This window comes from Streptosporangium sp. NPDC004379 (genome assembly GCF_042873875.1).
GTDB lineage: Bacteria > Actinomycetota > Actinomycetes > Streptosporangiales > Streptosporangiaceae > Streptosporangium.
Genome location: NZ_JBIAMC010000011.1, coordinates 1 through 50,350, shown reverse-complemented (window position 1 = coordinate 50,350; position 50,350 = coordinate 1). Strand labels below are relative to the sequence as shown.

Annotated in this window: 39 protein-coding genes; 20 read left to right on the top strand and 19 right to left on the bottom strand. The window is 73.4% G+C overall.

Annotation, left to right across the window (positions count from 1 at the left end):
* Positions 1-366 precede the first annotated feature (366 nt).
* Positions 367-1,119, top strand: a complete 753-nt coding sequence (locus ACFYSC_RS23445; RefSeq protein WP_389965320.1) for a YaaA family protein — start codon at positions 367-369, stop codon at positions 1,117-1,119.
* 218 nt (positions 1,120-1,337) lie between these two features.
* Here the strand turns inward: ACFYSC_RS23445 and ACFYSC_RS23440 are convergent, their stop codons facing one another.
* Positions 1,338-2,981 (bottom strand): RNA polymerase sigma factor, encoded by a 1,644-nt coding sequence (locus ACFYSC_RS23440; RefSeq protein WP_389965318.1) that lies wholly within the window; start codon positions 2,979-2,981, stop codon positions 1,338-1,340.
* 241 nt (positions 2,982-3,222) lie between these two features.
* Positions 3,223-5,316 (bottom strand): SpoIIE family protein phosphatase, encoded by a 2,094-nt coding sequence (locus tag ACFYSC_RS23435; RefSeq protein WP_362942644.1) that lies wholly within the window; start codon positions 5,314-5,316, stop codon positions 3,223-3,225.
* A 579-nt stretch (positions 5,317-5,895) separates the two neighbouring features.
* Here ACFYSC_RS23435 and ACFYSC_RS23430 point away from each other — a divergent pair.
* The 7 genes from ACFYSC_RS23430 (at position 5,896) to ACFYSC_RS23400 (ending at position 12,277) form a co-directional block, all read left to right on the top strand.
* A complete protein-coding gene (locus ACFYSC_RS23430; protein ID WP_362942647.1) occupies positions 5,896-6,138 on the top strand; it encodes a hypothetical protein in 243 nt (80 codons plus the stop codon).
* Between the two features lie 185 nt (positions 6,139-6,323).
* Positions 6,324-7,850, top strand: a complete 1,527-nt coding sequence (locus ACFYSC_RS23425; RefSeq protein ID WP_389965891.1) for a hypothetical protein — start codon at positions 6,324-6,326, stop codon at positions 7,848-7,850.
* 17 nt (positions 7,851-7,867) lie between these two features.
* On the top strand, positions 7,868-8,623 hold the full coding sequence (locus tag ACFYSC_RS23420; RefSeq protein ID WP_389965888.1) for a LamB/YcsF family protein: 756 nt from the start codon (positions 7,868-7,870) through the stop codon (positions 8,621-8,623).
* A 76-nt stretch (positions 8,624-8,699) separates the two neighbouring features.
* Positions 8,700-9,323, top strand: a complete 624-nt coding sequence (locus ACFYSC_RS23415) for an allophanate hydrolase subunit 1 (protein WP_389965313.1) — start codon at positions 8,700-8,702, stop codon at positions 9,321-9,323.
* A gap of 103 nt (positions 9,324-9,426) precedes the next feature.
* On the top strand, positions 9,427-10,383 hold the full coding sequence (locus ACFYSC_RS23410) for a biotin-dependent carboxyltransferase family protein (RefSeq protein ID WP_389965310.1): 957 nt from the start codon (positions 9,427-9,429) through the stop codon (positions 10,381-10,383).
* 35 nt (positions 10,384-10,418) lie between these two features.
* Entirely contained in the window at positions 10,419-11,060 is a 642-nt protein-coding gene (pnuC, locus tag ACFYSC_RS23405) for a nicotinamide riboside transporter PnuC (RefSeq protein ID WP_362942659.1), read from the top strand.
* 5 nt (positions 11,061-11,065) lie between these two features.
* Positions 11,066-12,277, top strand: a complete 1,212-nt coding sequence (locus ACFYSC_RS23400) for an AAA family ATPase (RefSeq protein WP_389965885.1) — start codon at positions 11,066-11,068, stop codon at positions 12,275-12,277.
* Positions 12,278-12,436: 159 nt separating this feature from the next.
* Here the strand turns inward: ACFYSC_RS23400 and ACFYSC_RS23395 are convergent, their stop codons facing one another.
* The 7 genes from ACFYSC_RS23395 to ACFYSC_RS23365 all read right to left on the bottom strand — a co-directional run bounded on the left by ACFYSC_RS23395 (position 12,437) and on the right by ACFYSC_RS23365 (position 24,735).
* The gene (locus ACFYSC_RS23395) at positions 12,437-13,543 is read right to left on the bottom strand and encodes a winged helix DNA-binding domain-containing protein (protein WP_389965307.1); all 1,107 of its coding nucleotides are present in this window, start codon (positions 13,541-13,543) and stop codon (positions 12,437-12,439) included.
* Between the two features lie 335 nt (positions 13,544-13,878).
* Positions 13,879-15,588 (bottom strand): ABC transporter family substrate-binding protein, encoded by a 1,710-nt coding sequence (locus tag ACFYSC_RS23390; protein ID WP_389965304.1) that lies wholly within the window; start codon positions 15,586-15,588, stop codon positions 13,879-13,881.
* Positions 15,589-15,792: 204 nt separating this feature from the next.
* Positions 15,793-18,114 carry a dipeptide ABC transporter ATP-binding protein gene (locus ACFYSC_RS23385; RefSeq protein ID WP_389965302.1) on the bottom strand — a complete coding sequence of 774 codons (2,322 nt, stop codon included), beginning with the start codon at positions 18,112-18,114 and terminating at the stop codon, positions 15,793-15,795.
* The gene (locus ACFYSC_RS23380) at positions 18,111-19,022 is read right to left on the bottom strand and encodes an ABC transporter permease (RefSeq protein WP_389965299.1); all 912 of its coding nucleotides are present in this window, start codon (positions 19,020-19,022) and stop codon (positions 18,111-18,113) included. The genes ACFYSC_RS23385 and ACFYSC_RS23380 overlap by 4 nt, the downstream gene beginning before the upstream one ends.
* Positions 19,019-20,011 carry an ABC transporter permease gene (locus tag ACFYSC_RS23375; protein ID WP_389965296.1) on the bottom strand — a complete coding sequence of 331 codons (993 nt, stop codon included), beginning with the start codon at positions 20,009-20,011 and terminating at the stop codon, positions 19,019-19,021. Before ACFYSC_RS23375 ends, ACFYSC_RS23380 begins: the two co-directional genes overlap by 4 nt.
* 282 nt (positions 20,012-20,293) lie before the next feature.
* Positions 20,294-22,660 carry an AAA family ATPase gene (locus ACFYSC_RS23370; protein ID WP_389965293.1) on the bottom strand — a complete coding sequence of 789 codons (2,367 nt, stop codon included), beginning with the start codon at positions 22,658-22,660 and terminating at the stop codon, positions 20,294-20,296.
* Positions 22,661-23,070: 410 nt separating this feature from the next.
* Entirely contained in the window at positions 23,071-24,735 is a 1,665-nt protein-coding gene (locus ACFYSC_RS23365) for a hypothetical protein (RefSeq protein ID WP_389965291.1), read from the bottom strand.
* Between the two features lie 308 nt (positions 24,736-25,043).
* Here ACFYSC_RS23365 and ACFYSC_RS23360 point away from each other — a divergent pair, with 308 nt between their 5' ends.
* The 3 genes from ACFYSC_RS23360 (at position 25,044) to ACFYSC_RS23350 (ending at position 28,080) form a co-directional block, all read left to right on the top strand.
* Entirely contained in the window at positions 25,044-26,582 is a 1,539-nt protein-coding gene (locus ACFYSC_RS23360) for an MFS transporter (protein ID WP_389965288.1), read from the top strand.
* 166 nt (positions 26,583-26,748) lie between these two features.
* The gene (locus ACFYSC_RS23355; protein ID WP_389965285.1) at positions 26,749-27,585 is read left to right on the top strand and encodes a DoxX family protein; all 837 of its coding nucleotides are present in this window, start codon (positions 26,749-26,751) and stop codon (positions 27,583-27,585) included.
* A gap of 72 nt (positions 27,586-27,657) precedes the next feature.
* Entirely contained in the window at positions 27,658-28,080 is a 423-nt protein-coding gene (locus ACFYSC_RS23350; protein ID WP_389965282.1) for a RidA family protein, read from the top strand.
* Here the strand turns inward: ACFYSC_RS23350 and ACFYSC_RS23345 are convergent.
* Positions 28,077-28,475, bottom strand: coding sequence for a winged helix-turn-helix transcriptional regulator (locus tag ACFYSC_RS23345; protein ID WP_389965279.1), 399 nt, complete (start codon positions 28,473-28,475; stop codon positions 28,077-28,079). The genes ACFYSC_RS23350 and ACFYSC_RS23345 overlap by 4 nt on opposite strands.
* A gap of 175 nt (positions 28,476-28,650) precedes the next feature.
* On the opposite strand from ACFYSC_RS23345, the gene ACFYSC_RS23340 reads away from it, so the two are divergent.
* A complete protein-coding gene (locus ACFYSC_RS23340; protein ID WP_389965276.1) occupies positions 28,651-29,322 on the top strand; it encodes an NADPH-dependent F420 reductase in 672 nt (223 codons plus the stop codon).
* Between the two features lie 98 nt (positions 29,323-29,420).
* Here ACFYSC_RS23340 and ACFYSC_RS23335 read toward each other — a convergent pair whose 3' ends face one another.
* Together ACFYSC_RS23335 and ACFYSC_RS23330 are read right to left on the bottom strand one after the other, a co-directional pair.
* Positions 29,421-29,681: a hypothetical protein gene (locus tag ACFYSC_RS23335; RefSeq protein ID WP_362942698.1), complete on the bottom strand. Its 261-nt coding sequence runs from the start codon at positions 29,679-29,681 to the stop codon at positions 29,421-29,423.
* 104 nt (positions 29,682-29,785) lie between these two features.
* Positions 29,786-30,046 carry a hypothetical protein gene (locus ACFYSC_RS23330; RefSeq protein ID WP_389965272.1) on the bottom strand — a complete coding sequence of 87 codons (261 nt, stop codon included), beginning with the start codon at positions 30,044-30,046 and terminating at the stop codon, positions 29,786-29,788.
* A 142-nt stretch (positions 30,047-30,188) separates the two neighbouring features.
* Between ACFYSC_RS23330 and sigJ the strand changes: the two genes are divergently transcribed.
* The 5 genes from sigJ (at position 30,189) to pip (ending at position 34,195) form a co-directional block, all read left to right on the top strand.
* Entirely contained in the window at positions 30,189-31,055 is an 867-nt protein-coding gene (gene sigJ / locus ACFYSC_RS23325; RefSeq protein ID WP_362942704.1) for an RNA polymerase sigma factor SigJ, read from the top strand.
* The gene (locus tag ACFYSC_RS23320; protein ID WP_389965267.1) at positions 31,052-31,516 is read left to right on the top strand and encodes a carboxymuconolactone decarboxylase family protein; all 465 of its coding nucleotides are present in this window, start codon (positions 31,052-31,054) and stop codon (positions 31,514-31,516) included. The genes sigJ and ACFYSC_RS23320 overlap by 4 nt, the downstream gene beginning before the upstream one ends.
* Positions 31,517-31,845: 329 nt before the next feature.
* Positions 31,846-32,001, top strand: coding sequence for a hypothetical protein (locus ACFYSC_RS23315; RefSeq protein WP_389965264.1), 156 nt, complete (start codon positions 31,846-31,848; stop codon positions 31,999-32,001).
* Positions 32,002-32,361: 360 nt separating this feature from the next.
* Positions 32,362-33,003 (top strand): TetR/AcrR family transcriptional regulator, encoded by a 642-nt coding sequence (locus ACFYSC_RS23310; RefSeq protein WP_389965261.1) that lies wholly within the window; start codon positions 32,362-32,364, stop codon positions 33,001-33,003.
* Between the two features lie 232 nt (positions 33,004-33,235).
* Positions 33,236-34,195: a prolyl aminopeptidase gene (gene pip / locus ACFYSC_RS23305; RefSeq protein WP_389965258.1), complete on the top strand. Its 960-nt coding sequence runs from the start codon at positions 33,236-33,238 to the stop codon at positions 34,193-34,195.
* Between the two features lie 31 nt (positions 34,196-34,226).
* Here the strand turns inward: pip and ACFYSC_RS23300 are convergent, their stop codons facing one another.
* The gene (locus ACFYSC_RS23300; RefSeq protein WP_389965255.1) at positions 34,227-35,216 is read right to left on the bottom strand and encodes a helix-turn-helix domain-containing protein; all 990 of its coding nucleotides are present in this window, start codon (positions 35,214-35,216) and stop codon (positions 34,227-34,229) included.
* Between the two features lie 137 nt (positions 35,217-35,353).
* Between ACFYSC_RS23300 and ACFYSC_RS23295 the strand changes: the two genes are divergently transcribed.
* On the top strand, positions 35,354-35,854 hold the full coding sequence (locus ACFYSC_RS23295; RefSeq protein WP_389965252.1) for a rhodanese-like domain-containing protein: 501 nt from the start codon (positions 35,354-35,356) through the stop codon (positions 35,852-35,854).
* Between the two features lie 90 nt (positions 35,855-35,944).
* On the opposite strand, the gene ACFYSC_RS23290 is transcribed toward ACFYSC_RS23295, so the two are convergent.
* The 3 genes from ACFYSC_RS23290 to ACFYSC_RS23280 all read right to left on the bottom strand — a co-directional run bounded on the left by ACFYSC_RS23290 (position 35,945) and on the right by ACFYSC_RS23280 (position 40,081).
* The gene (locus ACFYSC_RS23290; protein WP_389965249.1) at positions 35,945-38,815 is read right to left on the bottom strand and encodes a vitamin B12-dependent ribonucleotide reductase; all 2,871 of its coding nucleotides are present in this window, start codon (positions 38,813-38,815) and stop codon (positions 35,945-35,947) included.
* A 94-nt stretch (positions 38,816-38,909) separates the two neighbouring features.
* Positions 38,910-39,377 (bottom strand): transcriptional regulator NrdR, encoded by a 468-nt coding sequence (gene nrdR / locus ACFYSC_RS23285; protein ID WP_389965246.1) that lies wholly within the window; start codon positions 39,375-39,377, stop codon positions 38,910-38,912.
* A 428-nt stretch (positions 39,378-39,805) separates the two neighbouring features.
* Positions 39,806-40,081, bottom strand: a complete 276-nt coding sequence (locus ACFYSC_RS23280) for a hypothetical protein (RefSeq protein WP_389965243.1) — start codon at positions 40,079-40,081, stop codon at positions 39,806-39,808.
* 210 nt (positions 40,082-40,291) lie between these two features.
* Here ACFYSC_RS23280 and lexA point away from each other — a divergent pair, with 210 nt between their 5' ends.
* Positions 40,292-40,996, top strand: coding sequence for a transcriptional repressor LexA (lexA, locus tag ACFYSC_RS23275; protein WP_362942734.1), 705 nt, complete (start codon positions 40,292-40,294; stop codon positions 40,994-40,996).
* A gap of 211 nt (positions 40,997-41,207) precedes the next feature.
* On the opposite strand, the gene otr(A) is transcribed toward lexA, so the two are convergent.
* On the bottom strand, positions 41,208-43,184 hold the full coding sequence (gene otr(A) / locus ACFYSC_RS23270) for a tetracycline resistance ribosomal protection protein Otr(A) (RefSeq protein ID WP_389965239.1): 1,977 nt from the start codon (positions 43,182-43,184) through the stop codon (positions 41,208-41,210).
* Positions 43,185-43,487: 303 nt separating this feature from the next.
* Entirely contained in the window at positions 43,488-45,974 is a 2,487-nt protein-coding gene (leuS, locus tag ACFYSC_RS23265; protein WP_389965236.1) for a leucine--tRNA ligase, read from the bottom strand.
* Positions 45,975-46,523: 549 nt separating this feature from the next.
* On the opposite strand from leuS, the gene ACFYSC_RS23260 reads away from it, so the two are divergent.
* Positions 46,524-48,332: a hypothetical protein gene (locus ACFYSC_RS23260; protein WP_389965233.1), complete on the top strand. Its 1,809-nt coding sequence runs from the start codon at positions 46,524-46,526 to the stop codon at positions 48,330-48,332.
* Positions 48,333-48,369: 37 nt separating this feature from the next.
* Here the strand turns inward: ACFYSC_RS23260 and ACFYSC_RS23255 are convergent, their stop codons facing one another.
* Positions 48,370-49,644 (bottom strand): cytochrome P450, encoded by a 1,275-nt coding sequence (locus tag ACFYSC_RS23255; protein ID WP_389965230.1) that lies wholly within the window; start codon positions 49,642-49,644, stop codon positions 48,370-48,372.
* Between the last annotated feature and the right edge of the window lie 706 nt (positions 49,645-50,350).

Here is a 50,350-nt window from a genome sequence, read left to right as displayed (position 1 = left end):
GGGGGGGGGCGGCGGGGTGGGGTTTGACCCTATACAGCCGCCCCCCCCCCGGCCCCCCCCCCCCGGGGGGGGGCCCCCGCCCCCCCCCCCGGCCGGGGCGGGGCCCCCCCCCCGGGGGGCCCACGGCCATGCGGTAGCTTCACCCCTCATACCTCCGCCTCACCCGGGCGCACGGTGTTCCCTGCCACACCGTCACGCGCCGCCCCGGCCGTACGGTGATCCGCCGTGGCCATCTCACCGTGTGAGCCTTCCCGGCCACGCGGCGACCGCCCCCGTCATCGCCGGGCCCTCGTACCGCGTCCCGGCCGTACGGTGACCCGCCCCTTCTCCCGCCCGCGCGCACCGGGCCCACTACGCTCGGCGACTGTGCTGATTCTGCTGCCGCCGTCGGAGGGGAAGGCCGAACCCGCCGAAGGCCCCGCCCTCGACCCGTCCCGGCTGAGCTTCCCGTCGCTCAACCCGTCGCGGGAAACCGTCCTGTCCGCGCTCGTCGCGCTGTGCGAGGGGCCCCGGGCGCAGGCCGTGCTGGGGCTTTCTCCCGGGCTGCTCGGCGAGATCGGCAGGAACCGGGCCCTGCGGACCGCGCCCACGCTGCCCGCCGCCGAGCTCTACACCGGCGTGCTCTACGACAACCTCGGCCTCGCCACGCTGTCCCCGGGGGCCGCGGGCCGGGCGACCCGAAGCCTGGTGATCTTCTCCGGTCTGTGGGGTCTGCTGCGGCCCGCCGACCGGATCCCGTCCTACCGGCTGTCCATGGCCGTGCGGCTGCCCCCGCTCGGCGGTCTCGCGGCCTGGTGGCGCCGCCCGGTGACCCCTGTCCTCGACGCCGAACCCGGCCTGGTCGTCGACCTGCGCTCGGGCGCCTACGCGCCGGCCTGGCGTCCGGGCGACCGGGCCGTCGCGGTGCGGGTGCTCAGGGACGGCAGGGTCGTCAGCCACATGGCGAAGGCCACCCGGGGCGCGGTCGCCCGCTCGCTGCTGGAGTCGGGTGACGACCCCGGGACGCCGGAGGAGCTGGCGAAGGTGCTGGACGGCATGGGCCACGACGTCGTGCTCGGTCCCGAACCGGCCGCCGGACGGCCGTGGATCCTCGACGTCGCCGCGCGTGACGGGACCTGACGAGGTTTCGTGACACGACGAGGGGACTCGCGGCATGACGGAGCCCGGCGCGCCCATGCCGTCCCGTCATCTCGCGGCACGACGGAGCCCGGCGCGCCTGTGCCGGCCCCCCATGCCGTCCCGTCATCTCGCGGAGCGGCGGGACGACGTGCCCGACACGACGAGGGGGCTCACGCCGTACGGCGTGAGCCCCCTCGCGTCGGCCTTCCGGCCGAGGGTCAGTCGAGGTAGTCGCGAAGGACCTGCGACCGGGACGGGTGGCGCAGCTTCGACATGGTCTTGGACTCGATCTGCCGGATGCGCTCGCGCGTCACGCCGTAGACCTTGCCGATCTCGTCGAGCGTCTTGGGCTGACCGTCGGTCAGGCCGAACCGCATGGACACCACGCCCGCCTCGCGCTCCGACAGCGTGTCGAGCACCGAGTGCAGCTGCTCCTGCAGGAGCGTGAAGCTGACCGCGTCGGCCGGGACGATCGCCTCGGAGTCCTCGATGAGGTCACCGAACTCGCTGTCGCCCTCCTCACCCAGGGGGGTGTGCAGGGAGATCGGCTCGCGGCCGTACTTCTGGACCTCGACGACCTTCTCGGGGGTCATGTCGAGCTCGCGGGCCAGTTCCTCGGGAGTGGGCTCACGACCGAGGTCCTGGAGCATCTGCCGCTGCACACGGGCCAGCTTGTTGATCACCTCGACCATGTGGACCGGGATGCGGATGGTCCGCGCCTGGTCGGCCATGGCCCGGGTGATCGCCTGCCGGATCCACCAGGTGGCGTAGGTGGAGAACTTGTAGCCCTTGGTGTAGTCGAACTTCTCCACCGCGCGGATCAGGCCGAGGTTGCCCTCCTGGATGAGGTCCAGGAACAGCATTCCGCGGCCGGTGTAACGCTTGGCCAGCGAGACCACCAGGCGGAGGTTGGCCTCCAGCAGGTGGTTCTTGGCCCGGCGGCCGTCCTCGGCGATCCACTCAAGCTCCGCGCGGACGTCCACCGGGAGGGTCTCACCGTCGGTGGCGAGCTGCTCCTCGGCGAACAGGCCGGCCTCGATGCGCTTGGCCAGCTCCACCTCCTGCTCGGCGTTGAGCAGGGGGACCTTGCCGATCTGCTTGAGGTAGTCCTTGACCGGGTCGGCCGTGGCGCCGGCGGCGGCGACCTGCGGCACGGGGGCGTCGTCGTCGTCATCGGAGATGATGAGGACCTCGTCCTCGGTCTGCTTGAGGACCTCGCCCTTGGGCTCCTCGGCCTCGGCCTCGGCCTCGACCTCCACCTCGGTCTCGGCGTCGCCCTCCGTCTCGGCCTCGACCTCCTCGACCTCCAGGTCGAAGTCCTCGATCTCGACGTCCTCGAGGTCGATGACCTCGTCGTCCTCGGCGCCGGCGGACTTGGGCTTCGGCTCGGGCTTCGGCGTCACCGCCTCGGCGGCGGGCCGCTTGGGCTGCGCGGGCACGGGCTTCTTCGCCGCCGGGGCGGCCTTCTTGGCCGGCGGCTCGGGCTTCTTGGCCGCGGGAGCGGGCTCGGAGCCGCTGACGACCGCGGTGACGGTCTCCGGCTGCTCCTTGGCCGCGGCGGCGGTCTTGGTCTTCTTGACGGGGGCGGGGGCGGGGGCGGCGGGGGTGCGGCGCTTGGCCGGAGTCCGGGACTTCTTGGGAGCCTTGGAATCCTCAGCGGTCAACCGTACGGTGATGCCCTCTTTGCTGAGGTTGCGCAGGATCCCAGCGACCTGCGCCATCGGGATGTCCGCTTCCTCGACGGCCTTGCGGACATCCTCGGACTCGAGGAACCCCTGCGAGCGTCCCCGCTCCATCAGCTGCTGAATGACGGGCTCGTTCAGCTCGGATGGCTTCGAGCGAGTCGAACTTGCAGGCGACACGAACACCTCTCGAAGGAAAGCGTGACGAGAATGGACCCAGATGCCCGCTAGGGGCGAATACCTCTAGTTGTACTGGACGAGGCCGCGCGAACCGCGACGCACCTGTCAAGCATTGTGACATGACACCGTGATCCATACGGCCGCCTCCTGGCGGTTGTCCTCCACCCTAGGCCGACCAAGAGAGTAGTGCGTACGTAAGCGCGCCACCGATACCCGAAAGCAACCGTTATGACTGTTTCATTCAGTCACTCTTCGTGGCGGGTGGGACGTGGATCGCCAGTACCGTGACGTCGTCATCCTGCTCATATCCCGCCAGCATGCGATCAACGAGGAAGTCGAGCAACATGTGAGGACTTCCCACGACTTCCGGAGGAGCCTCGGTCACGACGGAGCACAGATCGGCGAGTCCCGCGTCCAGCCCGCGCTTGCGGTTCTCCACCAGGCCGTCCGAGTACAGGACCGCGGTGTGTCCCGGCGGCACGCAGAACCGGAACTGCCTGCGGCTCGTCGGCCAGCCAAGCGGGGTGCTCGGCTCGCCGTCGCACAGGATCGGCACACCCTGGGGCGAGACCAGCAGGGGCGGCGGATGGCCGGCCAGGGCCAGCGTCCCCTCTCCCGTGCCGGGCTCCACGACCATGTAGGCGAGGGTGGTGACCTGCTCCTCCTCCTCGGTCGCCTCGAACACCCGGTCCAGGCCGGTGAGGACGGCCGCGGGCGGCGGGTTGGTCAGCGCCAGGGCCCGCATGGCGTTGCGGATCCGGCCCATGCCGGCCGCGGCCTTGACGCCCTTGCCCATGACGTCGCCGACCACCGCCGCGACCCTGCCGTCCTGCAGCACGAACGCGTCGTACCAGTCGCCGCCCACCTGCACGTGGCGGCTGCCCGAGCGGAACCGCTGGGCCAGCACCAGGCCCCGCACCACCGGCAGGCGGTCGGGCAGCAGGCTGCGCTGGAGCGTCTCGGCGGTGCGGTGCTCCCGCTCGAACAGCGTGGCGCGCTCGACGGCGAGGGCGCACTGACCGGCCAGGGCCTCCAGGAAGACGCCGTCCTCCTGGGAGATCTTCTGGGGACGGGTGAAGGAGAACCGCAGGGCGCCGAGCGCGCGGCCTGCGGCCAGCAGCGGCAGTCCCACCCAGGCCCGCTCGTCGCTGTGCGCGATGAACCCGGAGATGATCTCCTCGTCGCCTCCGGCCTCGGCGAGCTGGGCGCGCAGGCTCTCCGGGGACTCGGCGAAGACGGGGCGGCGGCTGTTGACGGCCATGGTCATCACGCTGGAGTGCGCCAGCGGGATCTCGTCGCCCGGCGCGCCGGGGACGTCGGGGATGCCGCCGTTGTTGACCAGCTTCAGGGCGGCCCGGTCGACGTCGAGCAGGGCCACCGCCGACCGGTCGGCCGCCACCGCCGTACGGCCCACGTCGATGATGACCTGGACCACCTGCTCGACGGTGAGCGCCTCGGCGAGCATCGCCGTGGCGCCCTGGAGGCGGGCGGTGCGCAGCGCGGCGGCGCCGAGCTGGTCGGTGAGGCGGCCGCGCATCTCCTCGGCCTCGCGCTGCGGGGTGACGTCGGTGTTGGCGCCGACCCACTCGACCACCCGGCCGTGCCGGATGATGGGGACCGCGCGCACCTCGAAGTGGCGGTAGCCGCTGGCACGGGTGCGGACGCGGTAGCTCCACTCGAACATGGTCCGGCCGCGCAGCGCCTCGCGCCACGCCTCCTCGGTGTGCGGCCGGTCGTCGGGATGGACGGCCTCCAGCCAGCCGTGGGCGAGATACTCCTCCAGGCCCTGGCCGGTGATGGCCCGCCACTGCGGCGCGTCCTCCACGACGGCCCCGCTCGGCGAGGTGATCCACACGAGCTGCGACTGGGCCTCGACCAGCGAGCGGTAACGCTCCTCGCTGCGCCGCAGGTCCTCCTCGACCTGCCGGCTGCCGGTGACGTCCACCCCGACGAGGCAGACCGCGCGGAGCGCGTCCTTGTCGTCGTGGACCGGGGAGAAGGTCAGCGACCAGTGGCGGGTGCCGCCGTCGGCCGCGCGCACCCGGATCCGCTGGTCGGCCTCGACGTCGGCGCCCGCGGCGACGCCGCGGACCGCGCTCTCCAGAAGCGAGGTGAGGTCGGCCGGGAGCAGCTCGCCCGGCGTCCGGCCGACCAGCCGCTCGGCGGGAAGGCCGACCACGTCGGCGAAGACCTCGTCCACCCGGTGGAAACGGCCGTCGGGGCCGAAGAACGCGAAGGCGAAGGGCGACTGCGACAACAGGCCATGGAGCAGACCGGAGTCCGAGATGTCCACACCAGACTCCCGGGGACGGGGCACGGAGGTTTCGGCGCTCATGGTCGGCACCTCCGTCGCGTGCCAGGGTCTCCCACGAGGCACATCTCCAAACTTGCGAATCGGCGTAGCGCAGCTCCGGGGGACCGGATCTGCAGTACATCATCGGCGATGGGTGCGTGCGGACGGAAGCCCCGCTCAGGATGCGGCGAAGCGCGCATCCCGCGGACCCTCCCCGGTCCGGGACCGGAACCCGCACGCTGACGCGCCGGGTTCCCGGCACGGGCATCGCCCGACCAGCATTCCGCCGAAGCCGAATGGTGGCGCCGTTCCCCTCCGCGTCCACCTCCGTATGCCGCCAGGACCCTAGCAGGATCAAGCCGGACCGTCCCGACAACCGTCCACCTCGGCCCCGCGCGCGCCCCGAACAAGATCAGGCTACTGACTCAATCCCGATTTGGCTCCCTCTTCGGGGACATTCGTTTACTCCCCGACCTCACAAATCTGTCAGAAATCATGTCAACCCGGCATCTCGGACGGGCCCAGGGGTTGACAGGCGCACGATAGGCTGTGAAATGAGAACGCACGTCCCCGCCGTCCGTCCGGGGGTTTGCCCCGGGATCCCGGAGGAATGCGACATACATGTCCGCTCTGGTCGCCCGTCTCGCCGGCGGTGCAACGAAGCTCCATGATCCGGTGAGCGCCCGCCTGGCCCATGAGTTCCTCACCGTCCCCTCCGCGGCCGTCAGCAGGTGCGTGGCCGACGTCCGCGCCTGCGCGGAGCATCTGGGGATCGACGCGACGCCCGAGGTGGTGGAACGCGTCGCCCGCGAGCATCTGCTCGCGCTCGTCAACTCCGCGCCGCCGCCCCGAAGTCCCCGGTAACATCGAGATCACCGGAGCGCGTCCTACGCACCGTTTGGCCCGGGAATGCGAGAAGGTTGGGGCGTGAGCGAGCGAACCGATCAGCGCGGCGGCACCGGGATCCGGCCGACGGGGGAGGCCGCTTGAGCCGGCGACACCGCCGAGACCCTCGGGAGAACCAGTCTCCCGACGAGGTGTTCTCCGAGATGCTGGTGGCCGCGCGCGAACTGCTGGCCGTACGCAGCCCGCTGGACGCCGAGCTCATGGTCTCCGACATGGTGGGGGCCTGGTGGGGGCGCCGTCTGAAGGGCGGCGACGCCGAGCAGGTGCTCGGCGAGGGCCTGGTCGACTACGCCGCCAAGGCCGGCTCCCCCGCCGCGCTGACCCTGCTGATCGCGCTGGCGTACCTCGGCACGGCCCGCCAGGCGGCCAAGGCGGAGGGCGCGGCGCTGGCGCTCATCGAGCGCGACGTCGCCAGGCCCCGCTGGGCCGACCGGCTGGGCGCGGTCAAGCCCACCGGCTGCTACGTCTCCCGAGACGCCTACGGCGACCAGGACACCGTCGTGTGCGCCTTCGGCTACCGCGGGGCCGAGGCCGCCGAGGAGCCGCACGCGCTGGTCATGGTCGTCGACTACAACATGCGCGGCATCGCCCGCGACGCCTGGGTCTCCTCGCACGTCGACAAGCTGCTGGAACAGGCCAGGGCAGAGGCGGAGGCCAACCCGATGCTCCGGTTCGAGGAGATCGAGCCGCAGCAGGCGCGGGCGCTGCTGGAGTCGGCGATGAAGGCCACCGCCGAGTACGGCGACCGCAGGACGACCGCGCCGGTCAGCGACAGCTACAGCGCCTACCACGCCTTCGCCCGCTCCCGGATCAAGGCGTTGCCGCCCGGCCGCAAACGCCCGGCCCCGCTGCACAGCGAGGCCCCCTACAGCCGCGACCGCCGGGCGATGCTCGCCGCGGAGTTCCTCTCCTCGGACGCGGCCGAGCACCTGTCGGACCCGTCGGCGGCCTCACGGTGCGCCGACCACATCATCGACTACGGCTGCGACCAGGACTTCGGACGTCCCCTGCGGGTCAGCCCGGCCAAGTGCGAGGCGTTCCTGCTCGACTGGCTGCCGCGCAAGGTGATGCTCAGCCCGGCCGAGCAGGAGGCGGTGCCGCACGTGCTCGGTGCCTGGGCGCGCTTCGCGGCCCGCCGGACCGGGCTGCCGGAGGAGGGCCTGCGCGCCACGCTGGACGGGATCTGGGAGGCGACGGGGAAGTTCGCCGAGGCCTACCGCGACCCGACCACCTTCGGCATCGACCGCGACCTGCTGGAGAGGCTGCTGCCCGACGGCGACCTGTCGGCGCTGGCCCGGCGGGTCTTCGCGTTCCCCTTCCTTCAGGGCACGCACGGCGAGGTCAAGCTCGACGTGCTCAACCCGGCCGACGACGCCGACCGGCGGGTCCTGCTGGAGATCGACCACGCGGACGAACTGCTCCGGCCCGACCGCGACGAGCACCTCGCCTGGCACGAGGAGATCGCCGGCCGGCTGTGGGAGGGCGACCCCCCGCAGCTGTGGGAGGCCGCGCAGCGGCTGCTGGACCTGGGCCACGACCGGCACGACGTCCTGCACGTGCTGATGGAGATCGTCGAGCGGATCGGCGACGACCCCGAGGAGCTCGCCGTCGCCCTCGACGACATCGCCGACATCCCCGACGAGCCGCCGGGGACGAAGGGACCGTGGTGACCGGCGTGGCGACCGGTGTGGCGATCGACCTGAACGCCGATCTCGGCGAGGGGTTCGGCGTCTGGCCGCTGGGCGACGACATCGCCCTGCTGGACATCGTGACCAGCGCGAACATCGCCTGCGGCTTCCACGCCGGCGATCCCCGTACGATCCGCCGCACCTGCGCGGCCGCGGCCGACCGGGGGGTGGCCATCGGCGCCCAGGTCTCCTACCACGACCTGGCCGGCTTCGGGCGACGCGAGATGGAGGTCGATCCCGAGGAGCTGTGCGCCGAGGTGCTCTACCAGCTCGCGGCGGTGGACGGGATCGCCAGGGCGATGGGCGGCCGGGTCTCCTACGTCAAGCCGCACGGCGCGCTGTACAACCGGATCTGCCGCGACACCGGGCAGGCCGAGGCCGTCGTGGCGGCGGTGGCCGGCTACGACCCGGGCCTGCCGGTGCTCACGCTGCCCGGCTCGGCCGTCCACGCCGTCGCGGCCCGCGCGGGCGTGTCCACCGTCACCGAGGCGTTCGCCGACCGCGCCTACACCCCGGCCGGCGCGCTGGTCCCCCGCCGCTCCCCCGGCGCGGTGCTGCACGATCCCGCCGCGGTCGCGGCCCGCGCCGTACGGATGGCGACGTCCGGGACGGTCACCGCGGCGGACGGCTCGGAGGTCGCGGTGGACGCCCGCTCCATCTGCGTGCACGGCGACACCCCCGGCGCGGTGACGCTGGCGCGGGCCGTCCGCGAGGCGCTGGAGGCCGCCGGGGTGAGGCTGCGGTCCTTCCGGTGAGGACCCCGGCGACACGCTCCACCGGCCCGGGCGCGGCGCGGGTACGGCCGGCCCGCCCGGTCCTGCGGGAGGCCGGATGGTGATCCGCCGGGCCGGGGAATCCGCGCTGCTGGTGGAGACCGGCTCGCTGGAGGTGTCCCACCGGCTGGACGCCCTGCTGCGGGAACACCCCCCGGCGGGGGTGACCGAGATCGTGCCCGGCCCCGCCACCGTCCTCGTCGTCGCCCCGGGCGCCGACCCGGGAGCCCTGCGGGCCCGGTTGTCCCAGCTGCTCGGCGCGGCGCGCGACGCCGCCCCGGCCCCCTCCGGGGCGCGCGGGACGGTGACGGTCCCGGTGGTCTACGACGGCCCCGACCTCGCCGAGGTGGCCGAGCTGAGCGGGCTGCCGGTGCGGGAGGTCGTCGAGCGGCACACCGGCGTGGAGCTGACGGTGGGCTGGCTGGGGTTCGCCCCGGGCTTCGCCTACCTCATCGGCCTGGACCCGGCGCTGCACGTGCCACGCCTGTCCACGCCCCGGACCTCGGTGCCCGCCGGGGCGGTGGCGATCGCCGGCGAGTACTCGGCGGTCTACCCCGCGGCCTCGCCGGGCGGCTGGCGACTGCTCGGGCGGTCCTCCCTGACCGTGTGGGACACGGCCGCCGACCCGCCCGCGCTGCTCACCCCCGGCACCAGGGTCCGCTTCCGGGCGGTGCCGGGATGAGCGCCGCCGTCCTCTCCGTTCGATCGGGTCCGTTTCCGGATGTCACAGGGATGAGCGCCGCCGTCCTCTCGGTCCGATCGGGTGGCCGTCCCGGCGGTGCGGGATGAGCCCGGAGCCGGCTCCCGGCCCCCGCGTGGTCGAGGTGGTCGCGCCCGGCCCGTACGCCACCGTGCAGGACCTGGGCCGTCCCGGCCACGGCCACCTCGGGGTGCCGCGTTCCGGCGCCGCGGACGCGCCGAGCCTGCGGCTGGCCAACCGGCTGGTCGGCAACCCCGAGGACGCCGCCGGGATCGAGCTGACCTTCGGTGGCGCCCGCCTGCGGTTCCCCGCCGGCGCCTGGGTCGCCGTCACCGGGGCACCCTGCCCCCTCACGCTCCACGTCCCCGGTGGAGCGGGGGACCCGGCCGGCTCCCCCGCCGCCGGGCCCTCGCGGGACGCGGCACGGGGTCCGGCACGACCCGGAACCGCGGGGCCGTACGCGCCGGTGTGGGTGCCGCCCGGCGGCGAGCTGCGGGTGGGGACGCCCGCCGAGGGGCTGCGCACCTACGTCGCGGTCCGCGGCGGCCTCGACGTGCCGGCCGTCCTGGGCAGCCGCTCGACCGACGCGCTCTCCGGCCTGGGCCCGGCACCGCTGGTCCCGGGGCTGCGCCTGCCTCTGGGCCCGGCCGCCGGCCTGCGGCCGATCGTCGTCGACGCCGCGCCGCCGCCTCCGGCCCCGCGGGGCGTGCTGCGGGTGCTTCCCGGCCCCCGCGACGACTGGTTCGCCCCGGACGCGCTGGAGGCGCTGTGCGCCGCGCCGTACCGGGTGAGCGAGCACAGCAACCGGGTCGGCGTACGGCTGACGGGGACGGTCCTGCGGCGCGTCCGCCACGGTGAGCTGCCCAGCGAGGGCATGGTGGCCGGGGCGGTTCAGGTTCCGCCGGACGGCCGGCCGATCGTCTTCCTCGCCGACCATCCCCCGACCGGCGGCTATCCGGTCATCGCCGTCGTCGTCCCGGCCGACCTGGCGACGGCCGCGCAACTGCGTCCGGGGGACCCGGTCTGGTTCCGTCTCCGCTGACCCTTTATCGTCATATCGACGATAAAGGAGAGCGCATGTCCCTCGCCGAACTGCTGGACCCCCTCCTCCAGCCCGCCTTCACCCTCGCCGGGACGCCGACCAGCTGGGCCGAGCTGCTGGGCTTCGCCAGCGGCATCCTCACGGTCTGGCTGGTGGCCCGACAGCACATCGCCAACTGGCCGATCGGGATCGCCAACGTGGTCCTGCTGGGACTGGTGTTCCTGGCCGTCGGGCTCTACGCCGACGCGGCCCTGCAGGTCCTCTACGTGGCGCTCGGCGCGTACGGCTGGTGGCAGTGGACGTACGGCGGGGCGGGCCGCACCCGGCCGGCGGTGCGCCGGACCCGCCGCGCCGAGTGGACCGCGCTGGCCCTCTGCGGCGCCGCCGCCACCGCCGTGCTCACCGTCGCCCTCGCGACCTGGACCGACTCCACCGTGCCCTTCTGGGACGCGCTGACCACCGCGCTGTCGCTGACGGCCACCTACGGGCAGACGCGCAAGCTCGTGGAGTCGTGGTGGCTGTGGATCGCGGCCGACCTGGTCTACATCCCGCTCTACGCCTACAAGGGGCTGTACCTCACCGCCGTCCTGTACGTGGTCTTCCTCGCGCTCTGCGTCGCGGGCCTGCGGGCCTGGCGCGGAGAGCTCGCGGCCCGGCCGGTCCCGGTGACGGCGTGACCGGGATGAGCGGCTTCGGCGACGTGAGCGGGCCGGGCCGTCCCGGCGATGTGAGCGAGGGTCGTCCGGGCGACGTGAGCGGGGCGGGCCTTCCGGATGACGCGACCGGGGCGGACGGCGCGGCCGGGTCCTTCGCCCACGGGCTGGTGATCGGCAAGTTCTACCCTCCGCACGCGGGTCACCACCACCTCGTCGACACCGCGGCGGCCCGGTGCGCCCGGGTGAGCGTGGTGGTGACCGCCTCGTCGGCGGAGAGCGTCCCGCTGGCGCTGCGCGCCGCCTGGCTGCGCGAAGCCCACCCGCAGCCCGGCGTGACGATCGCCCCGGTGGTCGACGACGTCGAGATCGACTACGGCGATCCGGGGATCTGGGCCGCGCACGTGGCGGTGTTCCGGCACGCGCTCGCCCTGGCGCACGGCGTCGTCCCGCGGATCGACGCGGTCTTCTCCTCGGAGGAGTACGGCCCGGAGCTGGCCCGCCGGTTCGGCGCCGCCCACGTGAGCGTCGACGCGACCCGGGCGCGGTTCCCGGTGAGCGGGACGATGGTCCGGCGCGACCCGGTGGCGTGCTGGCCGTGGCTGTCCCCGGCGGTCCGCGGCCACCTGGCCCGCCGCGTGGCGGTCGTCGGCGCCGAGTCCAGCGGCACCACCACCCTGGCCAGGGACCTGGCCGCCCACTACGCCGCCCGGGGCGGGCCCTGGGCGGCGACCCGCTGGGTGCCCGAGTACGGCAGGACGTACTGCGAGGAGAAGCTCGCCCTGGCCCGCCGCCGGGCGAAGGCGGCCGGGCTTCCCGAGCCGTGGCTGGACGGCCTGGAGTGGGACTCCGCGGAGTTCACGGAGATCGCCGAGCGCCAGCTCACCTGGGAGGACGCCGCCGCCCGCGTGGGCTCCCCGCTGCTGGTGTGCGACACCGACGCGTTCGCCACCTCGCTGTGGCACGAGCGCTACCTCGGGACGGCCTGCGCCGTTCCCCCGCGGGCCCGGCACGACCTGTGGATCCACACCTCCGTGGAGGACGTGCCGTTCGAACAGGACGGCTGGCGGGACGGCGAGGCGATCCGGCACCGGATGGACGCCCGCTTCCGCGAGGAGCTCCGGGCGCGGGGGCTGCCGCACGTCGTGGTGTCCGGGCCTCCGGCCGCGCGGCTGGAGCGGGCCGTCGAGGCGGTCGACGCCCTGCTGGCACGCGGCTGGACGTTCGCCCCACCGCTGTGACCGCTCCCCGGCACCGCCGGGGAGCCCGTGTGGCCGGGGCACCCGGGCCACCGGGACAGCCGGGGCGCTGACACGGCCGGGGCGCCGGGCGCACCGGACGGGCGGACGCGGCGGGGCGGCGGGCGCGGCGGGGCCCCGGGCTCGGCGGGGCCCCGCCGCTCAGGCGCCGGTCCGCCCCCGCCGCAGCAGGGCCCCGACGCGTTCGGTCTCGGCGGCCAGGGCGGCGGCGGGCACGTCCTCGAAGAGATCGAGGACGATCTCGCCGTCCTTCGCCTCCCAGACCCCGGCGACCCGGCCCCGGTGGACCACGACCGGGGAGATCCAGCCGGCGGCCCGGCTGACCTTCGGCCGGGCCGCCGCGGGCAGGAGCGGCGTGAGGTCGCGGGGAGCGCCCAGGATGTACTGGTCGAAGCCGGGCAGCAGGTGGACTCCGGCGGCGGGGACGGTCGCGGCCAGGTCGTCGAGGTGCCCGGCGAGGATCGTCATCGGCCGTCCCTCGACCTCGACCTCGGCCAACTCGGGGGCGAGGTCGCCGAACCAGCCACGCAGCGCCGCCTTCCGGGCTCCCCCTCGGTAGAGCCAGGTGTCGAAGGTCTCGGGGGTGGCGGGGCCGTGCGCGCCGAGGAAGGAGCGGACCAGCCGCACGCCGCCCTCCTCGGGAGGGAGCGATCCGGGCCGGTGCCCGGCCAGCCAGTCGCGGGGGCTGACGAAGGTCACCCGGCCCGCGCGCGGCGGACCGTAGCAGAGCTCGCCGAGGAAGCTGAGCGGCTTGAGCAGGGCGCCCCAGCCGGAGGTGAGCGCCTCCCGCAGGTGAGCGTCGCCGGTGGTCTCGACGACCGCCTCGACCAGCTCCTCGCGGGTGAGCGCGCGGCCCGCGAGCGCCGCGGGCACCGCCTCCAGGATCGCGACGACCTCGGCGGCGGAGACGCCGTGGCCTCGCTGCCAGGACCCCTTCTCCCAGTGGCGGAAGGAGCCGAGGACCGAGGTGTGGGCGGCCAGCTCGTCGGCGGGGACCAGGTGCAGGGTGCCGCGCGCCGTCCAGGTCTTCACCAGGGTGCGGTCGCGCCACAGGGCCTCGTCGAGCTCGCCGGGGCGGGGGGCGGCGTGCCGTACGGCCACGGCCAGCTCGGCGGAGGAGGCCACCTGCGCCTGCACCCCGGTCAGGCGGCGGACCACCGAGACCGCGTCCGGGCCGGCCACCGGGTCGACGAACTGCCGCCTCAGCCGCCAGGCGAGCACCTGCGGCCAGGTCACGGAGACAGACATGGATCAGGTTCTACACCACCGCCCCGGTGCAGAGATCACCGGCGGCCGGACCGCGCGGGCCGGCCACCGTACCGGCCGCTGTGCCGACCGCCGTTCTGCATGGGGGCCCGGCTCCCGGGGCACCGGCCGGACCGGCGGGCCGGGCGGACCGGGCGGACCGGGCGGACCGGGCGGACCGGGCGGACCGGGCGGACCGGGCGGATTGGCAGGCCGGGCGGACCGGGCGGACCGGGCGGACCGGGCGGACCGGGCGGACCGGGCGGATTGGCAGGCCGGGCGGACCGGGCGAGCCGAGCGAGCCGAGCGGGCCCGTCCCCGGGGACGCCGGCGCGGATTCAGCGGGTGAAACCGATGTCCTGGTAGCGCAGGTCGTAGAAGCCGCGGGCGCCGTAGTTGGCCACGTCGCGGCCGACCGCGACGTTCTGCGGGCGCTGGTAGAGCGTCACCACGTTGACCTCCTCCCAGATCAGCCGGTCGGCGGCGTTGGTGGCGGCCAGGGCCCGCTCCGGGTCGAGCTCGGCGGTCGCCTTCTGCATGGCGGCGTCGATCCGCGGGGAGCCGATGCGGCCCAGGTTGGCGTTCCACCGGAGGTGCCCGGCGGCGTCCTTGGACGCGTCGGCGTACTGGCCGTAGCCGCTGGAGACGGGGAAGGGCGTGCCCACGTAGGAGAACGCGGTGATGTCGTAGTTGCCGGGGATGATGTATCTCGTGAAGTAGTCGTCGCTGGGCACCGACTGGATGACGACCCTGACGCCGATCCGGGCGAGCATGCTCTGCACCAGCTCGGCCTCGGACTTGGTGAGCTGGAGACCGGACGGCACGACGAAACGCAGGCTCAGGTCCCGGCCGTCCTTGCGGCGGGTCTGGCCGGAGAGCCTCCATCCGGCGGCGTCCAGCAGCCGCCCGGCCTCGGCGGGGTCGTAGACGCCGGTCCTTCCGGCGTTGTCGCGGTAGCCCTCCTGGGTGTTCATCAGGAAGTGGTTGCCCAGCAGGGTGATGGGCCAGTCGAGGCCCTGCAGGTCGGACCGGGCGATGACCTGCCGGTCGATGCCCGTCGCGACGGCCCGGCGCACCCGGACGTCGGAGAGCGCCGCGCTCTCGCCGTTCATCGTGATGTGCCGGAAGTCCGGGCCGGCGGCCTGCCGTACGACCGCGTCCGGAGTGCTTCTGGCCCGCATGTAGTCGGGTGCGGACGGGCCGACGTCGAAGGTGTCCAGCTCGCCGTTGCTGAACGCGCCGACCAGCGCGTCGCTCTCCATCGCCCGGAAGATGATCTGGTCCAGCTTGGCCCGGTCGCCCCACCAGCGGTCGTCCCGCAGGAGCGTGACGGTCTTGGCCGTCTGGTCGAACGAGCCGAGCCTGAAGGGCCCCGCGGTCACCGGGATGCGGTTCAGCCAGGCGGTGTTGAACGCCTGGGGGGTGGCGTTGGTGGACCTCGGGTACAGCGGCCCGAACAGCGACTGCCAGTCGCCGAAGGGACGGGCGAAGGTGACGACGGCCTCGTGGTCGTCCCGGCCCCTGGCGACGTCCTGGATGTCCTGGTAGCCGGTGGTTCCGGCAACGCGGTAGGCGGGATCGGAGCCGTTCAGCGCCCGCCACTGGGCGCGGTAGTCCTCCCAGGTGACCGGGGTGCCGTCGGACCACCGGGCCCGGGGGTTGAGCCGCAGCGTGACGACCTGCCTGGGGGTGCGCGCGGTGACCTCGCCGGAGAGCACGTAGTCGGTGTTCGCCGACACGTGGCCCTGCTCGTCGGAGCGGAAGGCGGAGGGCATCAGCCCGTCGATGACCTTCTTGACCATCGCGGAGTTGCCGTCGACGTGGTTGAGGTTCCAGTTGGCCGGATACTCGCTGAGGCCCCAGCGGAGCCGCCCGCCGTTCTTGACCCCCTCGCGCGGGACGGGGTTGATGTCGTAGGCGCGGATCGGGCCGGCCCTGTCGTCCCCGCCCGGCCCGGTTCCCCGCCCGCCGGCGCAGCCGGTCAGGGCGAGCGCCCAGGCCGTGGCAAGCACGGCGGCGAACGCGGCCGCGCGCCGGAATGATGTCACGCTTCCTCCTGGTTCATCCGACTGGTTCGTCCGACTGGTTGATCCGACTGGTTCGTCCGACTGGTTCGTCCGACGTCGCCTCTCTGGCCTCGTGACGCGGCCCGACCACCCGCCGCGGCCCCGGTACGGCGTGCTCCCCGGCTTCGTGACGCGACCGCCCACCCGCCGCGACCCCCGTACGGCGTGCTCCCCCGGCCGGCGGTCTCATCCGGCTCCGGATCTCTCCGCGAAGTGGCACGAGACGGCGTGGTCGTCGCCGAACGTCCGGAGCGGGGGCCGCTCGCCCGAGCACCGCGCCCGCTCGGCCTCGCCGAGCATCCGGAACAGCGGGCAACGGGTGCGGAACCGGCAGCCGGAGGGCGGGTCGGCCGGGCTGGGCAGGTCGCCCTCCAGCAGGACGTGCCCGCGGGAGCGCTCCGCGACGGGATCGGGCACCGGCACGGCCGACAGCAGGGCCCGCGTGTAGGGGTGCAGCGGCGCGGCGTAGACCCGATCGACCCGGCCGATCTCGGCGATCACCCCGAGGTACATGACCGCGACCCGGTCGGCGAGGTGCCGGACCACGGCCAGGTCGTGCGCGACGAACAGGTAGGACAGGCCCAGCCGCGCCTTGAGGTCCGTGAGGAGGTCGAGCACGCCCGCCCGGACCGACACGTCGAGCGCGGAGACCGGCTCGTCCAGCACGACCAGGCGGGGCTCCAGCGCGAGCGCGCGGGCGATGCCGACGCGCTGGCGCTGTCCCCCGGAGAAGTCCTGCGGGTGGCGCGCGGCATGGCCGGATTCCAGTCCGACCAGGCGCAGCAGCTCGCGGACCCTCGGCCCCGGCCGCCGCACCCCGTGGGTGCGCAGCGGCTCGGCGACGATGTCGTAGACCGTCATCCGGGGGTCGAGCGAGGCCATCGGGTCCTGGAAGACGACCTGCAGGTCGCGCCGGATCGCCATCCGGTCGCGGGCCCCCAGCGCCGCGACGTCGCGGCCCAGCACGGTGACCGTGCCGCCCTGCGGCCGTTCCAGCCTCAGGATCTCCATCAGCGTCGTCGTCTTGCCGCAGCCGGACTCCCCGACGAGCGCCAGCGTCTCGCGTTCCCGGACGTCGAAGGAGACGCCGTCCACCGCCAGGACCGTGCCGATCCGCCGCCGCAGGAGCGTCCCCTTCGTCAGGGGGTAGTGCCTGACCAGGCCATCCACCGCGAGGACCACCTCACGGTCCCGCCGCGGCCGTGCCGCGCGCCCGCCGGGCCCCTCCGGGACTCTCTCGTCGGCCGTCCCGCCGGGTTCTTCCGGGACTTCCCCGCCGGTCGTCTCACCGATCCGTGCCGGGACGCCTGCCTCAGCCGGAAGACCCGCCGCCGGGAGGACGCCCGGGGGGCGGACCGCGAGCACGGCCCCGCCCGTTGCCTCGATCTCGCCCGCGCGGACGCACGCGGCCAGGTGGCCGGGCGAGCCGACCTGTTCCAGGGCGGGCTCGGCGGCGGCGCAGGCGGGGACCGCCAGGGGGCAACGCGGCTCGAACGGGCAGCCCGGGGGCAGCGCCGCCGGCGACGGCGGCGTCCCCTCGATCGGCACCGGCCGCTCCGCGGCGTCCAGCCGTGGGACCGCGGCGAGCAGGCCCGCGGTGTACGGCATGCGCGGCCGCAGGTAGACGTCGTCCACCGGCCCGGTCTCGACGGGCCGCCCGGCGTACATGACCATCACCCGGTCGGCGAACCCGGCCACCACCCCCAGGTCGTGGGTGATCAGCACGATCGCCGCGCCGGTCTCACGCCGCGCCCGCCGCAGCACCTCCAGCACCTGGGCCTGGACGGTGACGTCGAGGGCGGTGGTGGGCTCGTCGCAGAGGATCACGTCGGGGTCGTTGGCGATCGCCATCGCGATCATGACGCGCTGACGCATGCCGCCCGAGAACTCGTGCGGGAAGGCGCGGGCGCGCCGCGCGGCGTCGGGGATGCCGACCAGGTCGAGCAGCTCGACGGCCCGGCGGGCGGCGTCCCCCCTGCTCACCCGCTGGTGGATCCTGACCGCCTCGGCGATCTGGTCGCCCACCCGGTAGACCGGGGTGAGTGCGGAGAGCGGGTCCTGGAAGACCATCGAGATCGCCTTGCCCCGGACGGCCGAGAGGGTCTTCTCGTCCGCCCCGAGGATCTCCCGGCCGCGCAGCCGCACCGAGCCGGTGACGCGGGCGTGCGGCGGCAGCAGGCCCATCACGGCCAGCGAGGTGACCGACTTCCCAGACCCCGACTCGCCGACGACGCCCAGCACCTCCCCCGGCCGGACGGCGTAGCTCACCCCCCGTACGGCGCGCACCGCCCCGGCCCCCGCGCCGAAGGTCACGTGGAGGCCGGTCACCTCCAGCACCGGGCCTGGCCGCTCCGCCGGGTCACGGCGGTCCGCCGAGTCGCCCCGGTCAGCCGGATCGTCCCGATCCGCCGGGCCGGCCGGGTGCGTCCGGCCCGTGCCGGGACGGCCCGCCGTCTCCGCCCGGAGCCCGCCGTACCCCTTCATCTGCGTCCTCTCCCGGAGGTTCATCCGCGTCCTCTCCCGGAGGCCGGGTCGAAGGCGTCCCGCAGGGAGTCTCCGACCATGTTGACCGCGAGCACCGTCACGACCAGCAGCCCGGCGCAGAACCAGAACGTCCACGGGGCGTACAGGGCCGTCTTCGTGCCGTCGGCGATGAGGCTGCCCAGCGAGACGTCGGGCGGCTGGATGCCGAAGCCGAAGTAGGACAGGGAGGTCTCGGTGAGGATCGCGGCGCTGACGTTGAGCGTGGCGTCCACGACCAGCAGCGAGGACATGTTCGGCAGGATGTGCCGGAAGACGACCGTGGTGGGCCGCACCCCCATGAACCGGGCGGCGTGCACGAACTCCCGCTCCCGGAGCGAGATCGTCACGCTCCGCACGATCTTGGAGGTGACCATCCACAGGAACAGCGCCAGCACCAGCACGAACAGCGGCCACTGACCGCTCGCGAAGAGCGGCGACATGACCGCCAGGATCAGGAAGGCCGGGAGCACCAGCAGCAGGTCGGTGAACCAGGTCAGCACCCGGTCGGTCCAGCCCGCGAAGTATCCGGCGAACGCTCCCACCACGGCCGCCAGCGCGGTGCCGACGACCGCGGCGAGCAGGCCGACGACCAGCGACCGCCGCATGCCGCGCAGCGTGACGGCGTACACGTCGGCTCCGGTCTGCAGCGTGCCCCACCAGTGGACGGACGAGGGCGGCGCGAGGAAGGCGGTGAAGTCGCGGTCGGTGTAGCTCCACCGGCCGAGCAGCGGGCCGGCGAAGGCCAGCAGGAACATCAGCGCCAGCAGCGCGAACCCGGCCCGGCCCTGGAACGAGCCGAAGAAGCGGCCCGCGACCACCCGGAGCCGCGACGGCGCACCGAGCCGGTCTCCCGCCTCCAGCTGCTCGGCGAGCTCCTCGCCGGTGACGCTCATCGGCCCGCCCCCACCCGGACCCGCGGGTCGAGGACGGCGTGCATCAGGTCGGAGGCCAGGGCGGCGGCCAGCACCGCGAGGGCGGCGAAGCAGCTGATCGCCGCGACGGTGTTGACGTCGTTGGCGGAGATGGAGTCGACGAGCTGTTCCCCCATGCCGTGCCAGCCGAAGATCTTCTCGGTGAAGGTCGTGCCGACCAGCAGCGCGCCGAAGGTGAAGGCGAAGTAGGTGACCGCCGGGATCAGCGCGGTGCGCAGCGCGTGCCTGACCAGCGCGGTACGGCGGCGCAGCCCCTTGGCCATGGCCGTGCGCACGAAGTCGGCCCCCAGGACGTCGAGCATCATGTTGCGCTGGTAGCGGCTGTAGACCGCGGCCAGGCCCAGCGACAGCGACAGCGTCGGCAGGGCCAGGTGCCGCAGGCGGTCGGCCGCCTGCGCGGCGAAGCCGCCGGGAAGGCCCGGCGTCGCCTCACCGCTGACCAGGAAGACGTGGGCGCCCACCAGGTAGTTGAACCAGACCGCGGCGATGATCAGGACGTTGGCGAGCACGACGGTGGGGACGGCCAGCACGGCGAACGACGCGCCGGTGGACAATCGGTCGAACGGGCCGTACTGCCGGACGGCCGCGCAGGCCCCGACGAGCACGCCGGTGACGCTGCCGAGCAGCAGCCCGGCGGTGATCAGCCGCAGGGTGACGCCGATCCGCCGCCCGAGGTCCTGGTTGACCGACCCGCCGGTGACCGTCCTGCCGAAGTCGCCGCGCACGACCCCGCCCGCCCACCTCAGGTAACGCTCGGGCAGCGGCGTGCGATCGTCGAGGTTCAGCTCGGCCAGGCGGGCGTCGACCACGGCGGGCGGGATCGGCGGGTTGCGGCCCTCGTAGTTGGCCCGCGGGTTCAGCGCGGTGGCCGCCAGCGCGTAGGCCAGGCTCGTGGCGACGGCGATCAACGCCAGGTAGTTGAGCAGCCTGCGGAAAAGGAATCCCGCCATCGTCCCCCTCCGCGTTCCCGCGCGCCGTCGGCAGCCATCCTGCTACATAATGCAGCAGCACGAACACGCTACGTGCCCAATCGGGGGTGCGGTCTCGGTCAAGCGCCTCCCGGGTACGGCCGGGCCCCGGGCCGGAGCGCGGAATCCCGGCTCCCGGAGCCCCGGGCCGGAGCATGGAGCCGGGATTCCGAGGCGGCCCCCGGCCCCGGCTCCCCGCCCCGGCTCCCGGCTCCCGCGGAACGGGCCTTTCCGAACCGGGAGCGCCGGGAGACGGCGCGCGGGTCAGCGGCCGGCGAGCTCGTCCACGGCGGCCCGCAGGTCCGCGCCGGTGATGGTGGTCAGCTCCTCGGCGCTGGCGGTGCCGTCGAGGGCGGCCAGCCGGACGTCCCGGCACATCGCGGCGCGCTCGAACAGCGAGCGGGCGAACCGGCCGTTGCCCAGGCCGTCGATCAGGCCGTTGTCGCAGACCCAGGTGAAGACCTCCGACAGGTCCCGCCGGGCGGCCTCGTCGAAACGGTCGCCGGCCCGGAGGGCCAGCAGCTCGGCGATCTCGGCGAGCTCGCCCGGCGCGTAGGAGGGGAACCGTACCCGCTGGTTGAACCGGCTCGCCAGGCCGGGGTTGGTCGCCAGGAAGCGGTCCATCTCGTCCTCGTAGCCGGCCAGGATGACCACCAGCCGGTCGCGGTCGTCCTCGGCCCGCTTGAGCAGCGTCTGCACGGCCTCGGCGCCGAAGGCGTCACCCCCGGCGTAGCCCGGGTTGACCAGGCTGTACGCCTCGTCGATGAACAGCACCCCGCCGAGCGCCCGGTCGACCAGCTCGTTCGTCTTGATCGCGGTGGCGCCGAGGTGCTGTCCCACCAGGTCGGCCCGCTGGGCCTCCACCACGTCGGGCTGGGCGAGCAGGCCCAGCGCGGCGAAGATGCGGCCGACGATGCGGGCCACCGTGGTCTTGCCCGTGCCGGGCGGGCCGGTGAAGACGAAGTGCCTCATCTGCGGCGGAGTCGGCAGGCCGCGCTCCTGGCGCATCCTCGCCACCCTGAGCTGCGCGGTGATCGCGTGCACCTGCTGCTTGACCGGCTCCAGGCCGGCCATCCGGTCCAGGTCGGCGAGCGCCTCCTCCAGGCTGGGGGCCGCCTGGTAGCCGCGGTAGCGGGCGGTCAGCTCGTCGAACGCCTTGGCGACGTCGGCTGAGGTGACGGTGACGAGGTCCTCGGTGGTCGGCGCGCCTCCCGCGCCCACCACGCGCACGTCGCGGGCCTGGGCGGCGGCCTCGACGAGGCTGCGGGCGAACCGGGCGTTGCCCAGCTCGTCGACCAGCCCGCGCCGGTGGACGTCCTCGAACCGGGCGAGCAGCGCGGGCGCGGCGTCCGGGGCCGTCCGGTCGCCGCGTCCCCGCTGCAGCAGCTCGGTGATCCGCAGCAGTTCCTCGGGCGCGTAGCCGGGGAAGTGGATCCGGCTCGCGAACCGGCTGGACAGCCCGGGGTTGGACGACAGGAAGGAGGCCATCTCCTTCTCGTAGCCGGCCAGGATGATGATCAGCCGGTCGCGGTCGTCCTCGGCCCGTTTGAGCAGCGTCTGCACGGCCTCCGCGCCGAACCGGTCGGGCTGGCCGTCACCGGAGTTGATCAGACCGTAGGCCTCGTCGATGAACAGCACCCCGCCGAGCGCCCGGTCGACCAGCTCGTTCGTCTTGATCGCGGTGGCGCCGAGGAACTCCCCCACCAGGTCGGCCCGCTGGGCCTCCACCACGTACGGGGTCTCCAGCAGGCCGAAGGCGTAGAAGATCTTCGCGACGGTCCGGGCGACACTGGTCTTGCCCGTGCCGGGCGGACCGGCGAACACGAAGTGGCGCATCGGCGGCTCGGTCGTGTATCCGGCCTCCCTGCGCAGCCGGGCCGCCTCGATCGAGGCGGCGATGGACCGCACCTGCTCCTTCACCGGGGCGAGGCCGATCATGGCGTCCAGCTCGCCGAGCGCCTCCTCCACCGAGATCGGCGGCGGCGCGGTACGGCCGGCGGACGCGGCGGCCGGCGGGCCTCCCTCCCTGCCGCGGAGCCGCTCGGCCCGGCCGGCCCGTTCCGGCCGCGCGTGTCCGTCGGCGGCGTCCAGCGCGGCCTTGGCCCGGCGCGCCTGGACGAAGCGGTACACCAGCACCGCGGCGGCCGCGCCGTAGGCGGCCCACACGGCGACGCCCGGCACGGTCAGTCCGGCGGCGACGGCCACCACCCCGGCCGCGGCCAGGGCCATGAGCGTGGTCATCCACGGGGGGACCCAGCGGATGACGTGCGCCAGACCGGCCACGGGCAGCGCCAGCAGCATCATCCCGGTCGGGGCCAGGGAGGGTCCGAAGACGAACCCGAAGATCGGGAGTGCCGGCAGCATCCAGGCGGCCACGACCGCCACGGTGGCGGCGGCGCGGGGGTAGCGCAGGGCCAGTGACACGAAGCCGAGCAGGGCGATCGTGACGGGCAGCACGGTGAGGAGGGACCAGCCCATGCCGAGCGCCAGCCCGGCCGCGGCGACCAGGACCGCGACGTGGATCAGCCGCCGCACCGGAGGGGGGAGGCGGAAGTATCGCATCCGCACCTGCTCGAACGCGTCACGTGCCGCCGCGCGTCCCGCCGGCCGGGCCATGTCGGGTTCCCGCATCACGCCTCCCCGGTTTGCCACCCGGTTATACCGCACCGGACAGACGTTCGCGCGTGCCTGGGCGTCGCGCCACGCCGCCGTTCGGTCATGATCGGGTGAAGCGGTAGGACCGGATGAACCCCACGATCCGGGCGGCGGCCTCCTGCCCGCCACGCGTCACGGCAAACCGGCAGGGAAATCTCACCGTCCGGCAAGCCCGCGTGTGCGGGCCCGGTGTCCGGCCGGTGCGGGCCCGGTATCCGGCGCGGATCCGATGTCCGGCCGGCGCGGACTCGATGTCCGGTCGGCGCGGACTCGATGTCCGGTCGGCGCGGACTCGATGTCCGGTCGGCGCGGACTCGATGTCCGGTCGGCGCGGGCCCGAGTCCAACCGGTACGGGCCCGGTGTCCAGCCCGTACGGACTCGATGTTCAGCCGGCGCGAGCCCGGCCCCGGTGGCGTCCGGGGAACTCGCCGACCGTGACGTGCTCGGGGGTGACGCGCAGCACGCCGGCCTCGGGGTCGCCGACCGCGACGCCGCGCACCTCGACCCAGAACCCGCGTTCGACGGGGTCGGCGGCGAAAACCGCCACCCGGGGATCGCGCTCGGCCGCCTCCCAGGCGTCCTCCCCGGCGACCAGGCGCAACTCGCCGCCCGGCCCGATCGCGCCGACCGCGCCGACCGCGAGCGCGCGGGGCCCACCGGAGGCGGCGCAGGCGAGCACCACCTCCCGGGCGTGGACGAAGGCACGGCGCACGTCACCGCTGAGGCCGACCGGGGGCCCGGCGTCACCCGGCAGCCGGCCGTCACGACCGTCGTGCATGATCAGGGACGCCCGCCAGGGGCCCGGCGACCCCTGCCACCACGCCCGCGCCGACCGGACGGCGAACACCGCCGCGAACACCGCCAGGGCCGTCACGGCGCACCACCAGGCCAGATCGCCCACCCCGCCGCGCCCGTACCCGGTGATCCGGACGGCCGCCGCGACGACGGCGAGCGCCGACCACATGCGGCCCGCCACCAGCCACAGGGTCACGTCGGCGGCGCGCCGGGCCGTACGGTCCCCGCCGGCGGCGGCGAACTGGGCCAGAGCGGCGACCGGCCGTCCCCGCCACGCCTCGGCCAGGACGCGCAGCACGAACACGGCGACGCCGTTGAGCAGGGCCGTCCCGGCCAGGACGGCCCACGCGCCGTCGAAATCCCCCGCCGCGGACCGGGAGACCGCCCGCGGCAGGGTGGCGACCGCCGCGACGTAGGCGGCGAGCGCGACCGGGGTCACCGACACGGACACCGCGAGCCACACGTCCCTGGCGAGCATGCCGGGGACGTAGGACCAGAGCCTGACCCGGCGGGCCTGGCGGAGGGTGATCGCCACGACGGCCGCGAGCACCGCGCCGCAGCCGATCTCCGCCCAGGTCACCAGGCCGGCTCCGAAGGCCGCGACGGCCGCCGTGACGAGCGCCGCGGCCAGCAGCAGGCGGGTCTGCCGGGCCCACGACTCCAGGGCCCGCCTCGCCCGCCCGGTCTCGCGCGGATCCACCGGCCACGCCGGGTCGTGGTGGTCCCGGGGGCTCTCCCAGCGAAGCAGCGCCAGGCCCAGGCCGACCCTCGCCCCGGGGTGCCCGTCCAGCCAGCGCAGCGCCTCCCGGTAGGAGTCCCCGGCCGCACGGTGCTCGCCGCGCAGCAGAGCGAGGTCGCCGACGAGGACGTGGGGGTCGGGCTCCTGCGGCGCGTAGCGCACGGCCCGCGCCGCCTGCGCCCTCGACTCCCGCCAGCGGCCGGGCACGTGCCGCAGGGCCGCCCCCAGGCGCAGCCGCGCCGTCCAGGACCCCGAAGCCAGCCGTACGGCCTCCTCCGCGGCGGCGACGGCCTCGGCGGAGCGGCCGAGGCGCTCGAACGCGAGGCTGGCCAGGCGGTAGCCCCACCCTGCCGCGTACTCGGCGCCCGGGTCGCGCTCCACCGCCCGGCGGGCGGCCTCCAGCGCGGCCTCGGGCCGGTCCTCGGCCAGGTGCCACGCGGCCAGGGCGCACCACTCGCGCGGGTCACAGGGATCCGCCGGCGGTGGGGTTCCGTTCTCCGCGGATCTCGTTCTCACCGGCCGCGACCTCCGGGGGTCCGGTGGGTGTCGTGTCTCTCGCCGGGCTCGCCGCGGGTTCCGCGCTCATCGGCCACGATGGCCATGATCTGTGCGGAGGCGGCGTTTGCCTAGACGGCGGCCACATGCCTGTATCTCTCTAGAGAGGTGGCGCGCGCCGGTCCGCCCCACGCCGGTGCGCGCGGCCGCCGCGGGCGTACCGCCGTGAACCGATAACCTCGATGCCGACTCAATCAGTGCCCGACTTCGCCTAAGCTGCGTCGCATGTTCGTCCAGGCCGGCAAGACCCCCCGCCGCCGATGAGCGCCATGAGGGTCGCGGTGGCGCCCTCGCGGCGCGAGGGGGGTCGGCGGACGGGCGAGCCGAACCGCTGGTCGGTCCTCGCCCTCCTCTGTTTCAGTCTGCTGCTCATCGCGGTGGACGCCACCGTCCTGCACATCGCGGTCCCGGCGCTGACCGCCGCGCTGGAGCCGAGCTCGGTGGAACTGCTGTGGATCATCGACGCCTACTCGCTGGTGGTCGCGCCGCTGCTGCTGACCTTCGGCACGCTCGGCGACCGCCACGGACGCAAGCGCCTGGTGCTCGCCGGTTACCTCGTCTTCGGCGTCGCCTCGGCCGCGGCGGCCTTCGCGCCGACCCCGCTCACCCTCATCTCCGCGCGGGTGCTCCTGGGCGTCGGCGGAGCCATGATCATGCCGGCCACGCTGTCCATCATCCGGCAGGTCTTCACCGACCGCCGGGAGCGCGCGCTCGCACTGGGCGTGTGGAGCGCGGTCGCGGCGGCCGGGGCCGCGGTGGGGCCGGTCATCGGCGGTCTGCTCGTCGAGCACTTCTGGTGGGGCGCCGTCTTCCTGATCAACGTGCCGATCCTGCTGGTGCTGCTGCCCACCGCCGCCAGGCTGCTGCCCGAGTGCCGTCCGCGTGACCCGAAGCCGTGGGACGCGCCCAGCGCGCTGCTGTCGGTGCTGGGCATCCTCGCGCTGGCCTTCGGGCTGAAGGAGGCGGGCTCGGGCCATCCGGCCGGGATCGCGGCGTTCGTCTGCGGGGCCGGGCTGCTGGTCTGGTTCGTGCGACGGCAGCGAAGGCTGGCGTTCCCCCTGCTCGACCTCGATCTGTTCCGGCGGCGGGCCTTCTCCGTCGGCGTGGCGGCGGTGCTGCTGGCCGTCTTCGCCCTGGTGGGCCTGGAGCTGATGCTCGCCCAGTACCTCCAGCTCGTGCTCGGCGACAGCCCGCTCGGAGCGGCGATCCGCATGCTGCCGCTCATGGTCGCCGCCGTCTGCGGCGGGCTGGCCGGCGCTCGGCTGCTGCGCTGGTTCGGGCTGCGCGCCACGATGAGCGGCGGGCTCGCGCTGACCGCCCTGTCGCTGACGCCCCCGCTCACCTGGGGTACGGAGGCCCATCCCCTGGTCCTCGCGCTCTGCTTCGTCGGGATCGGCTTCGGTATCCAGGTCACCCTGCTCGCCGCCTCCGACACGATCATGTCGTCCGCCCCCGAGGATCGCGCCGGCGGCGCCGCGGCGATCGAGGAGACGGCCTACGAGCTGGGTGCCGGCCTGGGCGTGGCGATCCTCGGCACGGTCACCACCCTCGTCTACGCGCCTTCGCTGGCCCGGGTCCCGGGCGTCCCGCCCGCGCTGATGGACCAGGCCCGCCAGTCGCTCGCCGCCGCCGCGCACGTGGCGCGGGAGGTCGGCGGCGGCACCGGTACGGCGCTGCTGAACGCCGCCCGCGCCGCCTTCGTCTCCGGCCTGCACACCACGGTCCTGGTGAGCCTGCTCCTGCTGGCCGGCACCGCCGCCGCCGTGGCGCTGCTGGTGCCGCGCGACCGGCGGGACGACTCCGGCTGAGCCGGCCCCGGGGCCGCGAGGCCGGTCGGGGAGAGCCGGCCGGACCGGTCAAGGAGGACGGACCGGGCCGGAGAGGCGTTTTTTCCGGCGGCACGCCGGGCGTTTGAGAAACCCGTTCGCGGTCAGCTATGGGCATGAACGCGGAATCTCCCCAGAATGAGGAACCGTGCGACAAACCCTCCGCGATCTCGCCGCTCTGGCCGCCCGGCTGGGAGTGGGCGGGATCTTCTTCGCGAACGGCTGGCACAAGCTGGAGGCGGGCCTGACCGCCACCAACGACCAGTTCACGTCCCTCGGGGCGCCCGCGCCCGGAGCCTGGGCCGCCGCGACGATGCTGATCGAGCTCGTCGGCGGGGTGCTCCTGGTGGCCGGGCTGGCGGTTCCCGCCTGCGGTCTGGTGCTGTTCGCCGAGGCCGTCGCGGTGTTCGTCGTGACCACCGGCGAGCACGGCCTGCCACTGACCGGCGGGGACGTCAGCCTGGTGATCGCGCTCGGCGCCGCCTCCGTCCTCCTCGCGGTCGTCGGCGCGGGCCGCCTGTCGGTCGACCACCTGCTGGTGATGAGGCGGCGGGAGGCCGAGGCCGCCCAGGACTTCGCCGCCGAGACCGAGGCCGACGACGTGATCGCGGCGCTGCGCGAGCCGGAGTCCGCCCGGGGCGCTGGGACCGCCGGAACCACCGCCGGAGCCGCGGGTTCCGCGGACGCGGGAGACGCCGGGCCGGCGGGGACGGGGCGCGGGCCGGCGCCCGGCGGGGACACCGCGGAGTTCCCCGCCCGGCAGCGGGCGCACCCGTACGGGGACACCGGGGACACCCGGGACGGCGGGAACGCCGGAGAGACGGGAGGGACCACCGTCGGCGGGGACCCGCCCGGCACCCGGGAGAAGACCCCCGGACCGGGAGGCGCCGCGGATCCGCGTGACGTCCCGGGCGGAGGTGCCGGCGGCCCCTCCGGAAGTCACGACGTCCTGGTGGCCCGGCGGGACGAGCCCCGGGGAGACTGAGCGGCCCCGTCCGATGTGCTCTGTGGAAGGATGCGGCGGACAGTCCGTCGTGTCCGGATACAAGGAGTTTCGATGATCCGCCGCTGGAATCCCGACGTCGTGGCCGCCCCGGCCGGCCGCTACAGCCACCTCGCGGCGGTGCCCGAGGGCCACGAGCTGGTGATGATCTCCGGGCAGCTCGGCGTGCTGCCGGACGGCGCCCTCGCGGGCCCGGACGCGGAGTCACAGGCGCGGCAGGTCTACGTCAACATCGAGCTGCTGCTCGAATCGATCGGCGCGACGCCGGCGCACCTGGTGAAGGTGTTCACGATGGTCGCGGGGACCGAGCACCTGCCGGGCTGCCGCGCGGCGATGGGAGAGGCGTTCGGCAGGTGGTTCCCGGACGGCGACTGGCCCGCCCAGTCGCTGGCGGTGGTCGCGGCCCTGGCCGCCCCCGAGTTCGCCGTCGAGGTGGAGGCCGTGGCCGCCGTCCCGCGCGCCGCCGGACGCGGCTAGCGGAGGTCCTCGCCGGGCCGGGGACGCGGGTCGCGGGGACACCCCGGGATGAGAGCCTCGGCCCGGTCCTGGGCGGCGAGGACGTCGTCGCCGTGCTCGAACGCCCACTCCCCGAACGCCCCGATCAGCGGCACCAGGCTGCGGCCCAGGTCGGTCAGGCCGTACTCGACCCGCGGGGGCGCCTCCGGGTAGGCCCGCCGTCCGACGAGGCCGTTGTACTCCAGCCTGCGGAGCGTCTCGGTGAGCACCTTCTGGCTGATCCCGCCGATCCCCCCTCGCAGTTCCCCCGGCCTGCGCGGGCCGGAGCGCAGCGCCCACAGCACGACGGCGTTCCAGGTGTTGCCGATCAGGTCGAAGGCGAGCCGGGCACGGCAGTCGGCGAGGAGCACGTCCACGTCACCGATTATGCCGCCGCCGTCGCGCACCGAACGGTGCCTTACGGCTTGCCTATGGTCGTTCCCACCGGCCCGCGGCGCGGAGCCGGGCCGGACGGCGCGCGGGCCGGGTCGTCACCTGGTCCACGGGCGCCGGCCACGACGGCATGACGGCATGACGACATGGGGAGGACGGATGCGCATCGGCATCCTCGGGGCGGGCAACATGGCCGACGCCCTCGGCACGCAGTGGGCCCGCGCGGGCCACGAGCTCATGGTGAGCGGCCGGGACGCGGCGAAGGCCGCGGCCCTGGCGGAGCGTCTGGGACCGGCGGCCCGAGCGGGCGCCTGGGCCGAGGCGGCCGGGTTCGGGGAGGCGGTGCTGCTGGCCGTACACGCGGAGGCGGTGCCCGACGTCCTGGCGGCGGCCGGCGCGGCGGACGGGGCGTTGCGCGGGCGCGTGCTGATCGACTGCACCAACTCCGTGGTCCCCGGGAAGTTCGTCCTCGCCGCCGAGGGCGGCCCCTCGATGGCCCGGCGCGTCGCGGAGATCGCGGTCGGCGCCCGCGTCGTCAAGGCGTTCAACCTCTGCCACGAGGACGTCTGGCGGATGACGCCGCCCGTCTTCGACGGCGAACGGCTGGCCGTCCCGCTGTGCGGGGACGACCCCGGCGCGCTCGCGACGGTACGGTCCCTGGCCGAGGACCTGGGCTGCGAGGCCGTCGAGGCCGGCGGCCTGGACCGCGCCGGGCTGCTGGAGGCGACGATGGCGTTCATGGTCGGCCTGTGGTTCCGCGGCGCGGACGCCCGGGCGGTGCTGCCGCCCGCGCGGTACGCGTTCGGCGATCCCGCCGCGGCCACGCGCTGACCCGGGCGCGGACCCCGCAGCGGCCACGCCGATCCGGACGGAGATCCCGCCGCGACCGGCTCCGGCTGTGGTCCCGTCGCGCCGATCCGGACGGCGGTCTACAGGCCGCGCTGCTGGGCCGGGACCCCGACCCGGTCCACGATCGCCTCGGCTCCCTCCTGCCGGGCGCAGTTCGCGCAGCAGTACCAGCGCCCGTCGGCCTCCACCCCGTGCCCGACGATCCGCACACCGCAGTGCTCGCAGACCGGCGCCATGCCGCTGATCGCGCACTCGAAGCTGTCGAAGACGTGCACGGCCCCCTGGGCGTGCACCTCGAAGCACATGTCGTAGTCGTTGCCGCAGACCTCACACCGAGCCATGTCTCCCCCCGAAAACCGGCGGCGTCCTCGCCATGGGTCTACCCGGCCGGGGACGGCCTCAGACGAAGCCGGTCGAACGTTGACCCGTCATCGCGGGACCGGAGTCAGGCGGGGGCATGCATCCCGGAGGCGACCCGCATCCCGAAATCGCCCTGCGTCCCGGGGGTGGCCGCGGGCCGGGTGCGGAAGACGACGACCGAGTCGGGAGGCTCGGGATGGCAGACGGGGCAGCCCGGGTCGCTACAGGCCACGGGGCACGCACCGCGCCCGCACCAGTGCTCGGAGGCGGTCTCGCAGGCCGCGGCGTGGACGGGGGTGGGCTCGATGACGTTCACTTCACCCCCGCCCTTTCGCGTCTCCGTCATGGTAAGTCAACACGCGCCGCGCGAGGGGGCGCAATCATCACCTTCCCCGGCCCCCTCCGGGTTTCCGTGCCTTTCCGGGTGCTCCGGCGGCGGCTCCGACCGGCGGATGTCACACACTCGAAGGGTGTCCCGTCCTCCATGTGTGAAGACCGATGAAGATCTCGCCGCCGAGTTCGCCGCGATCCGGCCCCGCCTGGTGGGCGTGGCCTACGGCCTGCTCGGCAGCCTCGACGAGGCCGAGGACGTGGTCCAGGAGGCGTGGTTCCGGTTGGGCCGCGCCGGCCGCGAGGAGATCCGGGACGTCACGGGCTGGCTGGTGGTCACGGTCTCCCGGCTCGCGCTGGACGTGCTGCGCTCGGCGCGGGCGCGCCGGGAGGAGTACGTCGGACCGTGGCTGCCCGAGCCGGTGGTGGGCGGGGGCGACCCGGCCGACCGGGTGACGCTGGACGAGTCGATGAGCATGGCGATGCTCGTCGTGCTGGAGTCGCTCAGCCCGGCCGAGCGCACCGCGTTCGTGCTGCACGACGTGTTCGGGATGCCGTTCGACGAGGTGGGCCGGACCGTGGGGCGCTCACCGGCCGCCTGCCGCCAGCTCGCCGCCCGGGCGCGCCGGCACGTCGCGGCGCGGGCGCCCCGGTTCGAGGTGGACGCCGCCGAGCACCGCAGGGTGGTCGAGGCGTTCGCACGGGCCGGTTCCGGGGACGACATCGGCGCGCTGATGGAGCTGCTCGACCCCGGCGTGGTGCTGCGCAGCGACGGGGGCGGCCTGGTCACCGCCGCCAGGCGGCCCGTCCGCGGCGCCGACCGGGTGGCCCGCTTCCTGATCGGGATCACCAGGCGGTACGGCCCCTCCCGCGGGTTCGCTCCGGTCGCGGTCAACGGCTGGCCGGGGCTGCTGCGGTTCCGGCGGGGCGCGCCGCACGGCGTCTACACGCTGAACACGGCCGGTGGCCGGATCACCGAGATCTACATCGTGATGAACCCGGAGAAGCTGAGGAGCATTCCATGAAGGAACGGATGGACATCGCCGAAGTCGCCCCCGAGGGCTACCAGGCCATGCGGGGCCTGGAGAAGTACCTCAACGGCAGCGGCCTGCCGAGACCCACGCTGGAGTTGGTGAAGGTGCGGGCCAGCCAGATCAACGGCTGCGGCTTCTGCGTGGACATGCACAGCCACGAGGCGAAGCGGGCCGGCGAGAGCGACGAGCGGTTGTTCTCGGTGGCCGCCTGGAGGGAGACGCCGTACTACACCGACGCCGAACGGGCGGCCCTGGCCCTGGCCGAGGAGGCCACCCGGCTCAGCGACCGGGCGGAGGCGGTGCCGGACCACGTGTGGGAGGAGGCCGCCCGGCACTTCGAGCCGCCGCTCCTGGCCGCGCTCGTGATGGCGATCTCGACGATCAACGCCTGGAACCGGATCTGCGTCACCACGCGTAAGGTCGCGGGTTCTCTTCGCAACCAAAGCGGTTGATGCGGAGGGTCTCCCGGGGCTAGGTTGGCTCGCACGGGCTTTCCGTGCGAGCCGGCCTTTTACACCGGCTCGCGGCGGGGAATGCCGGGTGATATCGGACACACCAGGCGTAAAGAAAAGGGGGGCGGACCATGCGACGCAGCAAGACCATCAGGCCGCGTGACCGGCGCCGCCGCACCGTCGGCACCGAGCCGGACCTGCGGACCCCGTCGGGCCGCATGCTTCCTTATTGAACGTCCCTTTACAGTGGTTTTACGCGGTTCTCTGTAAACAACTCGCGTAACGGAATCATCACGCCGGGGGGCTGTTCAATGAGGAGACTTGCGGTCGTGCCGCCTCAGGTCGCACGGCTCAAGATCAGGGATATCCGTTCCGCGAAGGACCGCGGGCCCTCCAGGGACGCCAAGGTCGTCGACCTCCGCGCCTACGCCGGACGCAACGTCGTGCTCTTCCCGCGGACGAGCGGCCCCACACCGGCGGCCTGATCCGTCCGAGGGGTGGCGGGGTTCCCGCCGAGACGCAGCGGAAGACCCGCCCGGGGCGGGTCTTCCGGCTTTCCGGAGCCGTTTCCCCTGGACCGTCCTTCCCGAGCCGTCCCTCTCGGGCATTCCTCACGAAGGCGTCCCTCTCAGGCCGCCCCTTCCGGACCTTCCTTGCCGAGGCGCCCTCCTCACGCCTTCCTCGCCGGAGCGTTCCCTCAAGCCGCCCTCACCGGGGCGTCCTTCCGAGGCCGTCCTTCCAGGACCGCCACGGACCGCCACGGATCACCACGGATCACCCCGGCATCCGAGGCCACGCCACCAGTAATAGAACGGAAGATTATGTTCCGTGACTATAGTGGAAGGGTGGAGACGACGACCCCGGCCCCCATGAGCGGCCGCAAGGCCCAGGCCGCCCGGAACGACCAGGTGATCCTCGAAGCGGCGCGGGCGGTGTTCGTCGCCGACCCCGGCGCCCCGATCTCGGCGGTGGCCGAGCGGGCAGGGGTGGGCATCAGCGCGCTCTACCGCCGCTACGCCGGCAAGGAGGACCTCCTGCGCAAACTCTGCTCCGACGGGCTGCGGACCTACATCGCGGAGGCCGAGACCGCCCTGTCGAACCGGGACGACCCGTGGGAGGCGCTCGCCGGTTTCATGCGGCGCATCGTGGACGCCGACGTCCACTCCCTGACGATCAACCTCGCCGGCACCTTCACCCCCACCGAGGAGCTAGGGCGCGAGGCAGCCCGCGCCGGCGGGCTCGCCGAGCAGGTATTCGACCGCGCCGCCCGGGCGGGCGTCCTGCGGCCCGGTCTGAACACCGCCGACATGTCACTGATCTTCGACCAGCTCGCCGCCCTCCACCTCGGCGACGAGGAGCGGACCGCGCAGATACGGCGCCGCCATCTCACCCTGATGCTGGACGCTCTGCGCCTGACCTCCGCCCCTCCCCCGCCCGGCCCGCCGCCGACCGCCGAGGAGGTCACCCGCCGCTGGACGACCGGCTGACCCGGGCGGCGCCGGTCCGCTCTCGCCGGGGGCGAGCGCGGCCAGGTCCCGCCGGGCCGGACGGCGGCCGCGGTGTCCATGAGGTCGATCAGGTGACGCGGGCGGCCGCCGAGCGGTTCCGGCCCGGTGGCGGGTAAATCGATTCGCTTATGTAACAGCGCTGTTGTATTTTCGGGAGCCTTGCCCGGCCGTGCCGTCACACCGTACGGCGCACCGTCGAAGGGAACCCGACATGACGCAGCCCCCCGCCCCGATCGAACCCCATGACCACGGCATGCTCGACGTCGGCGACGGCAACCTCGTCCACTGGGAGGTGTACGGCAACCCCGGGGGCAAGCCCGCCCTCGTCGTGCACGGCGGCCCGGGGGCGGAGTCCGCACCCCGCCACGCCCGCTCCTTCGACCTGGAGCGCTACCGGGTCATCCTGTTCGACCAGCGCGGCTGCGGGCGCAGCACCCCGCACGCGAGCGACCCCGCCGCCGACATGAGCGTCAACACCACCGAGCACCTGCTGGCCGACATGGAACGGCTGCGCGAGCACCTGGGCGTCGACCGCTGGCTGCTGTTCGGCGGCTCCTGGGCGTCCACGCTCATCCTCGCCTACGCCGAGCGCCACCCCGAACGGGTGTCGGAGATCGTCATCCCCGCCGTCACCATGACCCGGCGCTCGGAGACCGACTGGCTGTACCGGGGCGTCGGCCGGTTCTTCCCCGAGGCGTGGGACCGGTTCCGCACCGCCCTCCCCGAGGCCGACCGCGACGGCGACCTGGTCGCGGCCTACGCCCGGCTCATGGAGCACCCCGACGCCGAGGTGCGGGCCAAAGCGGCGGCCGACTGGCTGGCCTGGGAGGACGCGGTGATCTCCACGGAGCCGAACGGCAGGCGGGGCGCCTACAGCGACCGGCCGTCCGACGCGATGCTGGCGTTCGTCCGGATCTGCTCCCACTACTTCGCCCACGGCGCCTGGCTGGAGGAGGGTGTGCTGCTGCGCGAGGCGCACCGCCTGGCCGGGATACCCGGCGTGCTGATCCACGGCCGCCACGACCTCGGCAGCCCGGTCGGCACCGCCTGGGAGCTCGCCCAGGCATGGCCGGACGCGAAGCTGATCGTCATCGAGGACTCCGGCCACACCGGCAGCGACACCATGCGCGACGAGATCCGCGCCGCGCTCGACCGCTTCGCCACGCGGTGAGCCCCGGGTGAACCCCGGCGACCGTTCCCGCTCACGGGGTGGCGCGGAAGGCCCTGCGGTAGGCCGACGGGGAGGTCCGCATCGCCCGGGTGAAGTGATGGCGGAAGGTCGCCGGGCTGTCGAACCCGACCGCGGCCCCGACCTCCTCGACCGGCACGGCCGTGGACTCCAGCAGCGGGAGGCTGGCCGCGATCCGCTGGGACGTCACCCAGCGCAGCGGGCTGGTGCCGGTGCGGCGGCCGAAGTGCCGGACGAAGGTGCGCTGCGACATGCGGGCGGCCCGGGCCAGGGCGCCGACGGTGATCGGCCCGGTCAGGTGGTCCAGCGCCCAGCCCATCGCGGCGGCCACCCCGTCGTCCTCCTCCGCCGGGACCACCGCGGCCTCGATGAACTGCGCCTGCCCGCCCTCCCGGTGAGGTGAGACGACCAGCCTGCGCGCGACCGCGTTGGCCACGCCCGGCCCGTGGTCCCTGCGGACCAGGTGCAGCAGCAGGTCCAGCCCGGCCGCGCTGCCCGCGCTGGTCAGCACGTCCCCGCCGTCCACGTAGAGCACGCCGGGATCGACCCGCACCCGGGGGAACCGCCGCTGCAGCAGCCCGGCGTACCTCCAGTGGGTGGTGGCCTCCCGCTCGTCCAGCAGTCCCGCCTGGGCGAGCGCGAACGCCCCCGAACAGATCGACACGATCCGGGCGCCCCGGGCGTGCGCCGTCCGCAGCGCCGCGACCACCTCCGGCGACACCGAGCCGGAAACGTCCGGCACGGCCGGGACGACCACCGTGCCCGCGTCGGCCGCGACGTCGAGGCCGTGTGCCGCCCGCATGGTGAACCCGCCGGCGATGCGCAGGTCCGCACCGCTTTCGGCGCACACCGTCAGCTCGTACCAGGGGACCGCCAGCTCGGGCCGTGGAAGGCCGAAGATCTCCACGACGCAGCCCAGCTCGAAGGGAGCCATGCCGTCGAAGGCGAGCACCGAGACGGTACGGCGGGCACCCCGGCGCTCCATCGGAATCGGGAACGGCATGGCGGGATCTTAGCGGGGAACGGCATTCGTGCCACTGTCGGACCCGGAGCCGCGGACGCCATCATCGTGCCCGTCCCCTTCTCGTCCGGTCGCGCCCCTCGCCGGGCGGGTACCGACGTCCACAGAAAGGATGCCGAATGTCCGTCTCCCCCTCCGCCGCCACAGCCGCCTCCCCCGTCGCCTCCGCCGTCACCGCGGTCCCCGCCGCCGGCCGGGCCGCCGCATCGGCCCACTTCGCGAACCGGCTGGCGTTCGAGACCGACGTGTCCGACGTCGCCGCGGACCTGGCCTCCGGAGTCCCGGGCATCGTCGTGGTGGACTCGCGCAGCGCGGAGAGCTGGGCGCAGGGACACGTGGACGGCGCGGTCCACCTGCCGACCGCCGAGATCGCCCGCCGGGCCGCCGAGGTGGTGCCGGCGGGCGCGACCGTGGTGACCTACTGCTGGGGCCCGGGCTGCAACGGCGCCACCCGTGCCGCCCTGGAGTTCGCCAGGCTGGGTCACCCCGTCAAGGAGATGATCGGCGGATTCGAGTACTGGGTGCGGGAGGGGTTCGCCGTGGCGACGGCGACCGGCGTCTCCCGCCGCCGGCCCGACCCGCTGACCGCTCCCGTCTCCGGCGCCGCCTGCGCCTGCTGACCCGTACACCGCTCACACGCGCGAGGCGGGCGGTGCACCCGGCCGTCCGCCGGGCGCACCGCCCCCTGACTCCGCGAGGAGGTGCCGCGATCAGCTGCAGCCGCTGGTGGAGCCGCAGCCCTCGCAGACGTAGCAGCTGCCGGCCGGGCGCATCTTGGTGCCGCAGGTCATGCAGAGCGGCGCGTCGGCGGTGCGGCCCTGGTGGGACTCCAGGGAGCCGCCGCGCTCCGGCCGGGCCTCGGCCGCGGGGACGTCCGCGGCGTCGGCGACGCCGGTGTCCTCCCCGGACCTGGCCTGCTCGATCGGCGCCGAGGTGGCCAGCTCGGCGATGACCTCGGCGGCGTGCAGCGGGGCCGGGTCCTCACCGCGCTGCTGGGCGGCCCGCTCGGAGGCGGAGAAGATGCCCAGGGCCGCCCGCTCGTCGTAGGGCAGGTGGTCCAGCGCCAGGCGGCGGAAGATGTAGTCCATCACCGAGGCGGCCATGCGGATGTCCGGGTCGTCGGTCATGCCCGCCGGGTCGAACCGCATGTTGACGAACTTGCTGACGTAGGTCTCCAGCGGCACGCCGTACTGCAGGCCGATGGAGATGGCGACCGAGAAGGCGTCCATGACGCCGGCGAGGGTCGAGCCCTGCTTGGACATCTTCAGGAAGACCTCGCCGAGACCGTCGTCGGGGTAGGACGAGGCGGTCATGTAGCCCTTGGCACCGCCCACGGTGAAGCGGGTGGTGGTGCTGGGACGCTGGTTCGGCATCCGGCGGCGGGTCGGACGGCCCACCTCCACGATCTGGACCTGCGGCTGCGCGGCCGGCTCGGCGACCTGCCCGGCCGTCTTGTCCTCGGCCTTCTTCCCCCCGGCCGACAGCGGCTGGCCGACCTTGCAGTTGTCGCGGTAGACCGCCAGGGCCTTGAGGCCGAGCTTCCAGCCGGCCATGTAGACCTGCTCGATGTCCTCGATCGTGGCCGACTCGGGCAGGTTGACCGTCTTGGAGATGGCTCCGGACAGGAACGGCTGGACGGCGGCCATCATGCGCACGTGGCCCATGGGGGCGATCGCCCGCTCGCCCATGGCGCAGTCGAACACCTCGTAGTGTTCGAGCCGCAGGCCGGGGGCGTCCACGACGTGGCCGTTGGCGGCGATGTACTCGACGATCGCCTCGACCTGCTCCTCCTGGTAGCCCAGGCGGCGCAGGGCCCGCGGGATCGTCTGGTTGACGATCTGCATGGAGCCGCCGCCCACGAGCTTCTTGAACTTCACCAGGGCGAGGTCGGGCTCGATGCCGGTGGTGTCGCAGTCCATCATCAGGCCGATGGTGCCGGTGGGCGCCAGCAGCGACGCCTGGGCGTTGCGGTAGCCGTTCTTCTCCCCCAGCTTCAGGCAGTCGGCCCACTGACGGGTCGCCTCGGCGTGGAGGCCCTTGTCCATGGCGTCCAGCGTGCGCAGGTCGTCGTTGGCCGCGGCGTGCTTGCGCATGACGCGCTTGTGGGCCTCGGTGTTGCGGGCGTAGCCGTCGTACGGTCCCACGACCCCGGCCAGCTCGGCGCTGCGGCGGTAGGAGACGCCGGTCATCAGCGAGGTGATGGCGCCGGCGATGGCCCGGCCGCCGTCGGAGTCGTAGGCGTGGCCGGTGGCCATGAGCAGCGCGCCGAGGTTGGCGTAACCGATGCCGAGCTGACGGTAGGCGCGGGTGGTCTCGGCGATCTTCTCGGTCGGGAAGTCGGCGAACGTGATGGAGACGTCCATCGCGGTGATGACCAGCTCGGTCACCTTCACGAAGCTCGCGACGTCGAAGGTCTCGTCGTCCTTGAGGAACTTCAGCAGGTTGATGCTGGCGAGGTTGCAGGAGGAGTTGTCCAGGTGGAGGTACTCCGAGCACGGGTTGCTGGCGGTGATGCGGCCCGTCTCGGGGCTGGTGTGCCAGTCGTTGATCGTGTCGTCGTACTGGACGCCCGGGTCGGCGCACTCCCAGGCGGCCTTGGCCATCTTGCGGAACAGGTCGCGGGCGTCGATCGTCTCGATGACCTCGCCGGTGAGGCGGGCGCGCAGGCCGAACCGGTCGCCGTCCTCCACCGCGCGCATGAACTCGTCGGAGACGCGCACGGAGTTGTTGGCGTTCTGGTACTGGACGGAGACGATGTCCTTGCCGCCCAGGTCCATGTCGAACCCGGCGTCGCGCAGCGCGCGGACCTTGTCCTCCTCGCGCGCCTTGGTCTCGATGAACTCCTCGACGTCGGGGTGGTCGACGTCCAGGACGACCATCTTGGCCGCGCGGCGGGTCGCGCCGCCGGACTTGATGGTGCCCGCGGAGGCGTCCGCACCGCGCATGAAGGAGACCGGGCCGCTGGCCGTACCACCGCTGGAGAGCAGTTCCTTGGAGGAGCGGATCCGGGAGAGGTTCACGCCGGAGCCCGAACCGCCCTTGAAGATCACGCCCTCTTCCTTGTACCAGTCGAGGATCGACTCCATGGTGTCGTCGACGGCGAGGATGAAGCAGGCGCTCACCTGCTGCGGCGAGGCGGTGCCCACGTTGAACCACACCGGCGAGTTGAAGCTGAACACCTGGTTGACCAGGGCGTGCTTGAGCTCGTGGTCGAAGATCTCGGCGTCCTCGTCGGTGGCGAAGTAGCCGTTCTCCACCGCGGTCCTGGTGTAGACGCCCACCACGCGGTCGATCAGCTGCTTGAGGCTCCACTCGCGCTGCGGGGTGCCGACCGCGCCACGGAAGTACTTGGTGGTCACGATGTTGGCGGCGTTGACCGACCAGGACTCGGGGAACTCCACGCCCCGCTGCTCGAAGTTGATCGAGCCGTCCCGCCAGTTGGTCATGACGACGTCACGGCGTTCCCAGGACACCTCGTCGTAGGGATGCACTCCGGGGGTGGTGAAGATGCGCTTCATCTTCAGCCCCTTGCGCAGCCGCCTGCCCCCGCCCGCGGCCGTACCGCTGACCGTCTCCGTCATGACTTCCCCCTTCCGGGGCCCCGCCTTTTCGCGGAACCCACGAGTCGGACCACATCAACGCGCCGCTCTGGCCCCCGGCGCCCGGGGTTCGGATTCAGTTTCGGTCCTGCTTGGCGGAGCGTTCCGCGCGCAACTGCTCGATCTCGGCCTCGAAGTCGGCCAGGGTCTCGAAGCCGCGGTAGACGGAGGCGAACCGGAGGTACGCCACCTCGTCCAGCTCGCGCAGCGGGCCCAGGATCGCCAGCCCCACCTCGGGGGCGGCGATCTCGGCCGCTCCCGTCGCGCGGATGCTCTCCTCCACCCGCTGGCCCAGCTGGGCGAGGGAGTCCTCGCTCACCGGACGCCCCTGGCACGCCCGCCGCACTCCGGCGATCACCTTGTCCCGGAAGAACGGCTCGGTGACCCCGCTGCGCTTGCTGACCATGAGCAGGACGGTCTCCTGCGTGGTGAACCTGCGGCCGCATTCGGGGCACGTGCGCCTGCGGCGGATGGCGCCGCCGTCGTCGGTGGACCGGCTGTCGATGACCCGCGTGTCCGGGTGACGACAGAACGGACAGTGCACGCGGGTCGCCTCCTTGGCCTGCAGGTGGCCCGCGCCCTGTGTTTCGCCTCGTGTTTCCCGCAAACCCCATGGCAGGGGCGCGCGCGCACGTCTTCCAAGGGTCGAAATGCGGTAACGAAAACACAATCTATGGTGAAGTTCACCGGTGGAGCCACTAGATGTTGTGGTCCAACGGTAGGAGGGTCCGACCATGAACGCAAGTCAGCCGGGCCCCGCGCGCCGAAGTCGCTGATCAGCGCGCCGACCCGGCGTGTCGCCCCCTCCTGCCCCGGCGGTCACGGCGGTAACACCCCCTATGCCCCTTTCGCCCCCACGCCCCACGAAGCCACCACACCCTGAGGCCGCACCCTGAGGCCGCCGCGTCCCGGCGGCCGGGACGCCGGCCGCCGGGACGCGCGGTCACCCTCCGGGACGCGCCGTCACGGTGATCACGGCGCCGCCTGCCGGGGCCCGGCGTCGCGGGCCGGGACCGACGAGGAGTCGGCGCACCCCGGATAGCCGACCCCGAGGGTCGTGTCGATACGGGGACCGAGCCACAGCGCCCCCAGGGTGACGAGCGTGAGGACCGCCAGCACGACGACCCTGCCCCGCCTGGTGAGCCGGACCGGCGCACCAGGGTATCGGACGTTCCCCGGCGGCCCGGGCCTGCGGCCGGGCCGCCGCCGGGATCGTGGCGCCGCCATCTCCGCCGCGGTCGCCTTCATATTGACCACCCCCTCCGACCTGGTCGAACACACGTCGAGGAAAGATCGGCGAATCGAACACGATGTCGATCGAACTCCCGTACGATGTTGTACACCACGCCGTCGGTCATTTCGAGGAAGACTCGAACAGTTGTTTGAACATGATCTTCGACGGCGGTACGGTCGCTGTGGGCGACACGGGCAATGCAGACCGGGAGGCAAGGAGATCGCATGAGCGAGCACGACGAGAACGGTTCGGCCGTCAACGACCTGGCGGTGCGCAGACGTGACTCCCTCGGCCTCACCCCCAGGCAGCGGAAGATCCTTGAGGTGATCCGCGACTCGGTGCAGCAGCGCGGCTACCCGCCGTCCATGCGGGAGATCGGCGAGGCGGTGCAGCTCACCAGCACCTCCAGCGTGTCGCACCAGCTGACGGCGTTGCAGCGCAAGGGCTATCTGCGCCGCGACCCGCACCGTCCCCGCGCGCTCGAGGTACGCCTCCCCGGCGAGCCGGTGCTGTGGGTGGACCCGGACGCCGCCCAGGAGGGCGTCAGCCGCCCCACCGCGGCCTATGTCCCGCTCGTCGGCCGGATCGCCGCGGGCGGCCCGATCCTCGCCGAGGAGAGCGTCGAGGACGTCTTCGCGCTGCCCAAGCAGCTCGTCGGCGAGGGCACGCTCTTCCTGCTCCAGGTGGCCGGCGACTCGATGATCGAGGCCGCCATCGCCGACGGCGACTGGGTCGTCGTCCGCCAGCAGCCCGTGGCCGACAACGGCGACGTGGTCGCCGCGATGATCGACGGCGAGGCCACGGTGAAGACCTTCAAGCGCAAGGGCGGCCACGTCTGGCTGGTCCCGCACAACCCGAACTACGACCCGATCCCCGGCGACGAGGCGACCGTCCTGGGCAAGGTCGTCGCGGTGCTGCGCAAGCTTTAGACCCTTCCCTGGAGGAGCGGGCCCCGGTCTCCACCGGGGCCCGCTCCTTTTCACGGGCCCATCGGCCTCCGCGTCCTGTTCTTCCTCCCGCCGCCCCACGCGCCGTCACCGGATGCCGGAACGGCGGGCGCCGCCGTCCTCGCCACCGCCGTCCTCGCCACCGCCGTCCTCGGCACCGCCGTCCTCGGCACCGCCGTCCTCGGCACCGCCCTCACCGCACCCCGCCGCGCTGCGCGAGATGGCGGAGATACTCCACGCGATCGAGCGGGTTGCCGTCCGACCGCGCGCGGTGGGGAGGCGGGCCGGTGACCGGCCGGTCACCGGCCGGCCCCGACCACCAGATCCCCTCGCCCCGCGACAGGCCGGGAAGCCGGCGCTTCACCTCCCGCACCCTGCGCGCGGGGATGTCCCCCTTCAGCGACCACGTCTCCGGTCCCCCGGCGGAGGCCGCCGTCTCCGCCCCGTGCTCGGCGAGCAGTGCGGTGACCGCGCTCAGCGTGTCGGCGGGGATCTCCAGTTCGAAGGCGTGACACGGCTCGTGGACGCGGGTCCCGGCGGCGGCCAGCGCCCGCATCAGGACGAGCGGAGTGAGGTGCCGGAAATCCCCGGCCGTGCTGAGCGGAGGCGCGAAGCCCGTCCGGGTCAGGGTGACGACGCAGTCGATCACCGCCCAGCCGTGCATCCCCTGCCGGAGGGTGTCGCGGACGGCCTCCTCGATCGCCCGGTGGAAGGGACGCGGGAGCGATCCGAGCTCCACCTCCCGCCGGAAGGCGAGCCCCGATCCGGTCACGCCCGGCTCGACGCGCAGCCCGACGGTCGCGTAGAAGTCGTTGCGCCCGTGACGGCTGATCTCCTCGACGGCCTCCCCCGTCCCCGTCGGCCGCTCCAGGTACACCGTACGGCTCGGCTCGAAGACGGCCTCGACCCCGAAGTCGCGCAGGAGCATCGCCGCGATCACCTCCTTCTGGACCTCCCCGTACAGCAGCACCGAGGTCTCCCCCTCGGGGGTGACGTGCGTGTGGATGAGCGGATCCTGCTGGGCCAGGCTCAGCAGCGCGGCGTGCAGCCGCGCCTCCTGACCGGGCCGTGCCGGCCGGACGACGGTCTCCAGACCGGGCGGGGCGAAGCGCGGCCGCCGGGCGAGCCCGTACGCGGAACCGATCTGGTCTCCGACCCGCACCCCGGAGAGTCCCCATACCTTGGCGATGTCCCCCGCCGTCAGCCGGTGCGGTCCCTGCTCCGCGGAACCGACGACGCGCAGGACGGTGACCTGGCCGGGATGCTCGCTGACGCCACCGTCCGGTTCTCCGCGGTGGAGGGTGACGCGTTGCCGGGCGCGCAGCTCACCGGCGTGCATCCGCACGTAGGCGATCTTCTCCCCCGCGCCTCCGCGCTCGATGGCGAAGACGGTGCCGCGTGCACCGGTCCCTCCGGCGTCGCAGCCGGGCGGCAGCAGACGGGCGATCCCGTCGATCAGCGTCCCGACGCCCTGACCGGCCAGGGCCGAACCGAAGAAGACCGGGTGGAGCAGGCCTGCGGCGACCTGGGCGCGTATCTTCACCCCCAGCTCATCGGGCGTCGGAGGCGGGCCGTCGACGAGGGCCGCGAGCAGCGCGTCGTCGTTCTCGGCGAGGACCTCCGCCACCCGGGCGCGGAAACCGGGCTCGTCCAGGGAGTTCGGCGTGACGCGGACGGCGGGGGTTCCCGCCCGCCGGACGGAGCTCATCGGAACGACGTGCGGCGCCAGTCTTCGCCGGATGTCCGCCGTCGTCCCGTCGGGACGGGCGCCGGATCTGTCGACCTTGTTGACGAAGATCAGGGTTGGCAGGCGCATCTCCCGCAGCGTCCTCATCAGGACGCGGGTCTGTGCCTGCACGCCCTCCACGGCGGACAGGACGAGGACCGCGCCGTCGAGCACGCGCAGGGCCCGCTCGACCTCGGCGATGAAGTCGGAGTGACCGGGGGTGTCGATCAGGTTGATCCGCAGGTCGCCGACGCCGAAGGAGGCGACCCCGGAACGGATGGTGATGCCGCGCTGCCGTTCGATGTCACCGGTGTCGGTCTGGGTGCTGCCGCCGTCGACGCTGCCGAGACGGTCGATGACTCCGGTGTCGAACAGCAGGCGCTCGGTGAGGCTGGTCTTACCCGCGTCGACGTGCGCGAGGATACCGATGTTGATGGTGGGCACAGGCGGTCGAAGTCCTCGGGAGCTCTGGTCCTACAGGGCACTGTGAGATTCCGAAGACGCGCCGCATGCCGTGCTCCCTGTGATCGTCCGTCCTGTCGCCGCCATCCTGTCACCGATCCACCCGATCTTCGAGGCGATATCCGGGCGGGCCGGATCGCGGCTCCGGCGGAGGGTCGCGGTACCCGGGCCGAACGCGAGCGGGCCCGCCGTCCGGGAGGACGACGGGCCCGTTCCCGGGCCCTGTGGCGGCACCCGGGAGGCACACGTGCCGGACCGCCCGCTCCGGGGGCGGTCCGAGCCGTGTCAGGGGACGATGTTGACCAGCTTCGGCGCGCGGACGATGACCTTGCGCGGGTCACCGTCCAGGAAGGCCCGGACCTTGTCCGAGGCCAGCGCCAGCGTCTCCAGCTCGGCTTCGGAGATCTCCGGGGAGACCTCCAGCCGGTCGCGGACCTTGCCCGCGACCTGCACCACGCAGGTGACCGACTCCTGGACCAGCAGGGCCGGGTCGACCGCGGGCCAGCCCGCCCTGGCCACCGACGCGGGGTGGCCCAGCCGCTCCCAGCCCTCCTCGGCGGTGTACGGCGCGACCAGCGACAGCATGACCGCCAGCGCCTCGGCCGCCTCGCGGACCGCCGGATCGGCGGCGCCGGGACCGGCGTCGATGGCCTTGCGGGCCGCGCTCGTCAGCTCCATCAGGCGGGCCACCGCGACGTTGAAGCGGTGGGACTCGACCAGCTTGGTGACCTCGTCGACGGTCCGGTGGGTGAACCGGCGCAGCTCCAGGTCACCGGTGGAGACGTCGGCGCCGGGGGCGGAGGCCGTGCCGGCCTCGGCCATGACGCGGAAGGCGCGGGCCAGGAACTTCTGCGACGCGGCCGGGGAGACGTCGGCCCAGTCGATGTCGTCCTCCGGCGGGCCGGCGAACACCACGGTCAGCCGGACGGCGTCCACACCGTAGGCGTCGATCTGCTCGCCCAGGTCCACGCCGTTGCCCAGCGACTTCGACATCGCCTTGCCCTGGTTGATGACCTGGCCCTGGTTCAGCAGCCGCCGGAAGGGCTCGGTGAAGCCGACCAGGCCCATGTCGTGCAGGACCTTGGTGAAGAACCGCGCGTACAGCAGGTGCAGCACCGCGTGCTCGACGCCGCCGACGTACTGGTCGACCGGCCCCCACAGGCGCAGCTTCTCCACGTCGAACGGACCCTCCTCGTAGGAGGGGTCCACGTAGCGCAGGAAGTACCAGGAGGAGTCGACGAAGGTGTCCATCGTGTCGGTGTCCCGCCGCGCGGAGCCGCCGCACTTGGGGCAGGCGACCTTGACCCAGTCGTCGGCCGAGGCCAGCGGGGAGACGCCCTTGGGCGCCAGGGCCTCGCCGCGCAGGTCGGGCAGGGTGACCGGCAGCTGGTCGTCCGGGACCGGCACCTCGCCGCAGTCCGGACAGTGGATGATCGGGATCGGGCAGCCCCAGAAGCGCTGGCGGGACAGCAGCCAGTCGCGCAGCCGGAAGTTGACCGTGGACCGTCCGGTGCCGCGCTCGGCCAGCACCTCGATGATCTTCCTGATCGCCTCGGCCTTGCTCAGCCCGTCCAGCGGGCCGGAGTTGACCAGGGTGCCCTCCCCCGCGGTGGCGACGCCGGTCTCACCCGGGTCGGCCAGGCCGGTGTGCACGACGACCCGGACCGGCAGGTCGAAGGCGCGGGCGAAGTCCAGGTCACGCTGGTCGTGCGCGGGGACGGCCATGATGGCGCCGTGGCCGTAGTCGGACAGCACGTAGTCGGCCGCCCAGACCGGCATGCGCTCGCCGGTGACCGGGTTGATCGCGTGGCGGCCCAGGAAGACGCCGGTCTTCTCCTTCTCGGTGGACAGCCGGTCGATGTCCGACAGCTTGGCCACCTCGGCGCGGTACGCCTCGAACGCCTCCCGCTGCTCCTCGGAGACGATCTCCTCGGCCAGCGGGGCGTCCGGGGCGACCACGAAGAAGGTCGCGCCGTACAGGGTGTCGGGGCGGGTGGTGTACACGGTGACCGGCTCGTCGCGGCCCTCGACCGCGAAGTCGACGTCGGCGCCCTCGGAGCGGCCGATCCAGTTGCGCTGCATGGTCAGCACGCGCTCGGGCCACTGGCCCTCCAGCTGGGCCATGTCGTCCAGCAGCCGGTCGGCGTAGTCAGTGATCTTGAAATACCACTGGGTCAGCTCGCGGCGGACGACCTCGGCGCCGCACCGCTCGCACCTGCCGTCCTTGACCTGCTCGTTGGCCAGCACGGTCTGGTCGGCGGGGCACCAGTTGACCAGACCGCCCTTGCGGTGGGCCAGGCCGCGCTCGAAGAAGCGGTTGAACAGCCACTGGGTCCAGCGGTAGTACTCCGGGTCGCTGGTGTGCAGGCGGCGCGACCAGTCGAAGGAGATCCCGTAGCGCTTGAAGGAGTTCGCCTGGGTGTCGATGTTGGCGTAGGTCCACTCGGCCGGGTGGGCGTTCCGCTTGATCGCGGCGTTCTCGGCGGGCAGGCCGAAGGAGTCCCAGCCGATGGGGTGCAGCACGTTGTCGCCGCGCTGCAGCCGGTAGCGCGCCACAACGTCGCCGATGGCGAACGCCTCGGCGTGGCCCATGTGCAGGTCGCCCGAGGGATAGGGGAACATGTCGAGCACGTAGTACCGCTCGCGGGTGTCGGCCGGGTCGTCGTCGGCGCGGAAGGGCTGCAGCTCCTCCCACCGCCGCTGCCACTTGGCCTGCAGTGCCTGCGGGTCGTAGTGCTGCTCGTCGCTCTGTATGTCGGCTCGCTCGCTCACGTCAATCTTCCCTCGGTATACGTATGCGTAGGTGATCTGACCCATCCGGCCCAATAGAAAAACCCTTCGCGTTCACGCGAAGGGCAGCCGCACCGGCAGGGCGTCTAGCCCCGGGAAGGCCGGTGCGGCCCGGTAAGCAGCAGGGCCGCGGCACGCATATGTCAAGACTATCGCAGTTCGCAAGCCGGGTTCATGGCGTTCACGACCCGGAATGCCTTCGCTCGCGGCGAATCCCTGGAATCCGGGGCCACGGCCCGGCAGAATGGGCCAGGGCATCGGATACGGGTGGGCCGAGATCCGATGGCGATGCGTCCGTTACGGCCTCACCTGCCTCGCCCGTTTACTCTTCTCACCGTGGCACACTCAGTCGAGCCGGGGCAGGGCCCGGACCCCTCCGAGGCCGGTCTGCCGTTGCAGGACCCGCCGACCGATCCCACCGGTCTCCAGTTCAGGGGGGGATTCTCTGGTTTCCCTGGGAACCATCCCGCCCCGCATGAGACCATGCCCAATACCCACAATTCGGGCGCCCGCGCAGGAGGTACGGAAGCAATGGCTTCGGAGCAGTCCAGCCAGTCGAGCCCGCCCCCGGCGTGGCCGCAACCGGCCGACCCTCCCGGCTGGGCGGACGACCCCCTCGGCACCGGCCCGCGACTGCCCCGTCCGCAGGACGTCTCCCAGGCCGGAGGCGCCGGGCAGACCTCGCCGGGCAACGGCTGGCAGGCCGCGATGGCGCAGGGCGACGACGTCTTCCGGCGGCAGGCGCCCGACCCGCGAACACCCGGCCCGCAGGCCCCGGACGCGCGGCGGTCCGGCGGCCAGGGCGGCGACTCGCCGTCCGGCGGCGACTCCTGGCGGACCGGCGTGCCCGGCAGCGGCTCCTGGCAGCAGGCCTTCGGCGCGCAGCCCCCGGCCGATCCTCAGGCCCCCGGCTCTCCCCCGGGGGGCGAGCAGTGGCGCAACGGCCCGCCGTCCCGTGACGGCTCCGGTGAGAACGGCTGGAACGCAGCGTCCCCGACGTCCCCGGCGTCCGGCACCGGCTGGCACACCGAGCCGGGCGCCACCGCGGCGATGCCCGTCTACTCCCCCTCCCCGACGAATCCGCCAGGCGCGAACCCCGGCCCCCTCGGCCGCCGGGATCCCCTCACCGATCCCGACCCGTTCAACCGCGACCCGCTGTCCAACCCCGACCCGTTCGGCTCCCGAGACCCCTTCCGCCCCTCCCCGGAGGGCGGCCCCACGGGGAGCGGGCCCCAGCCCGGCGGCTGGGCCCAGGCCGCGGGCGCCCCGCCGGAGGCCCCCGCGCACCCCGCGCCCGGGTGGAACGGCCCCGGCCAGGGGATGCCCCCGCAGGGCATGCCGGGCCAGGGGATGCCGGGCCAGGGGATGCCCGGTCAGGCCGGCCAGCCCTTCCCCGGCGGAGGTAACGGCGGTCCGCAGCAGGACCCCCGGCAGGGCGCGGGCCAGCCGGGCGGCCACCTCAGCCGCGACCCCTCCGACCCCAACCGGCCGTTCGTCACGGCGGGCCAGATCAGCGGCCCGAAGACCCCGCCCCCGGAGCGCCAGCAGGAGCTGTGGGACACCGTCTTCGGCGACAACTACCAGGCCATGGGCGACGAGGACGACCTCGAAGGCCGGGGCAGGCCGGTCTGGATCTACGCGCTCGCCGGCTCCGCCGTGGTCGCGCTGGTCGGTGTGGTGCTCTGGGCGTTCCTGGCCGGACCGCTCGCCTCCGGCAAGGACGACCCCGAGACCGCCGCCCCGCAGACCAAGCCCTCGGCCGCCGCGAAGAACCCCGCCAAGAGCAGGTCGACGTCTCGCCTGCCGCGCTTCCCCGGCAAGGCGTCCCCGGTCTCCGGCACCCTGTCCGACCAGGCCGCGGCGATCAGCGTGCCCAGGCTCGGCGGCCCCTGGCGGCTGGACCAGCGGCCGGCCGTACAGACCTCCTACGGCTTCGACACCCGCCAGTACGTCCCCGCCGGCTCCGACACGGCGGGCAAGCCGCAGTTCGCCCAGGTGATGTCCGGTCCGCTCTCGGCCCGGATGAAGAGCAAGTACGTCGACGGCAGGCTCGCTCCGGTGATCAACGCGGTGGCCTCGGCCGCCCGCGGCAAGTTCTTCCCCCAGGAGAACACCGCCCGCAAGATCGCCCAGCAGACGCTGAAGGTCGGCGGGCACCCGGCGCAGCTCGCCGCCTACGAGATCACCGCCGGGGAGACGAAGACCACCATGGTGGTGGCGGCCGTGAACACCGGAGCCCAGCTGCCCTCGGTCGTCTACATGTCGGTGCCGGACGGCAAGAAGGAACTGCTGCCCGACATCAACACCGTCTTCACGTCGATCAAGCCCGCGGCCTCCTGACATCCGGGGAGACCCCGGCGATCCCGGGGTCTCCGGGTCAGAACTCGCAGGTCATGTGCTTGATGCCGTTGATGAAGCTGGAGTGGAGGCGCTCGGGCCCGCCGCCCTCGATGTCCGGCACCCTGCGCAGCAGCTCGCGGAGCATCACGGTGATCTCGCGGCGGGCCAGGTGCGCGCCGAGGCAGAAGTGCGGACCGGGACCGCCGAAGCCCACGTGGGGGTTGGGACTGCGGGTGATGTCGAAGCGGAGCGGGTCGGCGAAGACGCTCTCGTCGCGGTTGGCCGCCCAGTAGTACAGGACCACCTTCTCCCCCTCGCGGTAGAGGTGGCCGTTCATCTCGTGGTCCCGCATCACCTTCCGGCGCATGAAGTTCACCGGTGAGGCCAGGCGGACGATCTCCTCCACCGCGCCGGGAAGGCGGCCGTCGAGGTCCGCGAGCAGCAGTGCGCGCTGGTCGGGATTGCGGGTGAGCAGGCGCAGGCCGTGCGAGATGGCGTTGCGGGTGGTCTCGTTGCCGGCCACGACCAGCAGGATGAAGAACGACCCGAGCTCCTGCGCGGTGAGCTTCTCCCCGTCGATGTTGGCGTTGACCAGCGACGAGGTGAGATCTCCGGTGGGCTCTTCGACCCGCGAGGCGGCGAGGTCCTGGACGAGCTGCTGAAGCTCCATCCCGGCGGTGAGCAGCTTCTCGGCGACCGAGGTCGTGTTGCCGCCGCCGTACTCGGGGTCGAAGCCGCCGAGGATCGTGTTCGAGCGGTCGAAGACGAAGCCGTACCGGTCCTCCGGGATGCCCATCATGTCACAGATGATCTTCAGCGGGAGCTTGGCCGCGACCTCGGTGACGAAGTCGCAGCCCGGGCCGGTGACGAGCAGGTCGTCCACGATCCGTGCGGCGGCCGCGTCGACGTCGGCCTCGAACTGCTTGATCATCTTGGGGGTGAACGCCCGGGAGACGATCCGGCGGAGCCGGGCGTGCCGCGGGTCGTCCATGTTGATCATCGACCCGAAGTACTCGGTGAACTCCGGTGGCATGTCCGGGATGTTGGTGGCCCCACCCTCCCCCGAGCGGAAGACCTCGGGCGTACGGCTGGCCTCCAGGATGTCGGCGTGCCTGACCAGCGCGTAGTAGCCGAGACCGCGAGGAGCGAAGGAGACCTCCGGCTCCTGGTAGAACGCCGGACTGGGAAGCTCGCGCAGCAACCGGAAGGCATGCTCCCGCTCCGCCATGGGCCTGGCCCAGAAATCGTAGTCGGAAAGATCGAAGTCGCTCGCGGAGACGATCGGCTTCCGCTCGGCTGGCGTCACGCTCATAGTGCCCATCATTTTCGCAGGTCTCGATCGGGTCAATGGAGGGTTGTCGAAAGTCGCGGGTGAAGCGTCCGATGCTCTCGGCGAGGTGGTCCGGGGAGGCGCGACCGGTCTTCGCCCCAGCGAAGCGGACCGGCCCCGGCCGGGCATGCGGCGACGTGATCGTCCGTCAGCGCCGGCCGTCCCGGGAAGGCGATGTCCGATGGATCGACGTCTTCCGCGGAACCGTCACACCACCTCCACTAGAACAGAGTTCGGTTTGTCGATCCTGCCACACGATCTTCCCGCCGACCAGACCGGAACGGCCCGAACCCTGAACCAGCGGCATGACGGACGACTGCCTGCGGAACCCGTACGACTCCGCGCAAGTCCTTCGCGACGGCTCCCGTCTACGGGGTGAGGCATACGCGCGACAGGGCGGTTAAAGCCGAACCAAGAATGCGATCGGCAGGCTGCTTCCCGCACTCGCCGAACGCCTCAACGACGAACGTCCGCCTTCGCCCGGCCAGGTGGACCGGCTGACCGGCTGACCGGTTCTTTCCGAACCGGCAGGCGGTGCTCCAACCCCCTTTGAGCCGGGACGTCTCCTCTGGCTTGGGCGAACCGGCGGTTATCGTGCTGGTCGGTGGTTCGCGCTGCGGTGGGTGGGTGTTCCGGCCGGCGCTGTGGCTGATGTCCGGTGCCGACCGGCCTCCGGCCTGGTCCCGGG

Excerpts from the sequence above, each read along its gene's own strand:
- ACFYSC_RS23385 (WP_389965302.1), bottom strand. The coding sequence starts at position 18,114 with ATGAACCTCCGGGAGAGGACGCAGATGAAGGGGTACGGCGGGCTCCGG.
- ACFYSC_RS23340 (WP_389965276.1), top strand. The coding sequence starts at position 28,651 with ATGCGCATCGGCATCCTCGGGGCGGGCAACATGGCCGACGCCCTCGGC.
- ACFYSC_RS23370 (WP_389965293.1), bottom strand. The coding sequence starts at position 22,660 with ATGCGGGAACCCGACATGGCCCGGCCGGCGGGACGCGCGGCGGCACGT.
- pnuC (WP_362942659.1), top strand. The coding sequence starts at position 10,419 with ATGTCCCTCGCCGAACTGCTGGACCCCCTCCTCCAGCCCGCCTTCACC.
- ACFYSC_RS23320 (WP_389965267.1), top strand. The coding sequence starts at position 31,052 with ATGAAGGAACGGATGGACATCGCCGAAGTCGCCCCCGAGGGCTACCAG.
- ACFYSC_RS23400 (WP_389965885.1), top strand. The coding sequence starts at position 11,066 with ATGAGCGGCTTCGGCGACGTGAGCGGGCCGGGCCGTCCCGGCGATGTG.
- ACFYSC_RS23395 (WP_389965307.1), bottom strand. The coding sequence starts at position 13,543 with ATGTCTGTCTCCGTGACCTGGCCGCAGGTGCTCGCCTGGCGGCTGAGG.
- pip (WP_389965258.1), top strand. The coding sequence starts at position 33,236 with ATGACGCAGCCCCCCGCCCCGATCGAACCCCATGACCACGGCATGCTC.
- ACFYSC_RS23300 (WP_389965255.1), bottom strand. The coding sequence starts at position 35,216 with ATGCCGTTCCCGATTCCGATGGAGCGCCGGGGTGCCCGCCGTACCGTC.
- ACFYSC_RS23375 (WP_389965296.1), bottom strand. The coding sequence starts at position 20,011 with ATGGCGGGATTCCTTTTCCGCAGGCTGCTCAACTACCTGGCGTTGATC.
- ACFYSC_RS23295 (WP_389965252.1), top strand. The coding sequence starts at position 35,354 with ATGTCCGTCTCCCCCTCCGCCGCCACAGCCGCCTCCCCCGTCGCCTCC.
- ACFYSC_RS23435 (WP_362942644.1), bottom strand. The coding sequence starts at position 5,316 with ATGAGCGCCGAAACCTCCGTGCCCCGTCCCCGGGAGTCTGGTGTGGAC.
- ACFYSC_RS23335 (WP_362942698.1), bottom strand. The coding sequence starts at position 29,681 with ATGGCTCGGTGTGAGGTCTGCGGCAACGACTACGACATGTGCTTCGAG.
- ACFYSC_RS23260 (WP_389965233.1), top strand. The coding sequence starts at position 46,524 with ATGGCTTCGGAGCAGTCCAGCCAGTCGAGCCCGCCCCCGGCGTGGCCG.
- ACFYSC_RS23280 (WP_389965243.1), bottom strand. The coding sequence starts at position 40,081 with ATGAAGGCGACCGCGGCGGAGATGGCGGCGCCACGATCCCGGCGGCGG.
- ACFYSC_RS23425 (WP_389965891.1), top strand. The coding sequence starts at position 6,324 with ATGCTGGTGGCCGCGCGCGAACTGCTGGCCGTACGCAGCCCGCTGGAC.
- ACFYSC_RS23330 (WP_389965272.1), bottom strand. The coding sequence starts at position 30,046 with ATGACGGAGACGCGAAAGGGCGGGGGTGAAGTGAACGTCATCGAGCCC.
- ACFYSC_RS23410 (WP_389965310.1), top strand. The coding sequence starts at position 9,427 with ATGAGCCCGGAGCCGGCTCCCGGCCCCCGCGTGGTCGAGGTGGTCGCG.
- ACFYSC_RS23350 (WP_389965282.1), top strand. The coding sequence starts at position 27,658 with ATGATCCGCCGCTGGAATCCCGACGTCGTGGCCGCCCCGGCCGGCCGC.
- ACFYSC_RS23360 (WP_389965288.1), top strand. The coding sequence starts at position 25,044 with ATGAGGGTCGCGGTGGCGCCCTCGCGGCGCGAGGGGGGTCGGCGGACG.
- ACFYSC_RS23290 (WP_389965249.1), bottom strand. The coding sequence starts at position 38,815 with ATGACGGAGACGGTCAGCGGTACGGCCGCGGGCGGGGGCAGGCGGCTG.
- ACFYSC_RS23255 (WP_389965230.1), bottom strand. The coding sequence starts at position 49,644 with ATGAGCGTGACGCCAGCCGAGCGGAAGCCGATCGTCTCCGCGAGCGAC.
- lexA (WP_362942734.1), top strand. The coding sequence starts at position 40,292 with ATGAGCGAGCACGACGAGAACGGTTCGGCCGTCAACGACCTGGCGGTG.
- ACFYSC_RS23430 (WP_362942647.1), top strand. The coding sequence starts at position 5,896 with ATGTCCGCTCTGGTCGCCCGTCTCGCCGGCGGTGCAACGAAGCTCCAT.
- ACFYSC_RS23415 (WP_389965313.1), top strand. The coding sequence starts at position 8,700 with ATGGTGATCCGCCGGGCCGGGGAATCCGCGCTGCTGGTGGAGACCGGC.
- ACFYSC_RS23380 (WP_389965299.1), bottom strand. The coding sequence starts at position 19,022 with ATGAGCGTCACCGGCGAGGAGCTCGCCGAGCAGCTGGAGGCGGGAGAC.